The sequence below is a fragment of the Phenylobacterium sp. genome (assembly GCF_030651185.1).
Classification (GTDB): domain Bacteria; phylum Pseudomonadota; class Alphaproteobacteria; order Caulobacterales; family Caulobacteraceae; genus Phenylobacterium.
This window is the reverse complement of record NZ_JAUSCJ010000041.1, coordinates 1-54,978: the sequence shown is the minus strand read 5'-3', so window position 1 is coordinate 54,978 and position 54,978 is coordinate 1. Positions and strand designations below refer to the sequence as shown.

The 54,978-nt window shown below is 67.1% G+C and carries 58 protein-coding genes and 1 tRNA gene; 26 read left to right on the top strand and 33 right to left on the bottom strand.

Features of this window, described 5'->3' with window-relative positions; genetic code table 11:
• Nucleotides 1-59 precede the first annotated feature (59 nt).
• Together Q7J39_RS19650 and Q7J39_RS19645 are read left to right on the top strand one after the other, a co-directional pair.
• On the top strand, nt 60-1,088 hold the full coding sequence (locus Q7J39_RS19650; protein ID WP_304829442.1) for a 2'-deoxycytidine 5'-triphosphate deaminase: 1,029 nt from the start codon (nt 60-62) through the stop codon (nt 1,086-1,088).
• 136 nt (nt 1,089-1,224) lie between these two features.
• A complete protein-coding gene (locus tag Q7J39_RS19645; protein ID WP_304829439.1) occupies nt 1,225-1,425 on the top strand; it encodes a hypothetical protein in 201 nt (66 codons plus the stop codon).
• Between the two features lie 74 nt (nt 1,426-1,499).
• On the opposite strand, the gene Q7J39_RS19640 is transcribed toward Q7J39_RS19645, so the two are convergent.
• Both Q7J39_RS19640 and Q7J39_RS19635 read right to left on the bottom strand, forming a co-directional pair.
• Nucleotides 1,500-2,129 carry an adenylate/guanylate cyclase domain-containing protein gene (locus tag Q7J39_RS19640; RefSeq protein WP_304829436.1) on the bottom strand — a complete coding sequence of 210 codons (630 nt, stop codon included), beginning with the start codon at nt 2,127-2,129 and terminating at the stop codon, nt 1,500-1,502.
• Nucleotides 2,130-2,203: 74 nt separating this feature from the next.
• Nucleotides 2,204-2,779, bottom strand: coding sequence for a Pycsar system effector family protein (locus Q7J39_RS19635; RefSeq protein WP_304829433.1), 576 nt, complete (start codon nt 2,777-2,779; stop codon nt 2,204-2,206).
• 184 nt (nt 2,780-2,963) lie between these two features.
• On the opposite strand from Q7J39_RS19635, the gene Q7J39_RS19630 reads away from it, so the two are divergent.
• From Q7J39_RS19630 to Q7J39_RS19605, 6 genes are all read left to right on the top strand, one after another.
• Nucleotides 2,964-3,038: transfer RNA gene (locus Q7J39_RS19630), tRNA-Gly, on the top strand.
• 18 nt (nt 3,039-3,056) lie between these two features.
• Nucleotides 3,057-3,905 carry a subclass B3 metallo-beta-lactamase gene (bla, locus tag Q7J39_RS19625; RefSeq protein WP_304829430.1) on the top strand — a complete coding sequence of 283 codons (849 nt, stop codon included), beginning with the start codon at nt 3,057-3,059 and terminating at the stop codon, nt 3,903-3,905.
• An 80-nt stretch (nt 3,906-3,985) separates the two neighbouring features.
• Nucleotides 3,986-5,269 carry a cytochrome P450 gene (locus Q7J39_RS19620; protein ID WP_304829429.1) on the top strand — a complete coding sequence of 428 codons (1,284 nt, stop codon included), beginning with the start codon at nt 3,986-3,988 and terminating at the stop codon, nt 5,267-5,269.
• A gap of 25 nt (nt 5,270-5,294) precedes the next feature.
• Nucleotides 5,295-5,882, top strand: coding sequence for a TetR/AcrR family transcriptional regulator (locus Q7J39_RS19615; protein WP_304829426.1), 588 nt, complete (start codon nt 5,295-5,297; stop codon nt 5,880-5,882).
• A gap of 248 nt (nt 5,883-6,130) precedes the next feature.
• Entirely contained in the window at nt 6,131-8,842 is a 2,712-nt protein-coding gene (locus tag Q7J39_RS19610; protein ID WP_304829422.1) for a TonB-dependent receptor, read from the top strand.
• Nucleotides 8,843-8,870: 28 nt separating this feature from the next.
• Nucleotides 8,871-9,254, top strand: coding sequence for a VOC family protein (locus Q7J39_RS19605; RefSeq protein ID WP_304829419.1), 384 nt, complete (start codon nt 8,871-8,873; stop codon nt 9,252-9,254).
• A gap of 33 nt (nt 9,255-9,287) precedes the next feature.
• Here Q7J39_RS19605 and Q7J39_RS19600 read toward each other — a convergent pair whose 3' ends face one another.
• The gene (locus Q7J39_RS19600; RefSeq protein WP_304829415.1) at nt 9,288-9,524 is read right to left on the bottom strand and encodes a DUF6356 family protein; all 237 of its coding nucleotides are present in this window, start codon (nt 9,522-9,524) and stop codon (nt 9,288-9,290) included.
• Between the two features lie 114 nt (nt 9,525-9,638).
• Between Q7J39_RS19600 and Q7J39_RS19595 the strand changes: the two genes are divergently transcribed.
• From Q7J39_RS19595 to Q7J39_RS19585, 3 genes are all read left to right on the top strand, one after another.
• Nucleotides 9,639-10,100: an Lrp/AsnC family transcriptional regulator gene (locus Q7J39_RS19595; RefSeq protein ID WP_304829412.1), complete on the top strand. Its 462-nt coding sequence runs from the start codon at nt 9,639-9,641 to the stop codon at nt 10,098-10,100.
• Nucleotides 10,101-10,409: 309 nt separating this feature from the next.
• Complete coding sequence (rsgA, locus tag Q7J39_RS19590; protein WP_304829409.1) at nt 10,410-11,483, top strand: ribosome small subunit-dependent GTPase A; 1,074 nt, start codon at nt 10,410-10,412, stop codon at nt 11,481-11,483.
• A 233-nt stretch (nt 11,484-11,716) separates the two neighbouring features.
• Complete coding sequence (locus Q7J39_RS19585) at nt 11,717-12,307, top strand: sensor histidine kinase (RefSeq protein WP_304829406.1); 591 nt, start codon at nt 11,717-11,719, stop codon at nt 12,305-12,307.
• Here the strand turns inward: Q7J39_RS19585 and Q7J39_RS19580 are convergent.
• On the bottom strand, nt 12,304-12,999 hold the full coding sequence (locus Q7J39_RS19580) for a Crp/Fnr family transcriptional regulator (RefSeq protein WP_304829404.1): 696 nt from the start codon (nt 12,997-12,999) through the stop codon (nt 12,304-12,306). The genes Q7J39_RS19585 and Q7J39_RS19580 overlap by 4 nt on opposite strands.
• Before the next feature lie 356 nt (nt 13,000-13,355).
• Nucleotides 13,356-13,847 (bottom strand): pyridoxamine 5'-phosphate oxidase family protein, encoded by a 492-nt coding sequence (locus Q7J39_RS19575; RefSeq protein ID WP_304829401.1) that lies wholly within the window; start codon nt 13,845-13,847, stop codon nt 13,356-13,358.
• Between the two features lie 151 nt (nt 13,848-13,998).
• Between Q7J39_RS19575 and Q7J39_RS19570 the strand changes: the two genes are divergently transcribed.
• Nucleotides 13,999-14,925: a YwqG family protein gene (locus Q7J39_RS19570; RefSeq protein ID WP_304829398.1), complete on the top strand. Its 927-nt coding sequence runs from the start codon at nt 13,999-14,001 to the stop codon at nt 14,923-14,925.
• Here Q7J39_RS19570 and Q7J39_RS19565 read toward each other — a convergent pair.
• Complete coding sequence (locus Q7J39_RS19565; RefSeq protein ID WP_304829395.1) at nt 14,922-15,551, bottom strand: AAA family ATPase; 630 nt, start codon at nt 15,549-15,551, stop codon at nt 14,922-14,924. The two genes, Q7J39_RS19570 and Q7J39_RS19565, sit on opposite strands and share 4 nt — an antisense overlap.
• Here Q7J39_RS19565 and Q7J39_RS19560 point away from each other — a divergent pair.
• The gene (locus Q7J39_RS19560) at nt 15,550-16,812 is read left to right on the top strand and encodes a cytochrome P450 (protein WP_304829392.1); all 1,263 of its coding nucleotides are present in this window, start codon (nt 15,550-15,552) and stop codon (nt 16,810-16,812) included. The two genes, Q7J39_RS19565 and Q7J39_RS19560, sit on opposite strands and share 2 nt — an antisense overlap.
• Nucleotides 16,813-16,958: 146 nt before the next feature.
• The gene (locus Q7J39_RS19555) at nt 16,959-17,333 is read left to right on the top strand and encodes a response regulator (RefSeq protein WP_304829389.1); all 375 of its coding nucleotides are present in this window, start codon (nt 16,959-16,961) and stop codon (nt 17,331-17,333) included.
• A gap of 116 nt (nt 17,334-17,449) precedes the next feature.
• Here the strand turns inward: Q7J39_RS19555 and Q7J39_RS19550 are convergent, their stop codons facing one another.
• Together Q7J39_RS19550 and Q7J39_RS19545 are read right to left on the bottom strand one after the other, a co-directional pair.
• Nucleotides 17,450-17,584: a hypothetical protein gene (locus Q7J39_RS19550; protein ID WP_304829386.1), complete on the bottom strand. Its 135-nt coding sequence runs from the start codon at nt 17,582-17,584 to the stop codon at nt 17,450-17,452.
• Nucleotides 17,585-17,669: 85 nt separating this feature from the next.
• Nucleotides 17,670-18,551 carry a PhzF family phenazine biosynthesis protein gene (locus tag Q7J39_RS19545; protein ID WP_304829383.1) on the bottom strand — a complete coding sequence of 294 codons (882 nt, stop codon included), beginning with the start codon at nt 18,549-18,551 and terminating at the stop codon, nt 17,670-17,672.
• A gap of 189 nt (nt 18,552-18,740) precedes the next feature.
• Between Q7J39_RS19545 and Q7J39_RS19540 the strand changes: the two genes are divergently transcribed.
• Entirely contained in the window at nt 18,741-20,516 is a 1,776-nt protein-coding gene (locus Q7J39_RS19540; protein WP_304829380.1) for a DUF885 domain-containing protein, read from the top strand.
• A 107-nt stretch (nt 20,517-20,623) separates the two neighbouring features.
• Nucleotides 20,624-21,634: an NAD(P)-dependent alcohol dehydrogenase gene (locus tag Q7J39_RS19535; RefSeq protein ID WP_304829377.1), complete on the top strand. Its 1,011-nt coding sequence runs from the start codon at nt 20,624-20,626 to the stop codon at nt 21,632-21,634.
• A 94-nt stretch (nt 21,635-21,728) separates the two neighbouring features.
• Here Q7J39_RS19535 and chrA read toward each other — a convergent pair whose 3' ends face one another.
• The 3 genes from chrA to Q7J39_RS19520 form a co-directional block, all read right to left on the bottom strand.
• Nucleotides 21,729-23,108, bottom strand: a complete 1,380-nt coding sequence (chrA, locus tag Q7J39_RS19530) for a chromate efflux transporter (protein WP_304829374.1) — start codon at nt 23,106-23,108, stop codon at nt 21,729-21,731.
• Nucleotides 23,109-23,167: 59 nt separating this feature from the next.
• Complete coding sequence (locus Q7J39_RS19525) at nt 23,168-23,434, bottom strand: metal-sensing transcriptional repressor (protein WP_304829372.1); 267 nt, start codon at nt 23,432-23,434, stop codon at nt 23,168-23,170.
• A gap of 124 nt (nt 23,435-23,558) precedes the next feature.
• On the bottom strand, nt 23,559-24,776 hold the full coding sequence (locus Q7J39_RS19520; RefSeq protein ID WP_304829370.1) for a nickel/cobalt efflux transporter: 1,218 nt from the start codon (nt 24,774-24,776) through the stop codon (nt 23,559-23,561).
• Between the two features lie 232 nt (nt 24,777-25,008).
• On the opposite strand from Q7J39_RS19520, the gene Q7J39_RS19515 reads away from it, so the two are divergent.
• The gene (locus Q7J39_RS19515) at nt 25,009-25,593 is read left to right on the top strand and encodes a hypothetical protein (RefSeq protein WP_304829369.1); all 585 of its coding nucleotides are present in this window, start codon (nt 25,009-25,011) and stop codon (nt 25,591-25,593) included.
• Nucleotides 25,594-25,805: 212 nt separating this feature from the next.
• Here Q7J39_RS19515 and Q7J39_RS19510 read toward each other — a convergent pair whose 3' ends face one another.
• Nucleotides 25,806-26,753, bottom strand: a complete 948-nt coding sequence (locus tag Q7J39_RS19510; protein WP_304829367.1) for an amidohydrolase family protein — start codon at nt 26,751-26,753, stop codon at nt 25,806-25,808.
• A gap of 107 nt (nt 26,754-26,860) precedes the next feature.
• On the opposite strand from Q7J39_RS19510, the gene Q7J39_RS19505 reads away from it, so the two are divergent.
• Nucleotides 26,861-27,880, top strand: a complete 1,020-nt coding sequence (locus Q7J39_RS19505) for a lysine-2,3-aminomutase-like protein (protein ID WP_304829362.1) — start codon at nt 26,861-26,863, stop codon at nt 27,878-27,880.
• On the opposite strand, the gene Q7J39_RS19500 is transcribed toward Q7J39_RS19505, so the two are convergent.
• The 11 genes from Q7J39_RS19500 to Q7J39_RS19450 form a co-directional block, all read right to left on the bottom strand.
• Nucleotides 27,877-28,107 carry a hypothetical protein gene (locus tag Q7J39_RS19500; RefSeq protein ID WP_304829359.1) on the bottom strand — a complete coding sequence of 77 codons (231 nt, stop codon included), beginning with the start codon at nt 28,105-28,107 and terminating at the stop codon, nt 27,877-27,879. The genes Q7J39_RS19505 and Q7J39_RS19500 overlap by 4 nt on opposite strands.
• A 67-nt stretch (nt 28,108-28,174) precedes the next feature.
• Nucleotides 28,175-28,594 (bottom strand): CBS domain-containing protein, encoded by a 420-nt coding sequence (locus tag Q7J39_RS19495; RefSeq protein WP_304829356.1) that lies wholly within the window; start codon nt 28,592-28,594, stop codon nt 28,175-28,177.
• Nucleotides 28,595-28,672: 78 nt separating this feature from the next.
• Complete coding sequence (locus tag Q7J39_RS19490) at nt 28,673-29,839, bottom strand: patatin-like phospholipase family protein (protein WP_304829353.1); 1,167 nt, start codon at nt 29,837-29,839, stop codon at nt 28,673-28,675.
• A 46-nt stretch (nt 29,840-29,885) separates the two neighbouring features.
• Nucleotides 29,886-30,662, bottom strand: coding sequence for an EAL domain-containing protein (locus tag Q7J39_RS19485; RefSeq protein WP_304829350.1), 777 nt, complete (start codon nt 30,660-30,662; stop codon nt 29,886-29,888).
• Nucleotides 30,663-30,735: 73 nt separating this feature from the next.
• Entirely contained in the window at nt 30,736-31,125 is a 390-nt protein-coding gene (locus Q7J39_RS19480; protein WP_304829347.1) for a BlaI/MecI/CopY family transcriptional regulator, read from the bottom strand.
• A gap of 9 nt (nt 31,126-31,134) precedes the next feature.
• The gene (locus Q7J39_RS19475; RefSeq protein ID WP_304829345.1) at nt 31,135-31,620 is read right to left on the bottom strand and encodes a hypothetical protein; all 486 of its coding nucleotides are present in this window, start codon (nt 31,618-31,620) and stop codon (nt 31,135-31,137) included.
• Nucleotides 31,621-31,703: 83 nt separating this feature from the next.
• Nucleotides 31,704-32,321 (bottom strand): hypothetical protein, encoded by a 618-nt coding sequence (locus tag Q7J39_RS19470; protein WP_304829343.1) that lies wholly within the window; start codon nt 32,319-32,321, stop codon nt 31,704-31,706.
• Nucleotides 32,322-32,583: 262 nt separating this feature from the next.
• Nucleotides 32,584-32,727, bottom strand: a complete 144-nt coding sequence (locus Q7J39_RS19465) for a hypothetical protein (protein WP_304829340.1) — start codon at nt 32,725-32,727, stop codon at nt 32,584-32,586.
• Between the two features lie 251 nt (nt 32,728-32,978).
• Nucleotides 32,979-33,353: a hypothetical protein gene (locus Q7J39_RS19460; RefSeq protein ID WP_304829337.1), complete on the bottom strand. Its 375-nt coding sequence runs from the start codon at nt 33,351-33,353 to the stop codon at nt 32,979-32,981.
• An 11-nt stretch (nt 33,354-33,364) separates the two neighbouring features.
• The gene (locus tag Q7J39_RS19455) at nt 33,365-33,685 is read right to left on the bottom strand and encodes a hypothetical protein (protein ID WP_304829334.1); all 321 of its coding nucleotides are present in this window, start codon (nt 33,683-33,685) and stop codon (nt 33,365-33,367) included.
• A gap of 349 nt (nt 33,686-34,034) precedes the next feature.
• A complete protein-coding gene (locus Q7J39_RS19450; RefSeq protein ID WP_304829330.1) occupies nt 34,035-34,454 on the bottom strand; it encodes a PaaI family thioesterase in 420 nt (139 codons plus the stop codon).
• Nucleotides 34,455-34,567: 113 nt separating this feature from the next.
• Between Q7J39_RS19450 and Q7J39_RS19445 the strand changes: the two genes are divergently transcribed.
• Nucleotides 34,568-35,266 carry an endonuclease/exonuclease/phosphatase family protein gene (locus Q7J39_RS19445; protein ID WP_304829327.1) on the top strand — a complete coding sequence of 233 codons (699 nt, stop codon included), beginning with the start codon at nt 34,568-34,570 and terminating at the stop codon, nt 35,264-35,266.
• Nucleotides 35,267-35,450: 184 nt separating this feature from the next.
• On the opposite strand, the gene Q7J39_RS19440 is transcribed toward Q7J39_RS19445, so the two are convergent.
• Both Q7J39_RS19440 and Q7J39_RS19435 read right to left on the bottom strand, forming a co-directional pair.
• Nucleotides 35,451-35,813, bottom strand: a complete 363-nt coding sequence (locus tag Q7J39_RS19440) for a DNA-binding transcriptional regulator (RefSeq protein WP_304829324.1) — start codon at nt 35,811-35,813, stop codon at nt 35,451-35,453.
• A complete protein-coding gene (locus Q7J39_RS19435) occupies nt 35,794-36,081 on the bottom strand; it encodes a BrnT family toxin (protein WP_304829321.1) in 288 nt (95 codons plus the stop codon). The genes Q7J39_RS19440 and Q7J39_RS19435 overlap by 20 nt, the downstream gene beginning before the upstream one ends.
• A 145-nt stretch (nt 36,082-36,226) precedes the next feature.
• Here Q7J39_RS19435 and Q7J39_RS19430 point away from each other — a divergent pair, with 145 nt between their 5' ends.
• Both Q7J39_RS19430 and Q7J39_RS19425 read left to right on the top strand, forming a co-directional pair.
• Complete coding sequence (locus Q7J39_RS19430; RefSeq protein ID WP_304829318.1) at nt 36,227-37,009, top strand: DUF5131 family protein; 783 nt, start codon at nt 36,227-36,229, stop codon at nt 37,007-37,009.
• Nucleotides 36,996-38,252 carry a three-Cys-motif partner protein TcmP gene (locus Q7J39_RS19425; protein ID WP_304829315.1) on the top strand — a complete coding sequence of 419 codons (1,257 nt, stop codon included), beginning with the start codon at nt 36,996-36,998 and terminating at the stop codon, nt 38,250-38,252. The genes Q7J39_RS19430 and Q7J39_RS19425 overlap by 14 nt, the downstream gene beginning before the upstream one ends.
• 132 nt (nt 38,253-38,384) lie before the next feature.
• Here the strand turns inward: Q7J39_RS19425 and Q7J39_RS19420 are convergent, their stop codons facing one another.
• From Q7J39_RS19420 to Q7J39_RS19400, 5 genes are all read right to left on the bottom strand, one after another.
• Nucleotides 38,385-39,473: an acyl-CoA dehydrogenase family protein gene (locus Q7J39_RS19420; RefSeq protein ID WP_304829312.1), complete on the bottom strand. Its 1,089-nt coding sequence runs from the start codon at nt 39,471-39,473 to the stop codon at nt 38,385-38,387.
• Nucleotides 39,474-39,563: 90 nt separating this feature from the next.
• Nucleotides 39,564-40,772 (bottom strand): acyl-CoA dehydrogenase family protein, encoded by a 1,209-nt coding sequence (locus Q7J39_RS19415; protein WP_304829309.1) that lies wholly within the window; start codon nt 40,770-40,772, stop codon nt 39,564-39,566.
• Between the two features lie 247 nt (nt 40,773-41,019).
• Nucleotides 41,020-42,237 carry an acyl-CoA dehydrogenase family protein gene (locus tag Q7J39_RS19410; RefSeq protein WP_304829307.1) on the bottom strand — a complete coding sequence of 406 codons (1,218 nt, stop codon included), beginning with the start codon at nt 42,235-42,237 and terminating at the stop codon, nt 41,020-41,022.
• 70 nt (nt 42,238-42,307) lie between these two features.
• Nucleotides 42,308-43,519: an acyl-CoA dehydrogenase family protein gene (locus Q7J39_RS19405; RefSeq protein ID WP_304829304.1), complete on the bottom strand. Its 1,212-nt coding sequence runs from the start codon at nt 43,517-43,519 to the stop codon at nt 42,308-42,310.
• 78 nt (nt 43,520-43,597) lie between these two features.
• Nucleotides 43,598-44,821, bottom strand: a complete 1,224-nt coding sequence (locus Q7J39_RS19400; RefSeq protein WP_304829301.1) for an acyl-CoA dehydrogenase family protein — start codon at nt 44,819-44,821, stop codon at nt 43,598-43,600.
• Nucleotides 44,822-44,970: 149 nt separating this feature from the next.
• On the opposite strand from Q7J39_RS19400, the gene Q7J39_RS19395 reads away from it, so the two are divergent.
• A complete protein-coding gene (locus Q7J39_RS19395; protein WP_304829298.1) occupies nt 44,971-46,668 on the top strand; it encodes a bifunctional lysylphosphatidylglycerol flippase/synthetase MprF in 1,698 nt (565 codons plus the stop codon).
• Here Q7J39_RS19395 and Q7J39_RS19390 read toward each other — a convergent pair.
• Nucleotides 46,665-46,856 (bottom strand): hypothetical protein, encoded by a 192-nt coding sequence (locus tag Q7J39_RS19390; protein ID WP_304829294.1) that lies wholly within the window; start codon nt 46,854-46,856, stop codon nt 46,665-46,667. The two genes, Q7J39_RS19395 and Q7J39_RS19390, sit on opposite strands and share 4 nt — an antisense overlap.
• A 311-nt stretch (nt 46,857-47,167) precedes the next feature.
• Between Q7J39_RS19390 and Q7J39_RS19385 the strand changes: the two genes are divergently transcribed.
• The 4 genes from Q7J39_RS19385 to Q7J39_RS19370 are packed head-to-tail and all read left to right on the top strand — an operon-like array spanning nt 47,168 to nt 52,351.
• Entirely contained in the window at nt 47,168-50,164 is a 2,997-nt protein-coding gene (locus Q7J39_RS19385) for a peptidoglycan-binding protein (protein ID WP_304829291.1), read from the top strand.
• A gap of 26 nt (nt 50,165-50,190) precedes the next feature.
• A complete protein-coding gene (locus tag Q7J39_RS19380; protein WP_304829288.1) occupies nt 50,191-51,111 on the top strand; it encodes a sulfite exporter TauE/SafE family protein in 921 nt (306 codons plus the stop codon).
• Nucleotides 51,111-51,893, top strand: a complete 783-nt coding sequence (locus Q7J39_RS19375; protein ID WP_304829285.1) for a TIGR02186 family protein — start codon at nt 51,111-51,113, stop codon at nt 51,891-51,893. The genes Q7J39_RS19380 and Q7J39_RS19375 overlap by 1 nt, the downstream gene beginning before the upstream one ends.
• Before the next feature lie 5 nt (nt 51,894-51,898).
• Nucleotides 51,899-52,351: a DUF3429 domain-containing protein gene (locus Q7J39_RS19370; RefSeq protein WP_304829282.1), complete on the top strand. Its 453-nt coding sequence runs from the start codon at nt 51,899-51,901 to the stop codon at nt 52,349-52,351.
• Here Q7J39_RS19370 and pdeM read toward each other — a convergent pair.
• On the bottom strand, nt 52,348-53,079 hold the full coding sequence (pdeM, locus tag Q7J39_RS19365) for a ligase-associated DNA damage response endonuclease PdeM (protein ID WP_304829279.1): 732 nt from the start codon (nt 53,077-53,079) through the stop codon (nt 52,348-52,350). The two genes, Q7J39_RS19370 and pdeM, sit on opposite strands and share 4 nt — an antisense overlap.
• On the bottom strand, nt 53,076-54,884 hold the full coding sequence (locus tag Q7J39_RS19360; protein ID WP_304829276.1) for a helicase-related protein: 1,809 nt from the start codon (nt 54,882-54,884) through the stop codon (nt 53,076-53,078). Before Q7J39_RS19360 ends, pdeM begins: the two co-directional genes overlap by 4 nt.
• Nucleotides 54,885-54,978: the final 94 nt, after the last annotated feature.

Below are 54,978 nucleotides of genomic sequence, written 5' to 3'. Positions count from 1 at the left end.
GCCCCCCAACCAACACGCCGCACTTGCCAACCCGCCCCCTCCCGGCGAGTGTCCCGCCGATGACCGACGCGACCCGCGCGGGGATTCTCCCCTGCCAATCCATCGATGACCTGATCGTCCAGGGCGCCATCCTGTCGGCGACGCCCTTCGACGCCGACCAGGTGCAGCCCGCCAGCCTCGACCTGCGCCTGGCCGCCCGCTGCTGGCGGGTGCGGGCGAGCTTCCTGCCGCGCCTGGGCCGCACGGTGGCCAGCCGCATCGCCGACGTCGCCATGCACGAGCTGGATCTCTCCAGGGGCGCTGTTCTCGAGAAGGGCTGCGTCTATATCGCCGAGCTGCAGGAACGCCTGCATCTGCCGCCGGGCGTCTCGGCGCGGGCCAATCCCAAGAGCTCCACCGGCCGCGTCGACGTCTTTGTGCGTCTGCTGTCGGACAACCAGCCGGCCTTCGACGACGTGATCGAGGGCTATGACGGCCCCACCTATATCGAGATCGCCCCCCAGACCTTCTCCATCCTGGTGCGCACCGGCACCCGGCTGAACCAGCTGCGGCTGAAGCGCGGCAATCCGGCCAAGCTGCTCACCAAGAGCGTCGGCGTCGACCTCTCTGACGGCATCGCCGGTTTCCGCGCGCGGCGCCACGCCGGCGTCATCGACATGGACAATGTCGACGGCCACGACCCGCGCAACTACTGGGAGCCGCTGATCCCGCAGAATGGCGAACTGCTGCTCGATCCCGGCGAATTCTACATCCTGGCCTCCAAGGAGGCGATCGAGATCCCGGTGCTACAGGCCGCCGAGATGACCCCCATCGACCCCTCGGTGGGCGAGTTCCGCGTCCACTATGCCGGCTTCTTCGACCCCGGCTTCGGCACCGAGGAGGCGCAAGGGGTGGGTTCCAAGGGCGTTCTGGAGGTCCGCAGCCACGAGACCCCCTTCCTGCTGGAGGACGGCCAGACCGTCGCCCGCCTGGTCTATGAGCCCCTGACCGCCAAGCCGTCGCGCCTCTACGGCGACCAGGGCAGCCACTACCAGCGCCAGGGCCTCAAGCTCTCCAAGCACTTCCAGCGCTGGACGGCGAACGCCTGACCTCCCGAGGCCACATTCGAGGCCTAGATCGTCCGTGCCCTGCGGCAGGCCGCCACAGCCAAGCTGTTGATCGCGTTAACCATATTTAAGTTCGACTCGCGGTTTCCTGGAACGTGAGGGACCAGGAAAACCCGCCATGTCCGACGCGACCTACATCGCCTTCGTACCCACCGCCAAGCGCGACCGCTTGCGGCAGATCCTGCAGACCGAGGACACCAAGCCCCTGGCCTGGCGCGAGCAGCGGACCATGTTCGGCAGCGAGTTCTACTTCTCCGGCCCGTCGGCCCTGGCCCGTAAGGCCCAGGCCTATGTCGCCGAATGGGTCATCACCGGCTGACAATGCTCGCGAGCTAGAGGGTAGGACAGGGCGGCTGTTTTAGCGAACGTGCCCGACGCTTTTGATCGACCGGTCTAACCAGTATCTCTCCAGAGGTAATTGGATGCGTACACCGGCTCGCCCTTGATCGTCTCGCGTTGCAGAGTCCACATATTGTTTTTAACACCCTCAACCGTATGGAATTTTGAGGCGTCGTTGAGCTGATTGTACGCGGCGCTGGTGATGTAGGAGCTGTGTACGTCATCGAGAGCACACATCTTGGCGGCATAATTCGCTGCTCGACCAACCCATACTAAGTCATTAGCGCCGCGAACCCCGGTCTTCGCGACCAGTAGGCGTGAGATATCCACGCCAACTACATGACGAAGCGAATATAGTGAACTTGTGTATTGCGCCGCCCACGCCGGGCGGATTATTTCGCTCACCGCCCAGTTTATTCGGAGGGCAGTCCGTGCGGCATCGGAGTTTTTACTGTCTCCAATGAATACCGCCATGATGCGGTCGCCATCATAGGCCGTGATAGTTCCGCCTTCGCGATTAATGATCCGTGCGGCACAAGTTAAAAAGGTTTTGTAGACTTCAGCTGCATAGACCGCGCCCATGGAGTTGACCATGTCTGTCGAGTCGGCGAGGTCAGCATACAGAACGGCAGCATCTAGATAGATTCCATCGTTGCCAAGCGTGACACTCTTGTCGTCGGGCACTACCTGTCCGTCTCGAGTTGTCCATTGAGTTCGAAATGTAGCTTTCACCGACTCTTCGAGCTCAGTTGCAAAAGTCACGTGGAAATCCCCAAATCTGGAAATCGGCCCAACCTCAATGAGATCGCGGCAAGGAACCCGAACCAAGGTATTACTGATAGCGCCAAAAATCGAAACGCCGTTTCGACGCTTGAAAACTTGAGATCAAGGATCTCGGAATTTCTCCATATTTGACAATGAAGATCATCCAAAAGTTCTTGATCGGTAACTAGATTTAGCCGGTTCATATATTGTTCCGGTGAGAGTCTCGCGATATCCCGAAAGTAAAAGACAGAGACTTTGGACGCGCCTTTGAGGTGCGGGAAAAACGTCTGATAAACGTGCCATAAACTGAAGGACAGGAGGATTGAGGCAATGGAGCCGAGAACTCCCCTCGGACTATCCAGGTTGCGCACAGGCATATTCACCGCAATGGATGTCAGCAGCGCGAGGTTGATCGCCAGAAGGAAGGATGCCTTGCCCTCCACTCTTGGAAAGAACGTCTGCAGTCTGTCGAGTTGAGCGGTCGCAAAGCTCATTGGATTCTGCATGATCCCCCCCTCTTTGGCCGCGACGGTACAGCACCTCCAGGTAAACAGGAAGGCGACGCACATGAGGTGCCGCCCCATTGGTGTCGCCGTCCAATGGCGTTATGGCCGGCTTTGATGGTCACGGAAAATTGCCGCCTTGAGCGATGTTCACTGAGCGGTTAGACAACGGGCTCTGCAAACTGAATTGCAAACCGGGCCAGCCGTGTCGCATTCTGTTCTCAGCAAAGCCTTATCCGATAAGGCCTTCGCGGGCGTAGCTCAGGGGTAGAGCGTCAGCTTCCCAAGCTGAATGTCGTGGGTTCGAATCCCATCGCCCGCTCCAGTTTTCTGGAGCCCACCCATGAAGACCCCGATCCTCGCCGCCGCCCTGGCCCTTACCGCCGCGCCGGCCTTCGCCCAGGCCAACTGGCTGCTGCCGGCCAAGCCCTATCGCGTCATCGACAACACCTATTCCGTCGGCTCGGCCGGGCTGACGGCGCTGCTGATCGTCACGCCCAAGGGCGCGGTGCTGCTGGACGCCGGGATGCCGCAGTACGCCGGGATGGTGGAGAAGAACGTCCAGGCCCTGGGCTTCAAGCTCAGCGACATCAAGATCCTGCTCACCAGCCACGGCCACTTCGACCATGCCGGCGGGCTGGCCAGGATCAAGGCCGATACGGGCGCGGCCATGATCGCCGCCGAGGGCGACCGCTACGCCCTGGAGAAGGGGGTCTATCCGGGCTCCGAGAGCAATAAGCTCATGAACTTCCCGCCGGTGAAGGTGGACCGGGTGGTGAAGGACGGCGAGACCGTCGAGCTGGGCGGCCTGAAGCTCACCGCCCACCTGACGCCGGGCCACACCGCGGGCTGCACCACCTGGACCTGGCCGGTGAAGGACAAGGACGGCGCCGCCCACACCGCGCTCTATTTCTGCAGCGCCAGCGTGGCGGCCAACAGCCTGGTCCCCGAGCAGTATCCCGGCATCGTCGCCGATTACCGCCACACCTTCGCCACCGCGCGCGCCATCCCCGGCGATGTCTTCCTGGCCCCCCATTCGGAGTTCTTCGACGCCCCGGCCAAGAAGGCCCGCCTGGGTCAGCCCGGCCCCAACCCCTTCATCGACCGCGCCGGCTATCTGAAGGTGATCGACGCCCAGCAGAAGGCCTTCGAGGCATCTCTGGCCAAGGCTCAGGCCAAGGCGGGCAAGTAGCCGCCTGGGGGCTTGTCGAACTGTGTTCGGAAGGTCTCGATGGGGGAAATGCGCGTGGCGCCCCTGGGTAGGAGACGAATATGGCTGACGGCGCCGTGGACATTCTGAAGGACAAGCGCGCGGCGGCCCGCAAGGCGGCCTACGAAGGCCCGGTCGAGGACCTGAACCCGGCGCGCGCCTCGCTGTTCCGCGACGACGCCATGTGGCCGATGTTCGAGCGGCTGCGGAAGGAAGACCCGGTCCACTACACGGCCGACAGCAACTACGGGGCCTATTGGTCGATCACCAAGTACAACGACATCCTGGCGGTGGACTCCAACCACCAGGTGTTCTCCTCGGCCAAGGGCATCACGCTGACGCCCAAGGCCGCCCAGGGCTTCCGCGACCCCAACAACACCGCCACCAACTTCATCGCCATGGACCCACCGCGCCACGACGTGCAGCGCAAGACGGTCAGCCCGGCCGTCTCACCCCACGCGTTGTCGATCATGGCGCCGGTGATCCGCGAGCGCGCCGGCCTGATCCTGGATAGCCTGCCGATCGGCGAGGACTTCGACTGGGTGGACCTGGTCTCCAAAGAGCTCACCACCATGACGCTCGCCACCCTGTTCGACTTCCCCTTCGAGGAGCGCCGCAAGCTCACCCGCTGGTCCGACGTGATGACCACCGCGCCGGGCTTCGGTCCCGCCGCGGACCTGATGGAGATGCGGGCGATGATGGCCGAGTGCTTCGGCTATTTCACCGAGCTCTGGAACCAGCGGGTCAACGCCCCGCCCACCGGCGACCTGATCTCCATGCTGGCCCACGGCGAGGAGACCCGGAACATGACCCAGCAGGAGTTCCACGCCAACGTGGCCCTGCTGATCATCGGCGGCAACGACACGACGCGGAACACCATCTCGGGCTCGGTCCTGGCCCTGAACCAGAACCCCGACCAGTACGCCAAGCTGCGGGCGAACCCGTCGCTGATCACCTCCATGGTCTCCGAGACCATCCGCTGGCAGACGCCCCTGGCCCACATGGCGCGCACCGCGACCCAGGACTTCGAACTCGGGGGCAAGACCATCCACGAGGGCGACAAGGTGGCCATGTGGTACGTCTCGGGCAATCGCGACGACACGGTGATCGCCAATCCCGACAGCTACATCATCGACCGGGAACGGCCGCGCCAGCACATGTCCTTCGGCTTCGGCATCCACCGCTGCGTGGGCAACCGCCTGGCCGAGCTGCAGCTGACCATCATCTGGGAGGAGATCATGAAGCGCTTCCCGGACATCAAGCTGCTGGAGGAGCCCAAGCGCTCCTTCTCGATCTTCGTGAAGGGCTACGAGGACATGAAGGTGGTGCTTCCGTCCAAGCTCTAGGCCACACTCCCGGCGGGAGGACGCCGTGGCCGAAGAGCTGAAGGTGATGGGGACCCTGCGCCGCCGCGCCCTGGACGCGGCGCGCGGGCTGCTGGAGGCGGGCGGGGTCGACGGCCTGCATCTGCGCGCCATCGCCGCCGAGGTGCGCAGCGGCGTGGCCACCCTCTACCACCACTTCGCCGACAAGAACGCCCTGCTGGCGGCCCTGGCCATCGAGGGCTGGGAGGAGTTGGCCCGCGCCATCGACCAGGCCATGGCCAGCGGGAAATTCCCCCACCGCATCGACGCGGCCTCGCGGGCCTTCCTCACCTTCATCCATCGCAACCCGCAACTCTACGCCCTGATGCAGACCGAGCAGGCGCTCGCCGCCAACGATGCGGTGCGGGCCGCCGAACGGGCGGCGTTCGCGGTGTTCCAGAGCGCCTTCGAGGGCGACGGCCGGGTGCCGCCCGAACGCGTGGAGGAGGTCTCGCTCACCATCTGGGTGCTGGGGCGCGGCATCGCCTCGGCGGTCCTGATGCAGGGCGACGAGGATCCAGGCGCGGCGGGCCGCCTGGTGGCCAAGGTGATCTCAGGCTTCGGCTTCCTGCTGTCGCCGCGCTTCGCCGACTGAGGTTTCGCGCCCGCGCGATCCGAACGGCGTTCGTCAGAATCGGCCTACGGAGCGCTCCGGAATATTCCGTCCGAGAGCGGACGAATATGGGTTATCTATTTGTTATTAAAATACAATTTGGCAACATCACGATGTTACGTGACCAGTTGACGAGCTCCGCCGTGCGGACCTAGCGTCAACTCAAGGGGTCCCCCGATGAGGCTCCGCAGGGATGGCGTCCGGCCACCGGACGTTCTTGGGAGGATGACATGACTCAGCGACTGATGCTGTCGGCGACCGCGCTCGCCCTGGTTCTGGGCTTGCCGCAGGTGGCGCTCGCCCAAGAGGCCAAGGGCAGTCTGGTCGACGAACTGATCGTCACCGCCCAGAAACGGGAGGAGTCGGTCCAGGACGTGCCGATCGCGGTTTCAGCCTTCAGCGAGCAGGCGCTCAAGGCCCAGGGCATCGACGGCGCGGGCAATCTTGTTCAGTCGGTGCCCAACCTGACCTTCACCCGTCGCGCCCTACGCACCAACTTCCAGATCCGCGGGGTGGGGGCTCAGCTGGTGTCCCTGTCGGGCGATGACGGGGTGGGCATCCACGAGAACAACGTGCCCCTCACCGCCAACCGCATCGCCGACGCCGAGTTCTACGATGTGGAGCGGGTGGAGGTGCTGCGCGGCCCGCAGGGCACCCTCTACGGCCGCAACGCCACCGGCGGGGTGGTGAACATCATCTCCAACAAGCCCAATGACCAGCGCAGCGGCTCGCTGACGGCGGAGTTCGGGAACTACAACTCCTTGAAGTATCAGGGCTACATCAACCTTCCCCTGGGGGAGAAGTTCGCCCTGCGCGCCGCCGGCTTCGCCCTCCAGCGGGACGGCTACACCACCAACAGCCTGAACGGCCAGGACATCGACAGCCGCGACATCTGGGCCGGCCGGGTGACCCTGTCCTTCAATCCCACCGACAACCTGCGGAGCTTCCTGCTGTGGGAGAGTTTCGCCGAGGACGATAGTCGCGGCGCGCGCAAGCAGCTCTGCGTCAAGGATCCCGGACCCACCTCGGTGCTCGGCGTGGCGACCGGCGCGGCCAAGGCGGGGTTGACCCAGGGCTGCCTGGCGGCCTCTGTCTATGACCCGAACGCCTACGGAACCACCAATCAGCTCTCCACCTTCTCCGGCATCATCGCCCGCCAGATCGGCCTGCAGCCGCTGGACTCCTTCCTGGGCAAGAGCATCTCCCGCGACCTGCGGGAGGTGGAGGTGGTGGGTCAGCCGATCTATCGGCCCCGCACTGACCTCTACGAGTTAAATGTGGAATGGGACCTGACGCCCGGCCTGACCTTCACCTCGCTCACCAGCTATAACGAGAACGAGAACTATTCCCGCGGCGACTCCACGGGCGGCTATTCCTCCGTGGCCTTCGGGGTCACCCCCTTCTCGCCGGGCGGCGTCCTCAACGATCCTCAGTTCGGCGCCACCGACCGGCTGCAGAGTGAGTCCGGCGGGGTCGGCCACAACGAGCAGGTGACCCAGGAACTGCGTCTGCAGTCGAACTTCGACGGCCCGCTGAACTTCAATGTCGGCGGCATCTATCTCGACTATGACGCCATGAGCATCACCTATGTCGCCACCAATGCGGCGACGGCGGCGCTGAGGGTTCTGGTCCCCAGCGGCTACATCGATCCGCTGCGGGAGCCCGACTTCACGGGACACAACTATTTCGTCAGTCGGACCGAGTACAAACTCAAGTCCAAGGCCGTGTTTGGTGAGGTCTACTGGCAAGCCACCGACACCCTGCGGGCCACCCTTGGCCTACGCTACACCGACGACAAGAAGTGGACCCGGGGCTCCGGCTCGACCCTGTTCACCCCGGGCCGCGGCCCGGTCTACACCGCCGAGCAGACGGTGCAGTTCAAGGAGACCACGGGCCGGTTCAATGTCGACTGGAAGCCCGACCTGCCCTTCACCGACGACACCCTGGTCTATGCCTCCTATTCGAAAGGCTACAAGGGCGGTGGCTTCAATCCTCCCGGCGTCGTGGCCCTGGGCCTCAACGCCAGCTATGCGCCGGAGTTCGTCAACGCCCTGGAGGTCGGGGTGAAGAACACCCTGATGGATGGCCAGCTGCTGCTGAACCTGACGGCGTTTTCCTATGACTATAAGGGCTACCAGATCGGCCGCAGCGTGAACCGGTCAGTCTACAACGAGAACATCGACGCCAAGATCAAGGGGCTCGAACTGGAGACCGTCTGGAGCCCGGTCGAGAACCTGAAGCTCAACGCCAATATCGGCTACCTCGACACTCAGGTCGAGCAGGGTGTGGTGGTCGACACCTTTGACCGCACGCGCGGCGACAGCACCTACATCTACGGCAACTCCACCAGCGGCGGCTGTGTGGTGCGGGCGACTGGCGTGGCGGCGATCCTGGCCGTTCCCGGCGGGGCCGCGACCCTGGCCAACCGGGTCTGCTCCGGTCCCGCCTCGGTGACGGCGGGTCTGGTGGCGGCGGGCAATACCCCGGCCGCGGCGGCGGCCCTGTCAGCGGGGATGTACAGCTACGGCTCCAACGTCTCGCTCTACACCAGCGGGGCCGGCGAGGGGGTGCGCCAGAACCTGAAGGGCAACGAGCTGCCCAATGCGCCGAAATGGACGATGTCGCTCGGCGCGCAATACAGGTGGGAGCTGGAGAATGGCTGGAACGTCACCCTGCGGGGCGACTACTACCGCCAGACCGAGAGCTTCATGCGCTACAACAACGCCGCCTTCGACCGCATCCAGGCCTGGGACAACCTCAACGCCAGCCTGATCGTCACCAATCCGGACATCGACCTGACGTTCCAGATGTTTGTGAAGAACGCCATGGATGAGGACACCATCGTCGGCTTTGACATCGCCGACGAGAACCTGGGCTCGACCCGCAGCCTCTTCCTGCTCGATCCCCGCATCTACGGGATCGCGATCACCAAGGGGTTCTAGGCGGCGGGGCGGTGCGCTAAGCGGGGCCATGCGCATCGCCCTCACCACCCTCGTCGTCGCCGACTATGACGACGCCCTCGACTTCTACGTCCACGGCCTCGGCTTCACCCTCGCGCAAGACACCGACATGGGCGGCGGCAAGCGCTGGGTGGTGGTGACGCCGTCTGGGGGCGGGGCGGGCCTGCTGCTGGCCCAGGCCTCCGGCGCGGCCCAGGTGGCCAGCGTCGGCCACCAGACCGGCGGCCGGGTGATGGGCTTCCTGCACACCGACGACTTCGCCCGCGACCACGCCCGGATGACGGCCGCCGGCGTCACCTTCCTCGAGGCGCCCCGCGCCGAGCCCTACGGAACCGTGGTGGTGTTCCAGGATCTCTACGGCAACCGCTGGGACCTGATCGAACCGAACCTCTGAGTCCTTCTCCCGCAAGGGGAGAAGGATCACTCGTCATATCTGCACCACCGTCTCATCATGCCGCGGCAGCCGCCCCCGCAGCGACATGGTCCCATGCAGCCGCGCCACACAGTGGCTGGCGGTCTTCTCGAACAGGAATGGGAAGACGGCGTGGATCACGCAGGCCATCCCTGCCGCGATCAGGGTTACGCCGAATCCGGCCGCGGCCCCCATGTGCTCGCCATAGGTCTCGCCGACCTGATGCGGGTGTCTGGTGAAGGTCTCGATCATGGCTGGCCCCTGCTTGTGAAGACAGGATGCGTCGCGTCCTAGAGAGGGTCATTGTCGATTTCGCTGACAAACTCGGACATAAGAGAAAAATATTCTCTCCAATGGACATTTCACATGAGCGATGGTCTCGATCCGATCGACCGCCGTATCCTGCGGGAGCTGCAGGCCGACGCCACCCTCTCCATCGCCGACCTGGCCCAGATCGTCGGCCTGTCCCAGACGCCCTGCTGGAAGCGGGTGAAGCGCCTCACCGACGAGGGCGTCATCGAGCGCCGGGTCGCCCTGCTGGACCGCGAGAAGCTGGACCTCGGCCTGGTGGTCTTCGTCTCCATCCGCACCGCCCGCCATGACGAGGCCTGGCTGGCGGCCTTCGCCAAGGGCGCCTCGGCCCTGCCCGAGGTCGTCGAGTTCTACCGGATGAGCGGCGAGACCGACTATCTGCTCAAGGTCGTGGTTCGCGACATCGGCGCCTATGACCGCTTCTACAAGCGCCTGATCGCCACGGCCGAACTGGGCGACGTCTCCTCCTCCTTCGCCATGGAGCAGATCAAGTTCACCACGGCGCTGCCGCTGTAACTTACGCCGTCATCCCGGACGGCCGATAGGCCGATCCGGGACCCAGGGGCGGTGCGCACGGCCCCTGGGTCCCGGCTCTTCGCTGCGCTACGGCCGGGATGACGACGTGGGTTTTGGCTGCGACTTGACCCTGCATAGTCCCGTGCCTACCTTTGTCCCGTCGACAATACGCCTCGAAAGGAGGGTTTCGCCATGACTGTGCTCATCCCGACCTCCCTTCGCCGCGCCGCCGACCGGGTATCCTGATACCTTAGATTTCCTCCGTCGGCCGGGCGCTCAGACGTCCCTTTCGATCGACGGATCATCCCATTGCTCAAGTCCTATGGTTGGAGCGAAAAGCTCCAGAGCCAATTCCAAGCCTATGCCGACCGTGGCCTCGTCCCCGGCCGGGTCACCGTGCAGCAGCGCGGCCTCTATCGCCTCGCCACCGAGGGCGGCGACCTCGCCGCCGAACTGTCGGGCAAGCTCGCCCATGAGGCCAGCGAGGGCGGCTATCCCGTGGCCGGCGACTGGGTGGCCTGCGCTGCGCGGCCCGCCGAGGGGGCGGCCACCATCCACGCTGTCCTGCCGCGCTCCAGCGTCTTCGTTCGCAAGGCCTCCGGCCCCAATGTCGCGCCCCAAACGGTGGCGGCCAATGTCGACATCGCCCTGCTGACCGCCTCCCTCAACGCCGACCTCAGCCTGCGCCGGCTGGAGCGCTACCTCGCCGTGGCCTGGGAAAGCGGCGCCCAGCCGGTGGTGGTGCTCACCAAGGCCGACGCCTGCGAGGACGTCGAGCGCCTCGTCGCCGAGGTGGAATCCATCGCCTTCGGCTGCCCGGTCCACGCCGTCTCGGCGGTGACGGGCCAGGGGCTTGAGGCCCTGGCCGCCCTGCTGGGTCCCGGCCAGACCGCCGTCCTGCTGGGCTCGTCGGGGGTGGGCAAGTCCACCCTGGTCAATGCCCTGGCCGGCCAGGCCTTGATGGCCACCCAGGGCATCATCGAGGAGGGGGCGCGGGGCCGCCACACCACCACCCACCGCGAGCTGATCCTGCTGCCCTCGGGCGGCTTGGTGCTGGACACGCCGGGCATGCGGGAACTGGGGCTGTGGGACAATGAGGCCGGCGTCGCCGCGGCCTTCGGCGACATCGAGGCCCTGGCCGCTCGGTGCCGCTTCGGCGACTGCGCCCACCGCACCGAGCCCGGTTGCGCGGTCCGCGCCGCCCTTGAGGACGGGACGCTGGATCCCGACCGCTGGAAGAGCTTCGGCAAGCTGCAGCGGGAACTCGCCCACCTCGACCTGAAGGACGACCCCCTGGCCCGCGCCGAGGTCCGTCGCGTCTGGATCGGCCGCCACAAGGCCGCCCGCGCCCACATGAAGCACAAGCGCGGAGGGCTGGAGTGACTTCCGCCCCGGTGACAGGGAACCGCGAAGGGCCCGGATAGCCCGACACGGGGCGTCAGCCCGCGCTACCCGCCTTTGGGGAGGCTCCGAAAAGGCTGACGATTCGTCGCAAGGCGCTGATTCCGTGGGCGGCCGCCCGATTTCTTGCGTAGTCTGTCGCGCGAGCGACGGACAGAGTCCGACGCTCGCGTTTTACTTGCGGTGATAGTCAACCGCGTGGGGCCGCGGGCTGCATGAGCGACGACAACACCGATGGGCGCGCCGTCTCCGAGATGCGGCACCGGATGGCCAACACCTTCCAGCTGATGTCGGCGCTTGGCCGGATGCGCAGCCAGCGGGCGGGCGATCTCGAGGCGCGCCGCCAACTGCTTTGGATGGCTGACGCCATCGGCTCCCTGGGCGCCCTGGAGCGTCACCGAACCCCACAGGGCGTCGATTTCACCGCCTATCTTGTCGAGATGGCCCCCGTCTGGCGGCGGCGGCATTCCGCGCGCCAGGCCGAGGTGCGCGTCAGCGCCATCCCGCTCATCGCGCCGGACACCGCGGCCTCGACCCTGGCCCTGATCGCCCAGGAACTGGTGGGCAACGCCCTGGCCCACGGCTATCCCGGCGACCTTCCGGGCCGGGTGGAGATCAGCCTGACCCAGGGGGCCGACGGCCGCCACGACCTGACGGTGACCGACGATGGCCAGGGCTTTGATCCGGCCAAGGCCCGCGAGCGGTTCGGACTGTGGTTCGTCCGCAGCCTGGCCGCCCAGGTGCGCGGCGAGTTCACCCTGACCTCGCAGCCGAGCTGCACGGCGAAACTGATCTTCTCGCTCTAGAAATTCGTCCCGGGCAGCAGGCGTTCATAGTTGCGCCGCACGACGCCGTAGCACTCGCAGGTCATGGCCTCGAGCCCGGGCCGGTCGATGATATCCACGATCCCCCGCCGGTAGCGGATGTAGTCCCGCTTCTGCAGAGCGCGCGCCACGGCTGTCACCGTGGTGCGCTGCACGCCGAGCATGTCGGCCAGGAACTCCTGGGTCAGGGCCACGGTGTTGGTGGAGATGCGGTCGTGACAGGTGAGCAGCCAGCGGCAGAAGCGCGCCTCGACGGAATGCAGGGCGTTGCAGGCCACCGACTGGATGGCGTGGCCAAACAGGGCCTCGGTGTGCTTGTCCACGAGTTTGCGGATGGCCGGGCTCTTCTCCCAGGCCTCGTGCAGCTGGTCCGCGCTGATGCGGACGGCGCGGCAGGGGGTCTGGACGATGGCCCGCGACAGCGACTGGCGCGGCGACACCGCGGCCATCAGGCCCAGGGCGCCCTCGGGGCCGATGGTGGCGCTTTCGATGGCCGCCCCGTTCTCCATCAGGGTCATCAGGGAAATGACCCCATCGAGGGGAAAATAGACCGTGTCGATGGGATCGCCCGGGTCATAGAGCAGGCGCCCGCGCTCCAGGTCGATGGGCGTGAGATAGGGCCAGACAAGCCCGTGGTCGGCCGAAGGCAGGGCGGTGAGCAGACGGTTTTGCAAGGAGGGGAGTAGCCTTTGCATGGGGAATGGAAACGTCCCCGAACAGCGAAGGTTGCAAGTTATCGAGGCGCTTCGCCCCGGACTGTCGAGGACTCGACACAAATCTGAAACCTAGGCAGCAAAATCAAAATGCCGATCGCCAGTGAAGATTCCCGAGATCGCGCTCAACATTGACGTCTATCGCAGAGGTCGTGGATTTCGGGTTTCTTGAGTTGTTTAAGAAGCTTTGAGGCCCCGTCTCTGAGCTTTCTGTTGCCTTGAAAATCCCCATCTTGGGGACAACGCGGGGCCGGGTTGAAAAATAGAAAGCCCCGCCGTTCGGGACGGCGGGGCGAAACCTCACGGCGCGGGCGGATCTAGTGGAAATTCACGCTGGTCGAGCTACCGACGCTGGGCGTTGTGTGGGTGGCGTTGGCCTTGGCGATCTCCCAGACGAACTTCACCGGCCCGCCTTCGCTGATCCAGACCTGGGCGTCGTCGCAGTCCAGGCACAGCATGGTCAGCTTCGGGTCGTCCTTGCCGTCCGGGTACCAGGCCGCGACCACGGCGTTCCAGTACTTGTTGATGCGGTCGGTGTCGTGCTGCAGCGTCAGCTGACCGCCGATACAGGCCTGGAAGTCCCTCTGCTGGTGCACGAACATCGCGGTCTTGCCTTCGGCGATCTCGCGCGCCAGGTCGGTGTCGGTGCGGGTGAAGAACCAGAGCTGGTTGGTCTTGCGCTCGACGAAGGCGGTCATCGGCTGGGTGTGGTGCGCCGCGCCGCCGGTGACGCCGAGCATGCCGGTATTGTGCTTCTCGATCTCATCCCACAGCCGGCGTTCGGCGTCGGTGCGCAGGTCGGTGCTCATGGGGGGCTCCTGGGCTAGAGTTTTCGTTGGTGACTCAACCCGAGACCGGGGGTTGTTGTTCCGACCGTCTCGCGGTGCCCATGTCCCCATCCGACTTGACTTTCCCGGGAACATAAGAAGAACTTCTCGGGCGGCTTTTTGGGGGGTGGGCGTGTCGGCGGGTTGGGCGGTGGTGTTCTTCTTTGCGTTGCTGGCGGCCGGTGGCGTCGTCAGCCTTCTTGGCGCGGCCGCGATACAGAAGGTCCTTGGCGTCGTGTTCGATCGTATGGCCGCCAAAGAACAGCCCCCCGGGCGGCCTCATCGACCGGGCAGTGGGGCGTTGGAAAGCCAGATGAAGGCGCTTGCCCGCCCGACCTTGCTGCTGCTTCCCACCGAAGCGCCTGCCTTCTCCAAGCTCGGCGGCGCGCCCGACCTTGGCGACGGCGCGACCTGGCCCACCTCGACCGTGACCCATCGCTTCCCTAGGCGCGAAGTCACCACCCCGATGGGGTTCGTCGCCCAGCTGGACCTGGCCGAGGTCCGCGCGGCCGGCGGTCCGGATTGGCTGCCGAACCAGGGCCGCCTCTACTTCTTCGCCGAGCCTTGGATGGGCGCTGTCGTCCACGACCCGATGCCCGACGACGCTCAGCCGCGCATCGCGGTTCCCGCCTCGCCCAAAGGCTTTCCCCTCGCCGAGCGCCAAGTCGTGATGAGCCCAGCCATCTCCTATCCCGACCTTGAATGGATGGTGGACGATCTTCACGAACCGGAGATGGATGAGGAGGTTCTCGAACGGTTGGCGGAATTTCCCGCCGCACATATGCCGAGCCCAGAACATCGGATCGGCGGTCATGCTTCGGCGATCCAGGGTTTGAACATGGAGTTTGAGTGCGAGCAGATGCTCGCCACACTGGAAGGTCGCGAGCCCACCCTGACCCGGCCGAGCGAATCCGATTGGCGCCTGCTGCTACAGGTGGACACCGACGCCGATCTAAAGGCCCAGTGGGGCGACGGCGGCCGGCTCTACTACTGGATCCGCGAGGCCGACGCCCGCGACGGCGACTTCTCGAAGATCCAGATGATCGGCCAGTCCTACTAGCGCAAGGCGAACCGCCCCGCCTCGATCCCTTCCCGCAGGGCCGCCGCGAGATCGGCGGGGGCCACGGCGCTTGTGTCCACGGCATGACCCGCGTCCTCCGCCGCGAACAGGCGGTAGAGCGCCACATAGGGCGCGTAGTCCGCGATCGGGTCGTTCGTCCGCGTGCGGCCCCGCTCGGCGGCGATGGCCTGGCCGGGGATCAGCACGATGAAGTCCAACGCCACCCCCGCCGACCGCGCCCCATCGACGAAGACCTGTTTCACCCAGTCGGTGATGATCCCGTCAGCGATCACCTCATAGCCGCCCTGGGCATAGGTCACGGCGCTCGCCACCATGGCGGCGGCCACCACCTGATTCTGGCCGTGCGACTCCGGTGTCCAGGGCGCCAGCCAGCCCTTGCGAATGCTGCGGTAGAAGAAATCGGTCTCCAGATGGATGGCGGTCGGGCCCGGCGCGTTGGCGCACAGCAGGGGCGCCACCGTGGTCTTGCCGGCGCCCGGCGGCCCGGTCAGCAGGATGATGCGCCCCGGCATGGGTCTCTCTCGCGATGGACAGTCCGGCGGTGATGGTCTCTGATCCACATAACGACGGTCAAGCTGAAGACCGTGAACCAGGGAGGCCGACATGGCCGACGGCGCACGCATCGCTGCGGAGGCCCGCGACCGGGCCTATTCCACCCCGCTTGAGGACTTCCACGTCGGCGACCCGGAGCTGTTCCGCACCGATACCCACTGGCCGTGGTTCGAGCGCCTGCGCGCCGAGGACCCGGTCCACCACTGCAAGGCCAGCGCCTTCGGCCCCTACTGGTCGGTGACGAAGTTCGACGACATCGTCGCCGTCGACGGCGACCACAACACCTTCTCCTCGTCCGCCGAGAACGGCGGCATCGCGCTGGGCGACTCCTTCGAGGACCCCGCCGGCGCCAGCTTCATCAGCCAGGACAGCCCACGCCACGAGGCCCAACGCAAGGTGGTGGCCCCGATGTTCACCTCCGGCGCCATGGCGGCCATGGAGCCGCTGATCCGCAGCCGGGCGGCCGCCATCCTCGACGAGTTGCCCCGCGGCGAGACCTTCGACTTCGTCGACCGCGTCTCCGTCGAGCTCACCGCCCAGATGCTGGCCACCCTGATGGACTTCCCCTTCGAGGAGCGCCGCCTGCTGCCCCGGGCCTCGGACCTGCTGCTGGCCGCCCCCATTCTCGGCGGCGGCTCGCCGGCCGGGGAGCCGGCCCGCCAGGCCGAGCTGATGGCCACCTTCGGCCGGCTGGTGGGCATCTTCGCCGAGCGCGCCGCGTCGCCCCGCAACGATGACCTGATCTCCATGCTGGCCCACGACCCGGCCACCAACGGCGGCGGCGACCCCTACAAGTTCGTCGGCAACCTGGTGCTGCTGATCGTCGCCGGCAGCGACACCACCCGCCACTCCATCACCGGCGGCCTGCTGGCGCTGAACGAGAACCCCGAGCAGTACGCCAAGCTGCGCGCCGATCCCGGCCTGATCGGCGCCATGATTCCCGAGATCATCCGTTATCAGAGCCCCGTGGCCCACATGCGACGCACGGCGATGGCCGACGCTACGATCGGCGGCAAGACCATCCGCAAGGGCGAGAAGGTGGTCATGTGGTACGTCTCGGGCAACCGCGACAGTACGGCGATCGCTGATCCCGACGCCTTCATCATCGACCGCGAGCGGCCCCGCCAGCACGTCGCCTTCGGCTTCGGCGTCCACCGCTGCGTCGGTCAGCGCCTGGCCGAGATGCAGCTGCGCGTGGTCTGGGAGGAGATGATGAAGCGCTTCCCCTTCATCGAGGTGATGGGCGAGCCCCGCCGCCTGACCTCCAACTTCGTGAAGGGCTATGAGTACCTGCCCGTGCGAATTCCAAACTGAGGAATCTAAGAGTTCAGTATTCGCTAATTGGGGGCAATTGAGTTCCGATTGTGTCCCAATATGTCGCCAAGCCGACAAATATATCCTAAATCGAAGGAAACAAATCATCGGCCATAGGTTGTGTGAGCGCACAAGGATTCTGGCTCATGCCACGAGGGCGCGTTCTATTCGTCGATGACAACTTCATCTGCAGTTTCGAAAACTGCGAATTTCTGCGCCAGGAAGGCTTCAGCGTCTTGCCGGTCTACAATGCCCCGGCGGCCTTCGAGCACCTCAACCGCCATCAGATCCTGTCCGCCCTGGTCACCGACATCGATCTGGGGCCGGGGGAGGACGGCTTCGCCGTGGCGCGCTGGGCGCGGGCCGCCTATCCCGACCTGCCGGTGGTGTTCATCTCGGGCACGGCCTCCGGGCGGCATGCCGCCGAGGGCGTCGGGGGGTCAGAGTTCGTAGGCAAGCCGTGCAGCCCGCAGCAGGTCGCCGACGCGCTCAGCCGGGTCATGCATGCCCAAGCCGCATAAGGACTTTGTCTGGGGCGCCGCCCTGTTCATGGGCCTCGCCGGCTTCGCCCTCGCCGCCGCCATAGCCTGGTCGGCGACCGGCTCTATCGCTTTGAACTAGAGCCTTCAGGACCGTCTCAGTCCTTCGGCGCCTTCTCGGCGGCCGCGGCGGCTTTCTTCTCGGCCTTGGCGGCGGCCTTCTGGGCGTCCTTGGCGGCCTTGGCCTTGTCGCGTTCCATCCGCTCGAAGCTGTAGTTGGGTGTCCGCGCCATTGTGGGCCGCTCTCCTGCAAGTCAGTCGCCTATCTGGCGTATCGCACCCCGCGCCGCAAGCGTGACGGTTCGAAGCGGGCATGACTTACAGCGTCACCTCACCCCGGAACATCGGCGCGCAGCCGCCGCCCACCGTAGCCCGCACCCCGTCCGGGGTCCGCCGCGCGGCGGCCTTCAGCACGCTGGGGCGTCCCATCTCCACCCCCTGGCTGATAGTGAAGGCGGCCTGGTCGACGCCGGCCAGGGACACCAGCAGGGCCGCCAGGGTCGCATTGGCGCTGCCGGTGGCCGGGTCCTCATAGGTCCCCGACAGGGGGGCGAACATGCGGGCGCGGATGTCCTGGCCGTCGCGGGCGTAGATCAGCAGGGAGTAGCGCCCGGCCAGGTCGGGGCGATCGGCCTCGGCTCGGCGGAACGCCGCCACGTCGGGTTCGGCGCGGCTTAGCGCATCCCCGGTCACCTCGGCGAGGATGAAGGGCACGCCCACCGTGGCCAGCACCGGGGTGTGGGTGGCGGTCACCAGGTCGCCCGGACCGATGCCGGCGCAGGCGGACACCTCCTCGATGGGAATCTCCGCCCCGACGGTCAGGGCCTGGGGCGCGGCGATCACGGCGCCCTTGGCGGCGCCCGTCGCATCGCGGTCGATATCCACCTTCACCAGCCCGGCGATCATCTCAAGGGTCAGGGGACCCTCATGCCCCAGGCTCGCCAGCACATAGCCGGTGCCGATGCTGGGGTGCCCGGCGAAGGGCATCTCGCCGCTGCGGTGGAAGATCCGCACCCGGGCGGTGTTGGCCGGATCGGCCGGCGGCAGGATGAAGGTGGTCTCCGACAGGTTCATCTCCCCGGCCAGGGACAGCATCTGAGCGTCGCTCATCCCGCGGGCGTCGGTGAACACCGCGAGCGGATTGCCGCCGAACATACGGTCGGTGAACACGTCCAGGGTGACGAAGGCGTAGGTGGGCATGGCTCTTTCCAGTGCAGCTTGCGACGATGCCTTGCCACGAATTAGCCAGTTGGCAAAGTCCCAAAGACGACGCCTGGGCGCCCATCTTCCACACCCGCCTCGCAGCCCTCAAGTCTCGCCGCGCCCGCGCCTGTTTCCCCGTTCCGCCGCCGCTGGTAACACTGGAGGTGAGAAATTCAGGAAACGCCCATGCCCAACGTCTCCCGCCGCGCCCTGCTCGCCCTGTCGGCCGCCGCCCCCCTGGCCCTGCCGGCCATCGCCCGCGCCGCCAGCCCCGCCGATGCGAAGTTCGAAACCCTGGCCAAGGGCTGGGTCGACGCCTCCCTGCGGCTCTCGCCGGTCAGCGCCACCCAGATCGGCGACCACCGCTTCGACGACCTGATCGACGACATGGGCCCGGCCGGTCGCGCCGCGGTCGTCAAGCTGGCGACCGAGACGCTTGCCGCGCTGCAGGCCACACCCCGCGCCGAGCTTTCCCGCGCCAACCAGGTGGACGCCGCCATCCTGGAGAACCAGGTCCGCAGCGACCTCTGGACGATCCAGACCCTGCAGCCCTACGCCTGGGACCCGCTGACCTGGAACGCCGTGGCCGGCGGCGCCCTCTACAACCTCACGGCCCGTGAGTTCGCCCCCCTCGAGGTTCGCCTGCGCAGCGCCACCGCGCGGATGGAAAAGCTGCCGGCCCTGCTGGCCCAGGCCCGCGCCGACCTCGTCCCGGCCCGCGTGCCGAAGATCCACGCCGACACCGTGGTGGGCCAGAACAAGGGCCTCCACTCCCTGGTGGACGGCATTGTCGAGGGTGGCGCCAAGCTGCCCCCCGCCGACCGCGCCCGCCTGGAGGCCGCCGCCAGGGCCTGCAAGGCCGGCATCGACGCGCATCAGAAATGGCTGGAGACCGTGCTGGCCCCCGCCGCCAGGGGCGAGTTCCGCCTAGGCGCCGAGCTCTACGACGCCAAGCTGGCCTTCGCGCTCAACTCTCCCCTCAGCCGCGCCGAGATCAAGGCCCGGGCGCTGGCCGAAATGACCTCGCTGCGGGCGACCATGTACTCCATCTCGGCCAGGTTCCTGGCCGGCAAGCCCGCCGCCCCGCCGACCCCGGCCAACCCCACCGACGCCCAGTGTCAGGCCGCCATCGAGGCGGCGCTGGAATACGCCTACGCCAAGAAGCCCGCGCGCGACAAACTGGTGGAGGCCGCCGAGGCCACCCTGGTGGAGGCCACCGCCTTCGTTCGCGCCAGGAACATCGTCACCGTCCCCAGCGATCCGGTGAAGATCGGCCTGGTGCCGGAGTTCCAGCGCGGCGTCGCCGTGGCCTATTGCGACGCGCCTGGTCCCCTCGATAAGGGCCAGCAGACCTACTACAAGATCTCGCCCATCCCCGACGACTGGACCGACGCCCAGGCCGACAGTTTCCTGCGCGAATACAACCTTCTGGGCATCCAGGAGGTCACCGTCCACGAGGCCATGCCCGGCCACTACCTGCAACTGGCCCACGCCAACGCCTATCCGTCCGTGCTCCGCGCCGTGCTGTCCTCAGGGCCGTTCGTGGAGGGCTGGGCCTGCTATGCGCAGGACGTCATGGCCGACGAGGGGTATCTCGGCGGCGACCCCCTCTACCTGCTGGTTCACCTGAAACTCCAGCTGCGGGTCTGCGCCAACGCCCTGCTGGACCAGGCCGTCCACGTCGACAACATCAGCCGCGACGAGGCCATGAAGCTGATGACCGTCCAGGCCTTCCAGCAGGAACGCGAGGCCGCCGGCAAATGGGTCCGCGCCCAGCTCAGCCAGGCCCAGCTGCCCACCTATTTCGTCGGCTGGGAGGAGCACAAGGCCCTGCGCAAACAGGCGCAAGCCAAGTGGGGCAAGAGCTTCACCCTGAAACGCTACCACGACGGCATCCTCTCCTTCGGCTCGCCCCCGGCCCGGTTCGCGGGGCAACTGCTGTTCGATTTGCCGATCGCCTAGGTCTTTTCCTCCCTTGTGAACGGGGGAGGAAAGCGTTCTTGCGTTCCCCGAGGGGAGCCGCGCCTCACTGCCGCCAACGCGACAAATCAAAACCGAGGCGACACCCGATGAAGGCCATCCAGACCGTCCACCCCACCGGCCTCGACACCCTGCGCTACGCCGACATCGCCGAGGCCAAACCGCCGGGCCCCGGCGAGATCAGCGTCCGCCTGCGGGCCAGCTCGCTGAACTATCACGACTACATGGTGGTGCTGGGCGCCATCCCGACGCCCGAGGGCCGCATCCCCATGTCCGACGGGGCCGGCGAGGTGACGGCGGTCGGCGAGGGGGTGAGGGGCTTCGCCGTCGGCGACCTGGTGGTCTCCACCTTCTTCCCGGCCTGGCTGGACGGCGTCGACGCGCCGGACGGCGGCTTCTCCGGCGTGCCCGGCGACGGCGCCGATGGTTATGCCCGCGAGCAGGTCACCGCCGCGGCCACCTCCTTCACCCACGCGCCGGCGGGCTGGACCGCGGCGGAGGCCGCCACCATCACCTGCGCCGGGGTCACCGCCTGGCGCGGCCTGGTGGCCGACGGGGGCTTGAAGGGCGGCGACACCGTGCTGGTCCAGGGCACCGGCGGGGTCTCCATCTACGGTCTGCAGATCGCCAAGGCCTTCGGCTGCACCGTCATCGCCACCTCCTCCTCCGACGAGAAGCTGGAGCGTCTGAAGGCGCTGGGGGCCGACCACTTGATCAACTACAAGTCCGAGCCCGCCTGGGGCGCGGCGGCGGCCAAGCTCACCGGCGGCCGCGGCGTCGACCACATCCTGGAGATCGGCGGTTCAGGCACCCTGCCGGAGTCCATCACCGCCACCCGCAACGGCGGCCACATCGCCCTGATCGGCGTCCTGGCGGGCTATGCCGGTCCGGTCCCCACCGTCGCCATTATGGGCAAGCAGCTGAAGGTCCAGGGCCTGACGGTCGGCAGCCGCCGCCACCAGCTCGACATGGTCCGCGCCATCGACGTCGCCGGCTACCGCCCCGTCCTCGACAAGCACTTCCCGCTCGCCAACCTGGCCGACGCCTTCCGCCACCAGGCCTCGAACACCCACTTCGGCAAGATCGTGGTGGATATCTGAGAGGGGTGAATCTCAGCGCTCCGGCGCCCTCCGCGACGGCTCGGCGACGGACGCAAGCATGCATCCCACCGCTCCGTGGAGGGGGGGCAACGCCCTATGCAAGGCCCGCCAGGTAGATGACCACGCCGAGCCCCGCGCAGCCGAGCAGGACGGGAATGACGCCCATCTTGAGCCGGAAGACCGCGACGGCGGCCAGCACACTCAGCGCCACCGCCGGCAGATCGGCGCTCGCCAGGTTGGGAAGGTCGAGCGTGAGCGGACCGACCGCGACCTCCCGCACCTCGCGGAACAGCACATGCAGGGCGAACCAGACCGCGAGGTTGAGGATCACCCCCACGACGGCGGCGCTGATCGCCGCCAGCGCCGCGTTCAACGCCTTGGCCTCGCGCAGCTTCTCCACGAAGGGGGCGCCCAGGAAAATCCACAGGAAGCACGGCGCGAAGGTGACCCAGGTGGTGAGCACGCCGCCCAGGACGCCCGCGGCCAGGGGCGAAAGGCCGCCGGGGCTGCGGAAGGCGCCGAGGAAGCCCACGAACTGGGTGACGATGATCAGCGGGCCCGGCGTCGTCTCGGCCATGCCCAGGCCGTCCAGCATCTCGCCGGGCCGAAGCCAGCCATAGGTCTCGACCGCCTCCTGCGCGACATAGGCCAGGACGGCGTAGGCGCCGCCGAAGGTGACCACCGCCATCTTTGAAAAGAACACTGCGATCTGGCTGAAGACGTTCTCGGGACCCAGGGTCAGCAGCAGGGCGGCCACCGGCCCCAGCCACAGCGCCAGCAGCACGGCCGAAGCTGTCAGGGGGCCTCGCCATCCTGACGCCGCATGGGCCGGGGTCTCGGTCCCGAGCGCGCTCTGGGCGTCCTCATAGAGGTCTTCCGGCCCCGAGCCATGCCCGCCGACCGCGAAGGCCGTTGAGCCCGCGCGCGCGCCCAGGAAGCCGATCAGGCCCGCCGCCAGGATGATCAGCGGGAAGGGCGCATGGAACAGGAAGATCGCCACGAAGGCCGCCGCCGCGATGGCCAGCATCACCCGGTTGCGCAGGGACCGCTTCCCGACCCGGACCACGGCCTGCACGACGATGGCCAGCACGGCGGCCTTGAGCCCGAAGAACAGCGCGGCGACCACCCCCACCCCACCGAGCAGGGCGTAGAGGACGCTCAGGCCCATGATCGCCAGGAACCCCGGCAGCACGAACAGCAGTCCGGCGGTCAAGCCGCCCGCCACCCCGTGCATCAACCAGCCGATATAGATGGCCAGCTGCTGCGCCTCGGGCCCCGGCAGCAGCATGCAGTAGTTGAGGGCCTGCAGGAACCGGCGCTCGCCGACCCAACGCTTCTCCTCCACCAGGATGCGATGCATCACCGCGATCTGGCCGGCGGGTCCGCCGAAACTGAGCGCGGCGATCCGCGTCCAGACCTTCGTCGCCTCGCCGAAACTCACGCCGTGGGCGGGCAGGCTGTTGGTCTGCGCCATGGGTCAGGCCGCCGTCTCGGGTGCGGGGCGGAGGGCCGCAATCGAAGATCGCGGGTTCGTCATAGAAACTTCGCCAGATCGCTCAGGTGAGCGAGCTTCTCGCGCGCCTCGGGGCCAAGGTCTCCGACGATATCCTCCAGGTGGTGCTCGATGTGGTCGCGGATCAGCACCACCTTGGCGTTCTCCAGCGCGCTGATCACCGCCTGCATCTGCTGGGCGATCTCCATGCCGTCGCGGTTGGCCTCGATCATGTCGACAATCTTGGCTAGGTGTCCGTTGGCGCGCTTCAGCCGGTTCAGCAGTTGCTTGTCGGTGGTGTGGCTCACTCGGGGCCTCCTAGAGCGGGATGCGAAAAGGTGGGAACCGGTTTTTCGCGTCAATCCCGCTCTAAACATAAGGAATCGATCACGTTTATGATTTTGGATCGGCTCGATCCAAAATCATCGTGATCTAGTGGCCGCCGCCTTGCAGCGCGATCCAGCCGTTCACCCCGATGTAGACACCGATCAGCAGGATCACCACGCCCGAGACGAAGGGCGCCTTGCGCACGATCTCGCCAAAGCCGCTCCAACGCTTGGAGACATGCTTGACGCTCAGCGCCGCGATCACGCCCGAGGTCACCATGGTCAGGGCCAGGCCGATGCTGAAGCACAGCACCAGCACCGCGCCCAGGGCGATCTGCTTGAGTTGCAGGCAGAGCAACAGCACGGTGATCGCGCCCGGACAGGGGATAAGCCCGCCGGTGAGGCCGAAGATGACGATCTGCCCGGTGGTCACCTTCTGGTCGGCGAAGCGGCGGCGAATGTCGTTGGCGTGGGCCAGCTCGTGAGCATCCTGGTAGCCGGCGGCGAGGTCGAGGCCGCGCAGCTCCTCGTGCAGGTGATCGTGGCCGCCATGATCATGCTCGACGAAGGCCACATCGTAGTGATGGCCGTGGTCTCCATGTGACAGCGTCACCCGCGCCACGAAGTCATGGGGCTCGGGAATCTCCTCCAGGCTTTCCAGGTAGCCCTCGCGGTCCCTGAAGCTGAACGCCTGTCTTGAACCGTCCGGGCGCTCTGTTTCGAGCCCGACCTGGCCTGGCTTCCACCCATGGCCGCTCTCGACATGGATCCGGAAGCGAGGCGGGACGCCGTCCTCGAACACCTCCAGACGCAGCACGCCATGGCCGGTGTCGATCCGGGGGCTGCCGCCGGGCGCATGACCGCCATGTCCGTGATCGTGCGCAGGCCCGTGATCATGGCTGTGCCCATGGTCATGACCCGAGCCGTGATCGTGTCCGTGGCTATGTCCGTGATCGTGCGTCGCGACCGCCGCGAGCTGCTGTTCGCGCCGCGTCCGCCACAGCATCCACAGCGCCATGCCGACGATGATCAGGCCGGAGGTGAGCTGGAAGTAGGGCTCCAGGGTTTCGCTATCGACCCCACGCCATAGGTACATGCCGCCCAGCGCGATCACCCACACGATCAGCGTATGGGAGAGCGTCGCGCACAGCCCCAGCAGCACCGCCTGCTTCACCGTGCCGCGCACCGCGATGATGAACGCGGCCATCATCGTCTTGGAGTGCCCCGGCTCCAGCCCGTGCAGGGCGCCCAGCACGATGGCGCTCGGAATGAACAGCCAGGCGTGGGCCGCGCCTTGGGCCAGCAGGTCGGTAAAGGAGGTCATTGATCATCACCATGGCGGGAATCTACGCCCCCGCTATATCCCCCCAGGGGGGATATGAGCAACCACCTCGACCGCCTAGCGCGGCCTGACGCCTTTCCTCCCCTGTGAAGCGGAGCGGAACGGGGGAGGGGGACCGCGCCGCAGGTTGTGCCGCCCCGCCAAATACATCCATGACGGAGTCGCCCAAGATGTCATGTTCTGCGTTTGTTCCAATATCGGAGCAGGCCCATACATGAGCGACTACATCCCGCCGCCCAAGGGCTGGCGCGTCTTCAACGGCCAGCTGATCCCCGACGCGACCCTCTGGGGCTATCTACACCGCAAGCAGATCGTCCGGGGCTCCTGCTACACCCGCGACTGCCGGCGGAACTACTATCTCGACTTCGAGCTGCTGCTGCGCAGCGGCTACGCCTATGTCCGGATGCCGGAAATCCAGCGCCTGCTCCGCTGCAACATGCCCGGCGGATGCCGGATGACCTTCCAGGCGGACAAGCAGGGCTCGGGCCTGCCCCTGTCGGTCCTGGCCGCCAACCGCGAGGTCCGCATCCTCTTCCGCTGCGGCGGCTGCAAGTGGGAGAAGGCCATCACGCCGGGCCAGGCCATCGCCCAGCTGACCGCCGCCAAGACCGGAACCTCCAGCACCCTCCACACCGACCTGCTCACCAAGATCAGCAAGCCCTGCCTGAAATGCGGCGTGTCCCAATGGACCTGCGAGGTCCGCTGGCCCACCGCGCCCAGGGACAAGACCTACGGCGAGCGGCGCCTCGAGGACCTGGCGGAGGAGCGGGTGGTGATGCCGCGAACCCGGGACGGCTGACCTTCCTCCCCTGTGAAGCGGAGCGGAACGGGGGAGGGGGACCGCGCCACAGGCGTGGTGGAGGGGGGCGAGCCCCATCCACGGCGCCCAGCCGCACCCCCTCCACAGCCTATCGGCGGCCCCCTCAAATTCCTCCCCCGGCGCGAAGCGCGGCTCGGGGGAGGTGGCGCGCGCGTCAGCGCGTGACGGAGGGGGCTAGGGCCTCTCCGCCCCTACAGCCCCAACGCCCGCGCCGCATTGCCGCCCATCCACTTGGCCCGCACGTCGGCCTTCAGCGGCAGCTCGTCGGTCTCGGCCACCAGCTGCACCAGGGGGACCATCGAGGTGCCCCAGCCGGACCCGAAGATGATCTTGTCCTGCAGGCCGCGGGCTCCGTAGTAGATCAGGGCCTCATAGCCCGCGCCCGGCGACAGCATGTACTTCACCCGGCGGCAGGCGAAGTCGATGTAGACGTTCCGGTGCCGGCCCGCGATCGCAACCATGTCGGGGATCCAGGGATAGCCGCCGAGGCCCGAGACGATCCGCAGGTCCGGGAAGGCGATGGCCAGTTCGTCGATGTATTTCGGGTGGGCGTAGTCGTAGGGGCGGTCCGACAGCAGGTGGACGCCGACGGTGATCCGTACCGGGATGTTCAGCTCCACGCACTTGGCCAGGTAGGGCCGGTAGACCGGATCGTTGATGTAGCGCTGCTCGCGGTAGGAGCTGATCTCAAAGCCCCGCACGCCGCGTTCGCGCACCCCTTGCTCCAGCGCCGCGACGCCGGCCTCGCCCTCGTCGCCCCAGATGCGGAACCAGGGGATCAGGCGGTCGGGATATTCGGCGGCGAAGGCGGCGACGTCCTCGTTTGAGGCCCGGCGGCCGGCATTGCCGATGCAGGCCATGGCCACGCCCGCCTGGTCCAGCATGGCGATGACCTGCTCATGGGTCATGGCCTTGGTCATGTCGACCTCGCAGAGCTTCAGGGCCAGCGCCGTCAGGCCGACGGTCTGTTTGGCCTCGTTGAACTCCTCGAGCGACATGCCGATCTGGGCGGCCCAGCCGGGCGCCATCTGTTGGGCGTAGCCTTCCTTGTCGAAGCCGCGCCCCGACTGGATCAGCCGCACGGTGTCCTCGACGGCTTCCTTGGTGGGGGTGTCGCACTCGAAGTCGATGATCTGCATCGGGGCTCTCTTGAAAATGGCGCTGCCTAAGAATTCACCAGAGGTGGCACAGCCCCGCTCCGCCGACAATAATTGCCGCGCGCGCCCGTTTGCGTCATAGCCCGGCGGTGAGCAGCACCCTTCGCACCCTGCCGGCCCTGGCCGAGGCGGGCCTCGTCGAGGCCGAGCGGCTGCCGGCCCTGGAGCGGGTGGCGGCGCAGTACGCGGTGGCGATCACGCCCGCCATGGCCGAGCTGATGAGCGAGCCGGGCGTCGCCCGCCAGTTCCTGCCCGACATCGCCGAGCTGACCGTGCTGCCCGGCGAGGACGCCGACCCCATCGGCGACCTGAGCCACATGCCGGTGGACGGCGTCGTCCACCGCTATCCCGACCGGGTGCTGCTGAAGGTCACCCACACCTGCGCGGTCTATTGCCGGTTCTGCTTCCGCCGCGAGATGGTGGGGCCGACCGCCGAGGTCCCGGCCCTGTCGGGCCAGGCGCTCACCGCCGCCATCGGCTACATCGCCGAGCATCCGGACATCTGGGAAGTGATCCTCACCGGCGGCGACCCCCTGGTGCTGTCGCCGCGCCGCCTGGCGGACATCATGGGGCGGCTGGCGGCCATCGATCATGTGAAGGTGCTGCGGATCCACACCCGCGTGCCCGCTGTCGACCCGGCCGCCGTCACCGATGAGCTGGTCTCGGCGCTGAAAGTCGACGGCAAGGCGGTCTATGTCGCCCTGCACGCCAACCATGCCGCCGAGCTGACGCCCGCCGCCCGGGCCGCCTGCGCCAAGCTGGTGGACGCCGGCATTCCGATGGTCGGCCAGACGGTGCTGCTGAAGGGCGTCAACGACGACCCGGCGGTGCTGGAGGCCCTGCTGCGGGCCATGGTGGAGAGCCGCATCAAGCCCTACTACCTGCACCATGGTGACCTGGCCCGCGGCACCAGCCACCTGCGCACTACCCTCGCCGAAGGCCAGGCGATCATGCGCGACCTTCGCGGCCGGCTCTCAGGCCTGGCCCAGCCGACCTATGTCCTGGATATCCCCGGCGGCCACGGCAAGGTGCCGGTCGGCCCGGACTATCTGGCCACCGAGGGCGAGGTGGAGGATCCGAACGGCGTGCGTCGGCCCTATCAGCCTTAGTCTCCGCGCTCCATGCCGCGCAGGGCGTGGACGAACATCGCCACCCCGATGACGGCCAGCAGCGCGCCCACCGCCGGCAGCAGCAGGCTGGCGGGCAGGCCCAGGGTGAACAGCAGGCGGGCCCAGTCGTCTTCGGTGCGGTAGGCCGCCATCAGGGCGAACACCGCGACAGCGAGGCCGATCACCGCGGTGACGACGGCGATGAGGCGATAGGCGAGGTTACCCATGGCGGGTCTCCAGGTGCGGATGCCCCCGGAGACTGGCGCGGCCGGGCGGGCCGCGCCTTGATTCCGATCAAGCGTCGTTGTCGACCGAGATCTCTTCCAGGGTCTTGCCCACCACCTTGGCGCCGTAGTCGGTGGCGATGTCGCCGAGGCTGAGGATGCCCACCAGCTTGCCCGCGTCGTTCACCACCACCAGGCGGCGGATCTGGTGATGCGCCATCTGGGCGGCGGCGTCGGCCATGTTGTCGCCTTCGCGGCAGGTCTGGACATCGACGCTCATCACCTCGGAGGCCGGCGTGGAGAGCGCGCCGCCGGTGGCCACCACCTGCAGGACGATGTCGCGGTCGGTGATCAGGCCCACCACCTTCTCATCCTCGACGATCGGCACGGCGCCGGTCTCGATGTTGAGCATGATGCCGGCCACCTTCTGGACGCTGTCGGCCGGCGCGGCGGTCACCACCTGGGCCGTCATGGCTTCACTGACATTCATGGGGAGGTCCTTTATGTGTTGGGGTAGACACGAGAACCCCCGGCGGCCGCCCCCGTTCCGTCCGCCGCCCGTCGCGCTCTAGGCCCGCGGCCGGGTCATGTTCTCGATGAACTGGCCGAGCGTCGGCGGCTCGGCCACGGGGGTGACCCACAGGCCGGCGCCCTGGGCCAGGGTCACGCCCTCGTCGAAGATGCGCTTCATGTTGGCGGTGTCGAAGGACAGCATGTTGCCGTTCTCCGCCACGTCCGGGATCGAGGTGAACGACAGCGGCAGGCCCAAGCCCGCGCAGAAGGTGGCGGCGTTGGACAGCGCGTTGCGGTACGAAAACCGCAGCATGGTGTCGAAGCTGCGCACCAGGATCGAGGCCAGGTTCGGGCTGGTGGTGCGCGGCGCCTGCTCCAGCACGGTGTTGACCACCACATAGATGCATCCCCCCTTCAGCCTGCGCCCCAGCTGTTTCCAGCGCAGCATGGCCTCGGGCATGATGAACAACGGGGCCGAGACGCCGCCGTCGACGTGCATCTCCTCATAGGACACCCCGTCGGCCTCGCAGGGGAAGCTGCGGGGCGGGAACAGGCCCGGCAGGCTGGCCGAGGCCACCAGGATGTCGCGGAACAGGGCCAGGGCCGCCTCGCCGCCATGCGCGGCGATCTCCCCCATGTCCCAGATGGCGGTCTGCTGGCTGTCCAGGTCGGTGGTGGCCACCAGCAGCCGCCGCCCCTTCAGATGCTCCACGGCCACGGCCTCCACCACCTCGCCGGTGATGAAGGAGTCCACCAGCTCCTCCAGATTGGCCGCCTGGAAGATCCCGGCCCCGAAGGCCGGCGCCAGCCGGCGCAGGGACAGCAGGTCCTTGGCGTGGCCGCCGGTATAGGCGTCGGTCAGGTGGTCGTCCCAGGTCGGGCCCAGGAAGGCGAAGGGGGCCATCAGCGCCCCGGTGCTCACCCCGGTGACGATGGCGAAGTCCGGCCGCTTGCCGGCCCGGGTCATCCCCACCAGCACGCCGGCCCCAAAGGCCCCGCCGGCCGCCCCGCCGGAGATGGCCAGGATGTTGAACTCCTTGCGCCCCACCACCGAGCGCGGCAGCGACAGCCGGTCGGCCGCGGCGTTCAGGCTGTCCTCGGCCTGCTCCACGCTGAACCGCACGCCCTCGAACCCCGGCAGCATGGCCCGCACCCCGGCGGGCGGGGCGGGCAGGCGGGTGCGGAACAGGCCGCCCCGCTTGGTGATGTGTCGGTCGGCCATGGGGCCTATCCAGACCACATTGCGCGCACAGGCTCAACGCGCGGCGTCAGGCGGCGCGGGCGGCGCGCACCTCGACGGCGTCCACCGCCGGCAGGCTCTGGAAGCCCGGCCTGGCGAACAGATAGCCCTGGATGTAGCGCACCCCGATCGCGCGCAGGGCGTCCAGCTCCTCGCGGGTCTCGATGCCCTCGGCGATCACCTCGATCCCCAGGGCCGCGCACATCTTCATCACCCCGTCGACGATGATCCGCCGGGGCAGGCTGGCGTCCAGGCCACGGATCAGCTCCATGTCCAGCTTGATGATGTCGGGCTGGAACCGGGCCAGCAGGTTCAGCCCCGCATGCCCGGCCCCGAAGTCGTCCAGGGCGACGCCGAACCCCATCTTCTGGTAGCTGGCCACGATGTTGGCGACATGGGCCGGATCGGTCATCTCCTCGTTCTCGGTGAACTCGAAGATCAGCCGCGGCGTGGGGAAATCGATCGCCGCCGCCGTGGCCAGGGTCAGCTGGATGCAGGCCTGGGGCGAATAGACCGCATTGGGCAGGAAGTTGATGGAGAGCCGGGCGGGCCCGTCCAGAATGCCGGCCCGCGCCGCCCCCTGGATCGCCTTGACCCGGCACTGCTGGTCAAAGGCGTAGCGGTTCTCCGGCGTCACCTTCTCCAGCACGCTGGCCGCCGATTCCCCGGCGGGGCCGCGCACCAGGGCCTCATAGGCGAAGGGCGCGCCCGTCTGCAGGTCCATGATCGGCTGGAAGGCCATGGCGATGTCGAAGTCGACGGCCTCGCCGTCACGGCACCCGGCGCAGGGGGAGGGGCGGGACATGGAAAGACGCTCCGGAAGATCCTTATCTCCCCAGCCTACAGGCCACCGGTTAAGGATCGGTCGTCAGGCACGCCTAGCTCGCCTCATCCTCCGCCTGGGCGTCGAGGTCGGCCACCAGCCGCTTCAGCCGCGCCAGATCCTCCGGCGCCAGCGCCCGCTCGCGGCTGAGATGGCCCACCAGCGTGCTCAGCCGGCCGCCGAACAGCCGGTCCAGCAGACCCTGGCTCTCGCCTGTCACATAGGCTTCGCGGCTCACCAGCGGCGCATAGGCGGTGCGCGCGCCCTCGCGCCGGGACTCAAGCGCCCCCTTGCGGATCAGCCGGTCCACCAGGGTCCGCACCGTGGCCAGGCCCCAGCCATGGGCGGCCCCCACCTCGCGTAGAATCGCCTCCGCGCCCAGGGGGCCATGGGTCCAGACCGCCTGCATGACGCGGCTCTCGGCCTGGGTGATCTGGACGCTCATGGGCGCGTCTTACGCCGCCGCGCGGCGGATGGCCGATTCCAGGTGGCGCTCGCAGATCACCGCCACGCTGGTGGCCAGCAGGCCCAGCATCACCGCCAGGGCCGCCTCCGCCCAGCCGGGCGCCAGCACCGCCAGGCTCGGCTGCGGGCTCACATTGGCCAGGCCGATGAAGCCCGACATCAGGGTGAAGCTGGCCGCCAGCGCCCCCATCGGCGCGCCGGCCGAGCGCACGATCCGCAGCCGCCCCAGCGACCCGGCCAGCCCCTTGGCGTCGCCCTTGCCGACCTTGGCGAGCCCCGCGCCCCACAGCCCCAGCGACACCACGGCCCCGGCGATCAGGGCCAGCATCACCACCTGCACCGGAACCGCGGCGTTCAGCAGCACGTCGGGCAGGCTCAGGGGCCGCTCGCGGGGCGCCTGGGCCCAGGCCGGTCCGGCCGCCAACACGGCGGCGCCCGCCAGAAGGAGGCTGCGGCCCCCGCTCGAATGGATCATGTTCCGCTCCCGCTCTCTCTGTTTTACAGATGTAGAATGCAGAAGTTTTTACACTCGTAAAACAGGCTGTCAAGAAGCGGTCGCTACAGCCGTGTCCGGTACATCTTCGGCGTCAGCCGCCCGATGCGGCCCTCCAGGTAGGCCACCTCCCGCTTGGCGGCCGGCAGGTCGTAGGCGCTCTCCACCCGGTCCACCACGAAGTCGATGTCGATCTGCAGCATCCGCCGCTGCCGCGCCCGGGCGCGTTCGTACATCGCCCGGAACTCCGGCCGCTGCCGCAGCCAGCGATAGACCATCTTCGGCGTCGGCAGCCTGGGGTCGCCGGCCATCTGCGCCAGGGTCATGCCGTCGGCCACCGCCTCGCAGAAGGCCCAGGCCCGGCAAAGCGTGTAGCGGCTCTTCTGCCCGCCCTTGTGCAACCCCTTGCCGAACCGCACCGCATAGTCGCGCCGCTGGGCGTCCACATCGGCCCGCGACCACAGGGCGTTGTCCGCCAGCACCCGGCGCACCTCGTGGTACTCGGCGGCGAAGTCCTCGTGCACCCTCAGCCATTGGTACAGGGTCGCGCGCGACGGCATCTCGGGATCGGCCACGATGGAGGTGATCGTCTCGCCGACCTCCACCCGCGCGCAGATCACCCGCCCGATGGCCGGCCGGTAGGCCGAGGGCTTCCACCCGCCGGTGTGGTCGAACTCCGGCACGAAGCGATCCCGCGGATGCTTCCACGGGTTCGTCGGCCCCCAATTCTCATCGAACCTCGACACCCGTGCAGCCTGCCACAGGGCTCATGGTTTGTCGAACAAAACAAGAACAATTGAGCCAGGCCCTAACCACCCCTCCACCGTCATCCTCGGGCTTGTCCCGAGGACCCATGATCTCCGCATCGCCGCAGGGCGCGCCACCGCAGCCGCCACACCCTCTGGATAGCCACGGCGTCTATGGATCCTCGGGACAGGCCCGCGGTCAGGTCGTTGTCGCCGCCCGCGCCGCCCGCGCCGCCCCCTCGACCCGCGCGCGATCCATCAGTCGCGAGGAGGCCTTGGCCAGCACGGCGCCGGCCGCGTCCGTCAGCCGCCCCTCCCACACCGAGCGCCCCTGCCGCTCCACCCAGCCCTCCGCGGGCCCGGCCGCGCGGGCGCGAAGAAGCTGACGTTTAGCTCCGCGGGCGTCACCTCACCCCCTGAACCGTCCTCCGCACAGACATGGGTGGACTTGTCGGAAACATCCAACCCGGCATGGATTTCAACCACGTCCCATCCTCCTTCTTGAAGCAGCGCGATCACCTCGCACCGACTTCGTAATCCAAGGCTTGGATGGACCTACTTCAATCACGCGATGTCACCCGCAATCCCTGCCCCTCAGCGGCAGTAGACGCCCTTCAGCCCGGCCCAGATCGCGTCGCCATAGGACATGCGGTCATACTCCGGATGCAGCTTCAGCCAGGCGACGACGGCCACCACCCGCTGGGTGAGCCGCCGCTCCAGTTCGGCGCTGTCGCGGGCCTGCAGCAGGCCGTCGATCCCGCCGTCGCAGGTGGCGTTGGGATTGTCGCGGTCGTTAACCACCTGCTCCACATGCAGCACCGCCCCGGTGCAGTCCTCGTTGGACGGGGTCGCCGCGCAGCCGGCGACGAAGTCCGCCCCGGTGGGGAAGGTCGGGGCCGCCTGGGCGCCGGGTCCCGACCCGGCGAGGGCCGCGCCCAGCGCCAGGGAAAGCAGGGTTGTTCTACGCATGGCGGCGCCTCCTAGCGGACCCTCGAACAGACGAAATCCAACAGCTCCTGGCCCATGGTTCCGGGAACCACCGCCTTGCCGTGGGACCGCCAGTCCGGGGTGTATTTGAGATCATAGGACGAGTAGGCGAGCCGGCGGACGCAATCGACGGCGGCCTGCCGGGGCGTGGGATCGTCGCCGTACTTGTCCTTCTCCAGATAGTAGATCAACCCGTCGGCGCCGCGCTGAAAGCTGTCGACGTCGACATAGGTCACGTGGCCGGTGTCGACCCAGGTCTCCGCCCGGGCTCCGCCCGCCAGGGCCATCAACACCACCAGCAGCCCCCATCGCATCGCCGATCCTCCGCAGAACGCCGTTCGATGATAGCACGCCTGGCGCGGATCAGGAATCGCGCCGGGGGTTCGTGGTTCGACGTCTTGCTGCGGCCGGCGAACCACCCCGCTATGCCCCCGATCCGATCTCAAGCGCGCGCACCACCACCACAGGCCTCCCACCCCTCCACCGTCACCCTCGGGCCTGTCCCGGCCCACCCAACCGCTCGCCCCGGCGCAGGCCGGGGCCCAGATTCATCCCGTGGAGGCGGCCCCCGTTCGTGGGGTTCGTGGGGTTCGTGGTCAATCTCATCCGCCTCGCCGCGTCACCGCCGCAGGACTTGGAACCACGAACCCCACAAACAAGGGCTCAGGTGGAGGTCGCCGCCCGCGCCGCCCCCTCGACCCGCGCGCGGTCCATCAGCCGCACGGTGGAGGACGCCTTGGCCAGCACGGCGCCCGACGCGTCCGTCAGCCGCCCCTCCAGGAAACAGACCGAGCGCCCCTGCCGCTCCACCCAGCCTTCCGCGATCACCAGGCCCGGCCGGGCGGGCGCAAAGAAGCTGACCTTCAGCTCCAGAGACATGGGCGTCACCTCGCCCCCGGCCGCGCTGATCGCCGCGTGCGCCATGGCCGCGTCGATCCAGCCGGAGATAGAGCCCCCCTGCACCACCCCGCCCGAGTGGCACATATGCGCCCCGGCCAGATACTCGATGACGGCGCGGCCGTCGGCGTTGGAGACCACGCGCTGCTGGCCGAGGGTTTCGTTGAGGGTGGGGATGGCGGTCATGGGCCGGACTTCCAGGTCGTGGGAGGTGCGCCACCCTAGCGGATTCGCCCCCTTCGCTAGGCGTCGCGATTGCCGATAGGGTAGGGCCCGAACGCGGGGGGAGATGCCGGCTAATGAGGGTGGTCGCTTGGAACTGCCACGACCGTCTAGATCGCAAGCTTCCCGGCCTGATGGGGCTCCGGCCCGACATCGCGGTGGTATCCGAGGTGGGCGAGGCTGATCTTCGGGCGCTGCCGAAAGACGTCTCGGCGGTCTGGGCCGGAGATCCGCAGGGCGGCAAGGGGCTCGCCGTTTTGGGCTTCAACGGCTGGGACCTGACCGCTTGCCCGCCATGCGAGGAGCGCTGGTTCCTGCCGGTTAAGGCCGTGCGCCAGGCTCGAGCCCTGCGGGTGCTGGGGGTCTGGACCCTGCCGGCCAAGGACTATGTCTCGCCCACGGTCCGAGCCTTGGCCCAGCTAGGCGACTTCCTGGCCGGCGGGGAGAGCCTCTGCGCGGGTGACTTCAACCAGAACGTCCGGTGGGACTCGGGCCGGTCGGCGCCCCGCCGCTTCGCCCACGTGCTGGACCGTTTTGAAGCCCTGGGCCTGACGAGCGTTTGGCACGAGCATCGCGCCGAGACCCACGGCGCCGAGACCGAAGCGACGCACTTCCACCGTTGGTCGCCGCAGAGCCCCTACCACATCGACTATGTCTTCGCCTCGCGGGCCCTAGCGGCCCGCGTCCGCTCTGTCACCCTTGGCTCACACGCCGACTGGGTCGCCGCCGGGATCAGCGATCATGTGCCGCTGTCCGTGGAGTTCGAGGCCGGGTGAGGCGCGCCATTTCGGATGGCGTCACCGTAGTTCCCAGATTCATCCCGGACCCCAGAGGTGATCCCCGTTCGTGTGGTTCGTGGTTCCAAGTCTTGCGGCGCTGACGTGGCGCGGCCGATCAGATTGTCCACGAACCACACGAACCACACGAACGAAGCCTCCCCGAGATCGGGAGCCAGTCTGGCTAAGCCGCCGATCCGGTCTCGAGCGCGCGCGCCACCGCCTCCGGCTCCCGCTCGATGACGGTCAGATAGGCCATCAGCGCACTGTCGGCCTGGGTGCGGCCCTGCTCCAGGTCCCGCAGACGCGCGACATTGATATGGTAGGCGCGGGCGAACCGCGCCTGGCTCAGGCCCGTCAGCGCACGCACCTGCCGCACCCGGCGCACGGCCTCCATCCGGTCCAGCTCCGCCGCCGTCAGGGGCGGATTGTCGGGATCGCTCTGCGCCGCCGCCGTGATCTGCGCGTCGGTCATGGCGTCCAGCCGCGCAAGCTCCTGCGCCGTCAGCTCCGGCGGGTTTGCGGGATCAAGGGTGAAGCGGACCATAGCGCCTTGCCTCCGAACGATTGCTTCTGCGCGCCGAGATGATGCGGGTAAGGCCGTCCCTGGGCGCATAGACCACCGTAAACAGCCGACCCTCGATCACCCCGACCGCCTTGCGCCTGACCTCGCCGTCCTCCGGCTTGGAGGCTTCGAACTCGATCAGCCAGGGATCAAGGAACACGCGGACGGCATAGCCGAACGGAACGCCGTGCTTGGCCAGATTGCTCTGCGCCTTGCCCTCATCCCACTCGAACGACCGTCCTGTGTTCATCGCATGTTATGCGGAAATTCCGTATATATGTCCACGCGACCTGAGATGCTGCGAGGCATCGACAGGTCGGGGTATTACTTCCCACGCAACCCCAGCATGATTTTTGGTTCGCGCGACTCGGCAGTTCCGTATATGTTCCATCGCTATGGCTCAAACCTCGTCGATCGAATGGACTGACGCGACTTGGAATCCCGTCACCGGTTGCACGAAGATCACCCCTGGCTGCGATCACTGTTACGCGGAGGCTTTCGCGGAGCGGTTTCGGGGGGTGCCAAACCATCCTTACTCGATGGGTTTCGATCTCACGCTGCGCGAGGGCAGGTTGTCCCAGCCTCTGGGCTGGAAAAAGCCCAGCATGATTTTCGTAAACTCAATGAGCGACCTGTTTCATAAAGATATTCCCAAGTCCTACATCGACAAGGTTTTCGATGTTATGGAGCAGGCAGATTGGCATATATTCCAGGTATTGACTAAGAGAAGCTCAATACTGCGGGACTACGTTAATGAAAGATACAGCAAAGAATTAGCCCCCAGTCACATATGGCTCGGGGTTTCTGTTGAAAATCGCCAATCTCTTTCGAGAATAGACCACCTCCGGGCATCTAGTGCTGCCATAAAGTTCGTCTCGGCTGAGCCACTTCTTGGGGATTTAGGATCTATTAACCTCTCGGGAATCCACTGGGTCATAGCCGGCGGCGAGTCTGGTCGCGGAGCGCGACCCATGGATATCGAGTGGGCCCGCAATGTTCGTGAGAACTGTGCCCGCCAAAAGGTAGCTTTCTTCTTCAAGCAATGGGGATCGTTTAGTAGCAGTGGCTTAAGGGCGTCTAAGGCTTCAAACGGTCGAATATTGGATGGGCGCACATGGGATGAACTCCCTGGCTCCCTTCCTATTCAAACTCAGGCGGAAGAACGTGAGCCAATATAAATGGAATAGCGAGAACGCGGCTCTGATTAAAGATCATAGCCTGATCAAGCACCAGATGTACCGGGAGTACATTCGAAACTACGTACTTGAGCGTGCGGTGCTCAAGCAGATGGATCGAATCTCGATAAATATCGTGGATGGATTTTGTGGTGGTGGAACTTACGTCACCAAGGATGGCGCTCAAACATCCGGTTCACCACTTGTAGTTCTGGAAGCGCTTCGAGATGCCGAGCAGCTTCTAAACATCGGCCGAATCAAACCAATACAAATAGACTTTCGACTCTATTGCTTCGACAATGATGCGGAGGCGCTAGAAAGCCTCAGAAGATCGATTTCTAATTCCGAATATCAGAAATATCTTGATACAAATATTGTAATTAAAAAAGCTAATTTCTCTCAAGAAATTCCCAAGATAATTGAACGACTCCAACACGAGCGCGGGCGAGCAATTTTCATACTGGACCAGTATGGATATAACGCAGTGTCATTTGACTCGATGTCCAGAATATTTAGAGAACTTCCAAGTCCCGAGGTTATACTTACCTTCAGCTACGGATTTCTCAATAGCTTCCTTTCGGAGTATGGGAAGTTGTCCAAGGCCTTCGAAGGAATTGGGCTCGAAGCTCCGCCACGGGACGAATTCGACCGCGCTCAATGGGAGCCGAATGGCCGCCCATTCTTTATCCAACGCCAGCTGATAAAGGGCTTTCGCGCGGCGGCTCCCTTCTTCACGCCATTCTTTATCAAGTCACGGGATTCCGGCCCGCTTCGCGGAAGCAATCTCAGTTACTGGTTAGTCCATCTAGCTGCCCATGAACGGGCCAACGACGTGATGAAGCAGACTCACTGGGACCTCCAAAACCACTCCGCTCACTTCGGTGGCCCAGGTTTGGAGATGCTTGGGTATGATCCACATAGAGTTGAGCAATCGAAGCAGCCCTTCATGTTCGGGGATGACGAGCGCGCGCTTAGTCACAAGGCTCTCCTCGATGACATCCCCAGAACAATGCGACCTGCCAACGACTGGATGAGGGTGGGCGACCTATGGAAAGCCACCTGCAACGAGACACCGTCGACCAGCGAGATGCAGCGTGAGGCGCTAGCCGCCCTGTCCAATTATTCAGAGGTAGAAATTCTGGGCGCGGGTGGCGGTGCAAAGCGTGGAGGGAAGGTGGATCGGACGGACTTGATCCGAATGCCACCCCAGACGTCGTTCTTCTTTATGAAGCGTCCAGCGGCATAGCGGCAGCTTTGCAGCGGGGTTCGTAGGCCATCCAATGAAAAACCCCGCCGGCTCACACCGACGGGGCTTCTCAATCTCTAGCTCAGAGCCACACCCGACCCTCGGCAAGCCGAGGGTCGAAGCGCAGCGGGCTTAGTAGCCCTGGATCTTGGCATACCGGTCGCGGTGGAACGCCTGGTTGCCGAAGGCGGCTTCGGCGGCGCGGGCGCGCTTGAGGTAGAAGCCGGCGTCGTGGGCGTCGGTCATGCCGATGCCGCCGTGCATCTGGACCATCTCGTTGGACACCAGGTGGAAGGTGTCGCCCATCTTGGCCTTGGCCAGGGAGACCAGCTCCGGCACGTCGGGGGTGCCGGCGTCGATCGCCTGGAGGGCGGCTTCGACGGCCGAGCGGGCCAGTTCCAGATCGGTGAACATCTTGGCCGCGCGGTGCTGCAGGGCCTGGAAGGAGCCGATGACCTGGCCGAACTGAACGCGGACCTTGAGGTAGTCCAGGGTCACTTCGAAGGCCTGGACGGCGGCGCCCAGCATTTCGGCCGAGAGCGCAGCGCGAACGCGGTCGAGGACCTTTTCCACAACTTCAGCGCCACCGGTCAGGGGCTCGGCGGCCGCGCCCTTGAACTCGATGTTGGCCGCGCCGCGGCTGTCGGCCAGGGCCAGACGGGTGCGGCTGACGCCGGCGTCATCGCCACGGACCAGGTAGAAGCCCACGCCGTCCGGGCCCTTGGCCGAGACGATCAGCACGTCGGCCTTGAAGCCTTCGAGCACGAAGCTCTTCTTGCCGGTGATCTTGCCGCCCGAGAAGGTGGTTTCCACCTTGGAGGGGTTGTGGTGCGCGCCTTCGTCGACGGCCAGGGCGCCAACGGCGGTGCCTTCGGCGATCTTCGGCAGCCACTCGGACTTCTGGGCGTCAGAGCCGCCCAGGACCAGGGCCGAGGCCGCGCCGACGGCGGAGACCAGCAGCGGGGAGGCCGTCAGCGTGCGGCCCAGCTCTTCCAGGATCAGGCCGATGGAGAGGTAGCCGAAGTCCGATCCGCCGTATTCCTCGGGGATGATCACGCCGGCCCAGCCCATCTCGGCCATTTCGTTCCAGGCGTTGGCGTCGTAGCCGACGTCCACGCCGCTATCGCGCATCTTGCGGAAAGCGGTCACCGGGCTCTTTTCCTGGGTCCAGCTCTTCGCGGCGTCGCGAAGCATGCTCTGTTCTTCGTTCAGAACGGCCATTTCAAATAATTCCCTATTGAATCTCGAATTGCGTTTTTGATTTGAAACCGCTGTCCCGCCCCTCCCGCGTGGGGAGGGGCGGGCAGGGCTCTAGCTGTTGTTCGTCAGGTCGGGCAGACCCAGGATGCGCTTGGAGATGATGTTGTTCTGCACTTCCTGCGAGCCGCCATAGATCGTGGTGGCCTTGCCGCCGAGCCAGCCGCGAACGGCGCCCAGTTCCTCGGACGAGAAGTCGTCGCCTTCCCAGCCCAGGCCCTGGTGACCCATGATCTCCAGGGTCAGTTCGGCGCGGTCCTGCATCCAGCGGGTGCCGGCGTTCTTCATGATGGAGGTCGCGGCCGAGGGGCCGGAGTTCGACCGGGATTCCATCATCGAGCGCACGGCGGTCTGCTGGAAGGCGCGACCGTCCATCTCGTTCATGATCAGGCGGGTGCGCAGGTCGCTGTCGGACAGGCGACCGTCGTCGTCGGCGCCCACATAGTCCTTGGCCATCTGCACGATGCCGCGGCCGCCCATGCCGAACCCGCCGCCACCGGCGCCGCTGAGGCCGGAGCGCTCATGCTGCAGGAGCCGCTTGGCGATGGTCCAGCCGCCGTTCAGCGGACCGACCAGGTTCTTCTTGTCGGCGATCGCATCGGTGAAGAAGGTTTCGCAGAAAGGAGAGTTGCCGGCGATCAGAGGAATCGGACGGACTTCGACGCCCGGCTGATGCATCGTGAACAGCACGAAGGAGATGCCTTCATGCTTCTTCGAAGTATCCGTGCGGACCAGGCAGAAGCACCAGTCGGCGAATTGTGCGCCGCTCGTCCAGATCTTCTGGCCGTTAATGACGAATTGATCGCCCTTGTCTTCAGCCTTGCACTGAAGACTGGCAAGGTCGGAGCCGGCGCCCGGCTCGGAGAAGCCCTGGCACCATTGCAGCTCACCCTTCACGATCGGCGGGATGTGTTCCTGCTTCTGCTCTTCCGTGCCGTATTCCAGCAGGGTGGGGCCGAACATCATCACGCCCATGCCGCCGATGGGGTTATAGGCCCCGGCGCGGCCCAGCTCCTGCTGGATCACGCGGGCCTCTGCCGCCGACAGGCCGCCGCCGCCATAGGCCGCGGGCCAGGTGGGAACGCCCCAACCCTTTTCGCCCATGGCCTTGCGCCAGGCTTCCTGTTCCGGGGAAGGCGTCGAACGCTCTTCCCGCATCATCGGGTTCGGACGGCCCTTGAGGGAGGCGGGGAAATTCGCCGCGATCCACTCCTTGGCCTCTGTGCGCAGGGCGTCCAGGTCGCCGCCGCCAAAGTCTGCCATTTTAGAAAGTCTCCTTGAAAATTCAGGTCACTCGAAAACTGTTGGCCTTCTCCCCTTGCGGGAGAAGGTGTCGGGCGAAGGCCCGACGGATGAGGGGTCGCGCAACCCTCGACGCTCTACGCCCGATCGTCAATTCCGAGAGGCCGGTTCGACCCCTCATCCGACCCTGCTCCGCAGGGCCACCTTCTCCCGCAAGGGGAGAAGGGCGACCGTGAGGCGTCGCGGCCTTACGCGACGGCCCCCACTATCAGTGCTGCAGGATGTGGTCCGGCAGCCCCAGGATCCGCTTGGAGATGATGTTGTTCTGCACCTCGTTGGAACCTCCATAGATCGAACCCGCCTTGCCGGAAAGCCAGCCGCGCACGGCGGTCAGCTCCTCGGGCGTGAAATCGCCGCCTTCCCAGCCCAGGCCCTGGTGGCCCATGAACTCCAGCGTCAGCTCGGCCCGATCCTGGGCGACCTTCATGTTGGCGTTCTTCATGATCGAGGTGGCGGCCGACGGACCCGAATTGCTGCGGGATTCCAGGGCCGCGCGGCGCACGGTCAGTTGCAGGGCGCGCTGGTCGATCTCGTTCTGGATGATGCGGGTGCGCAGGTCGCTGTCGGCCAGGCGGCCCTTGGCGTCCTCGCCCACATACTTCTTGGCCACCACGCCCAGGATGTCGGCCTTGGAACGGTTGCCGCCCTCGCCCTGACGGCCGCCCATGCCCGAACGCTCATGCTGCAGCAGGCGCTTGGCCACGGTCCAGCCGCCGTTCAGCGGGCCCACCAGGTTTTCCTTGGGCACCTTCACGTCGGTGAAGAAGGTCTCGCAGAACGGCGAGGAGCCGGCGATCAGGCGGATCGGACGAACCTCGACGCCCGACTGATGCATGTCGAAGACCACGAAGGAGATGCCCTCGTGCTTCTTCGACTGGTCGGTGCGGACCAGGCAGAAGATCATGTCGGCGTATTGGCCGCCACTCGTCCAGATCTTGGACCCATTCACCAAGAAGTGGTCGCCCTTATCTTCAGCTTTCGTCTGCAGAGCGGCCAGATCAGACCCGGCGCCCGGCTCGCTGAAACCTTGGCACCAACGCACCTTGCCGGTGACGATGTCGGGGATATACTTCTGCTTCTGCTCTTCAGTACCGTATTCCAGCAGGGTCGGGCCGAACATGCCGACGCCCATGCCACCGATCGGGTTCACGGCGCCGATCTTGGCCATCTCCGAGGCCAGCACGCGGGCCTCGCCGGCCGACAGGCCGCCGCCGCCATAGGCCGCCGGCCAGGTGGGAACGCCCCAGCCCTTGGCGCCCATGCGCTCCTTCCACACGGCGTAGTCGCCGGTGGGGGCCTCGGGGCTCATCACCGCGGCCTGCAGGGCCTCCGGGTTCTTGCCCAGGGACTTGGGGAAATTCGCCTCGAGCCACTCGCGCGCATCGGCGCGGAAAGCGTCGAGATCAGCGCCTCCGAAATCAGCCATTTAAAATTCTCCCTGAATTCAAATTCTTAGCTATCAGTATAACACAAAATACGCCCGTTCGGAGTCCCCGTTACTTGGGGTCCGGCAATGCCAGCACGCGCTTGGACACCACGTTGAGATTGATCTCCGAGGTGCCGCCCTCGATGGAGTTGCCCTTCGAGCGCAGCCAGGCGCGGACCGTGGCCAGCTCATTGCCCTCGAAACCCTCGCCGTCCCAGCCAAGGCCGCTGTGGCCCATGGCCTCGACCATCAGTTCGTTGCGGTCCTGGGCGATCTTGGCGCCGGCATATTTCATGATCGAGGTGGCCGACGACGGGCCCTGGTTCGACTTGGCCTCGTCGGCCGCCCGGCGGACCGTCAGCTGGAAGGCCTTGGTCTCCATCAGGTGCTCGGTGATCCGGCGGCGCAGGTCGGTGTCGGCCAGCACGCCGTCCTCGTCGACGCCCATATAGTGCTTGGCCGCCTCGCTGACGGTCATGGTCGCCTGGGCCGCGCCCAGGTTGCCGCCGCCCAGGCCGGCCGAGATATTGTCGCGCTCGAACTGCAGCAGCCGCTTGGCCACCGTCCAGCCGCCGTTCAGCGGGCCGAACAGCTGGTCCTTGGGCACCTTCACGTCGGTGAAGAAGGTCTCGCAGAACGGCGAGGTGCCGTTGATCAGCTTGATCGGCCGAACCTCGACGCCCGGCGCGGTCATGTCGATCAGCAGGAAGCTGATGCCTTCATGCTTCTTTGAGGTGTCGGTACGCACCAGGCAGAAGCAACGGTCGGCCAGATTTGCGCCAGAAGTCCAAATTTTTGAACCATTTACCAGCCAGTGGTCGCCCTTGTCTTCGGCGCGGGTTTGAAGACTCGCAAGGTCCGAACCGCTGCCCGGCTCGGAATAGCCCTGGCACCAGCGGACCTCGCCCTTGATGATCCCGGGCAGGTGCTGGGCCTTCAGCTCCTCGGTCCCGTACTCCACCAGGGTGGGGCCGAACATCATCACCCCCATGCCGCCGATCGGGTTGCGGGCGCCGATGGCGGCCATCTCCTCGGCCAGCACGCGGGCTTGCGCACGGCTCAGGCCGCCGGCGCCGTATTGGGCCGGCCAGGTCGGCGTGCCCCAGCCCTTGGCGCCCATGGCCTCACGCCACGCCTTGGCGTCGGCGCTCTCGGTCCCGCCCATCTGGGCGGCCAGCTGGGCGGCCGGGTTCTTCTTCAGGGACTCAGGGAAGTTCGCGTCGAGCCAGGCCTTGGCCTCGCTGCGGAATGCGGTGGTGTCTTCGCCGCCGAAATCGGCCATGGGAAAATCGCCTTTTCGAAAATCAGTCTTCAAATGTCGCGCCGCCCTGAAATTGAGCGGCGCCCTGGATGTAGGCGCTTACTTCGGATCGGGAAGGCCCAGCACCCGCTTGGCCACCACGTTGATGTTCACCTCGGTCGTGCCGCCCTCGATGGAATTGCCCTTCGAGCGCAGCCAGCCGTGGGTCGCGGTCAGTTCGCCGGGCGTGTAGGCGTCGCCCTCCCAGCCCAGGCCCTGATGGCCCATGGACTCGATCATCAGCTCAGACCGCTCCTTGGCGAACTCGGCGGCCGCGAACTTGATGATCGAGGTCGCCGCGCTCGGCCCGTTGCTGGCCCGCGCCTCCGCCGCCGTCCGCCCGATGGTCAGGCGCAGCGAGCGGAAGTCCATCTCGTTCTTGGTGATCCGCTGGCGCAGGTCCGCATCGGCCAGTCTACCGGTGTCATCGGCGCCATTGTAGCTCTTGGCCACCACCGGCAGGTCCGCCGCCGAGCCACCGGCTCCACCGCCGCCGCCGAAACCGCCCGAAATGTTCTGCCGCTCATACTGCAGCAACCGCTTGGCGATCTCCCACCCGCCGTTGACCTTGCCCACCAGCTGGTCCTTCGGGATCTTCACGTCGTTGAAGAACGTCTCGCAGAACGGGCTCTCCCCGGAGATCAGCTGAATCGGCCGCGTCTCCACGCCCTCGGTCCGCATGTCGATCAGCACAAAACTGATCCCCTCATGCTTCTTCGAAGTATCGGTCCGCACCAAACAGAAACACCAATCGGCCTTGTCGGCGTAGCTTGTCCACACCTTTTGGCCATTGATCAGCCAGTGGTCGCCCTTGTCCTCGCAACGGGTGGCGAGGCTGGCGAGGTCGGAGCCGGCTCCGGGTTCGGAATAGCCCTGGCACCAGCGGATCTCGCCACGGACGATGGGGGGCAGGAAGGTCTTCTTCTGGTCCTCGGCTCCGTATTCCAGCAGCACGGGGCCCAGCATCCAGATGCCGAAGGCCAGCACGCCGGGGCGGTAGCGGCCGGCGGCCAGTTCTTGATCGAGCACGCGGGCTTCGGCCGGCGAGAGGCCGGCGCCGCCGTATTCCTTGGGCCAGGTGGGGGTGGTCCAGCCCTTGGCGCCCATGCGCTGGGTCCAGATGGCCTGCGGGTCGCTCCCGCCGGCGAAGGCGCGGCCGCCCCACACGGCTTCGGGATCGGTCTTGGCCTTGGGGTCGCGCAGCTCGGCCGGATAGTTGGCCTCCAGCCAGGCGCGCACCTCGCTGCGGAACGCGTCGATGTCGCCGCCGCCGAAGTCGGCCATGGAATCCTCCCGAGGTCTCAAGCTTTTGCGCCCGCCACATTAGCGTCGGGCGCCTCAAGAGCAAGGAACGAAACGCTTGTTTGACCCGGCCTAAAGCTCAAAAAGCGGCTATTAAGTCCGCCTGCCGTTTCGCATCACCCGGACCACGAATGAGATTTTGGCGAGAACTGAAGCCGGCGGCCTTCGCGGTCGCTCCCTTCATCGGCGCGGTCCTGACCCTGGCGGCGGGTGTGATGCTGGTGGCCTCGGGCGCCACGCCGTCGGTGCCCGACCGGTTCCTGCGGCTCTATCAGGTGACCCCGGTCTATCTGATAGAGGTCAGCCACTTCCTCTCGTCCATACTGGGCCTGACCCTGGTGATGCTGGCCTTCGGGCTGCGCTCCCGGCTCGACGCTGCCTGGGGCGCCACCATGGGAGCCCTGTTGCTGGCCGCCCCGCTTTCCCTGCTGAAGGGCTTCGTCTGGGAGGAGACCGCGCTCCTGGTGGGGCTCGCCTTCCTGCTGCTGCCGTTCCGCAAGGCCTTCCCCCGCTCGGCGCGGCTGTCGCGCATGGAGATCACCCCGGGCTGGCTAGCCTCGGCCTTCGCCGCCCTGGTGGGAGCGGGGCTGATGGGCCTCTGGTCCTTCCAGCACGCCGACTATGCCGACCAGCCGTTCTGGCGAGTGATGGTGGACGCCGATGCCGCCCGCTCGATCCGGGCCTGGGCCGGCGCGGCGATCGCCCTCTTCGCCTTTGGCCTGTGGCGGATGGTGGCGACGGCGGCCACGCCTCCGGTGGTGGGGGAGGCCGACCGCGACTTCCAGCGGGTGCGCCATATCCTGGCCAATGCCGAGGTGGCCGAGCCGGGCTCCAACGTCGCCCTGCTGGGGGACAAGCGGTTCCTGTTCTCAGCCAGCGGCCACAGCTTCCTGATGTTCGGGGTGCGCGGACGCTCCTGGATCGCGCTGGGCGCCCCGGTCGGTCGTCGCGACGAGCAGCTCGAACTGCTCTGGCGGTTCCGGGAGTTGGCCGACGCCCACGCCGCTCGGCCTGGCATCTACGGCATCGGCGCCGACCATCTGCCCGATGTGGTGGAACTGGGCTTCTCGATCCAGAAGGTGGGGGAGGCCGCCGCCGTACCTTTGGAGACCTTCCGCATCGAAGGCACCAAACGGGGTAATCTGCGCCGCGCCTGGCGCAAGGCTGGCGAGGAGGGCGCGACCTTCGAGGTCATTCCGCCCCACCAGATCAGCGACCTCGTCCCGACCCTGGCGAAGATCTCCGACGCCTGGCTGGCCGAGCATGCGGGGGGTGAGAAGGGCTTCTCGATGGGCGGCTTTCACCCCGGCTACGTCTCGGAATTCCCGGTGGCGGTGGTCCGGTTCGAGGGCGCCGTCGTGGCCTTCGCCACGCTCTGGACCACGGCGGCCAAGACCTCCTTCTCCATGGACCTGATGCGCTACGGCCCCGCGGCGCCCAAGCGCATCATGGACTACCTGTTCGTCGAGCTCATCGAATGGGGGCGCGCCCAAGGCTATAAGGCCGTCGAGTTCGGCATGGCGCCTCTGGCTGGCCTGGAGGATCGTCCCCTCGCGCCGGTCATGTCCCGGGTCGGAAACCTGTTCTTCGAGCACGCCGAGGAAATCTACAATTTCCAGGGCGTGCGGACCTACAAGGACAAGTACGATCCGCTTTGGCAGCCCCGCTATATCGCCGCGCCGCGCAAGTGGGCCATCCCCCTGCTCCTCGCCGATGTGGGCCTGCTGTCCTCCGGCGGAGTCGCCGGACTCGCCAAGCGCCCGAAGAAGGCCGAGGAGTCCGGACCCCTCGCCCCCAATCCCAGCGATCCCTTGAGCGCGACCGCCTAGCGTCCGGTGTGCACCCCCAGCAGGTTCACCAGGTGAACCAGCAGGATCAGCACCGCCGCCGCCGCCGTCACCATGATCAGCCGGTGGGGCGCCATGCGCACCCCTCGCAGCGGATTGGGGGGCTGGGCGCCGCGCCAGCCGGCGAAGACGGCGATGGCCAGGAAGACGGCGATCAGGCTCAGGGTCACGGGTAGAGTCATGTGCGACGGCGTAGCGCAGGCGCGGCCGGCCCGCAAAGGCGATCGGATTCTTGACTGTCTCCCCTGCGCCATCCCCGCCCCCGCCTGGGTTCCCGGGCGATTCAGATCATCCACAGCCAATCGCTCCAGACGCTACATCTAGCGTTAACCTCGCGTTTACACCCCAAGGTTCGGTGGCTAGCGTCCAAAGCCAGTCCTGCGGAGAACGATTCGGTATGAGCTCGGGGACGCCATGGAGCGTCAAAGGGATCGACCCAAAAGCCCGGGAGGTCGCCAAGGACCTCGCCCGGCGCTCCGGCATGACTCTGGGTGAATGGCTGAACCGCATGATCCTCGAGGACGAGGGGCCCGAGGAAGTCACCTCGGAAACCTACTTCACCGAGCGCACGGTCGAAGACGATGTCCCGCCGATCCGGCCGGAATCCTTTCTCGTCGCCCCCCCCCGGGAAGTCTTCCACGAAGAACCGCTGCGGCATGACGCGCCCCGCGCCGAGGTTCCGCGTCCGCAGGCGCCGCCGAGGCCGCCCGAGCCGGCCACCCGCTACGAGGCGCCCGAGCATCCCGCCGACGAGATCGGCCGGGTCACTCTGGCGCTGGATCGCCTGACAGACCGCATCGAGCATTCCGAGGGCCGCGCCGGCCTGGCCATCAGCGCCGTCGAGCATTCGGTGCGCGACGCGCTGTCGCGCATCGAGATCGCCGAGCGCGAGAACGTCGCCGTGGCCGCCCGCTTCGAGGGCGCGGTGGACGAGGCCCGCACTGAGCAGGCCAGGCTCGCCGAACGCGTCCGCCGGGTGGAGGGCGAGGCTGCCGGCCCACGCTCCGCCGAGGCTCTGCGCGCGCTGGAGCAGGCGCTCGGCAAGGTGGCCAACCATCTCTACGAAGGCGAGGCCCGTACCCGCGAGACCCTGACCGCCCTGCGCGAACGGGTTGACGAGGTCCAGACCCACGGCGCCGGCGGCGATCCCACCGCGGTCATCGAGGAGGTGGTCAGCCGGGTCGGCGACCGCTTGGCCGACGCCGAGGCGCGCACCGCCGCAGCCATGGAGGGGCTGAAGGACGCCTTCTCCAGCGTGGACGGCCGCCTCCGGGCGGTGGAGGGCGGCGCCTCGCCGGCCCTGGACCGCCGGCTTGAACAGCTCGCCGCCAATCTCAACAGTCGGGTCGACGCCGCGCGCGGCGAGATCGCCCAGAAGCTCCAGGTCTCGGCCGAAGGCCGCTTCGACCGCATGGAGCGCAAGCTGGCCGAGATGAGTGATCACGTTCGCCTGGCTGAGCAGCGCTCGGCCCAGGCGATCGAAAAGATGGGCCGGGAGGTGCTGACCGTGGCCGACAACCTCAACCGCCGGGTCCAGTCCACCGAACACCGCAGCGCCGACGCGATTGAACAGGTGGGCGGCGAAGTCGCCCGCATCGCCCAGGCGATGGAGAGCAAGCTGGGCCGCACCGACAGTGTCCATGCCGAGGCGCTGGAGCGTCTGGGCGCCGAGATCGGTCGGATCACCGAAAAGCTCTCCGAGCGTATCGCCAACGCCGAACGCCGCTCGGCCCAGGCCATCGATGATGTCGGCGAGCAGGTCGCCCGGGTCACCGAGCGCATGAATCAGCGCAGCGAGCGCGCCTCAGACGACCTGGTGGAGCGCATCCGCCAGAGCGAGGAGCGCACCGCCCGCATGCTGGAGGAGGCGCGCGAGAAGATTGACGCGCGCCTGGGCGAGTCCCATCGTCGGCTGTCGGAACAGGTGGCCGCCGCGCCCATCGTCCGCGCGCCGCCCGCCGCGCCGGAACTGCTGTCCCCCTTCGGCCCCGACCCCTTCCCGAGCTTCGGCCCCGCCGAGGGCGCCGCCGTTGATCCCCTGGCGCGCCAGGCCTTCTCAGCCCCCGAGACTGGCCCCGACGCGCCGGACGGCTTCCCCGGTCAGCCCTTCTCCAGCGAGCCTGAACGCCCGGCCTTCGACGCAGAGGATTTCGAGGCCGCCGACGGCTTTGCGCCCATCGGAGAGCGTGACGAGGGAGAGCCCCTGGAGGAGGCCTACGAGGCCCCGATCGGCTCCAACACGGTCGCCGCGCCGCCCGAGCCTGGCCGTCCGCTCTCCACCCGCGAGGTGATCGAACAGGCCCGCGCGGCTGCTCGCGCCTCGGTGCAGAACGAGGGCAAGGGCCGCAAGGTCAGGGAGCCCAAGGAGAAGAAGGCCAAGCCGGAAAAGGCCTCCAAGGTCGTCAAGGAGCCGGGGACCTCGCTGTTCGCCAGCTTCGGGGCGCGGCCCAAGCGCCGCGCTGGATCGTCGCTGCAGACCGCCCTGATGGTGGTGGGCGGCGCGGCCTGCCTCAGCCTGGCCACCGCCAGCTTCATGCTGATGGACGGCAAGCCCGGCGGCGCCCCGCCCAAGCGGGTGGCCGACGCGCTGGCCGCCATGAACGGCGGCAGGTCCGAGGAAATCATGGCCTCGGAAGCCGACACCACCCCCTTCGGCGACGGCCCCCGCGTGGCCATCGCGCTCTCGCCCCAGCCCATCGCGCCCGGCGCTCCGCCCGCCGCCGATCTCGCCCAGCGCTTCGCCGCCGCCGCCTCGGCGGTGGAGGCCAAACAGGCCGGCAGCCTCGACCAGCTCAAGGCCGTCGCAAATCTCGGCCACGCGCCCGCCCAGTTCTACCTCGCCAAGCTCTATGAGAATGGTTCGGGCGGGGTGAAGAAGGACCTGATCGAGGCCCGCCGCTGGACCGAGCGCGCCGCCGAGGGCGGCGATCCCAAGGCGATGCACAACCTGGGCATCTCTTACATCTCGGGCGCGGGTGGCGCGAAGAACTCCACCACCGCGGCCCAGTGGTTCCGCCGCGCCGCCGACCTCGGCCTAGTGGACAGCCAGTACAATCTCGCGGCTCTCTACGAGCAGGGTCTCGGCGTCAGCCAGAATGCAGCGGAGTCCTACAAGTGGTATCTGGTGGCCGCCCGCACCGGCGACGGCGAGGCCCGTTCCAGCGCCCAGCGCGTGGCGTCGGGCCTCTCCCCCGACGCCCGCACGGTGGCCGAGCGGGCCGCCGCGGCGTTCCGCGCCTCCACGCCCAATCCTTCGGTCGCCCCGGCCACCGCGGTGGCGGCAGGCCCAGCCTCACCCACGGTGGTCACCGCCCAGCGAGCGCTCTCGCGCCTCGGCTACTACCAGGGTCCGACGGACGGCAGCGCCTCGGGCGCCCTGAAGTTGGCCGTCGCCGCCTATCAGCGCGACCAGGGCATGCAGGCCACCGGCCAATTGGATTCGACGACGGTTTCCAAGCTTTCCGTCTTCACGCGCTAGCGCTCCAGGCGCCATAAGAGGCGACCTTGGACCTCTATCTTCCCATCGCCGAAGTCTCGGTGAACGCGCCGCTCCTGGTGGCGCTGGGCGCGCTCGTCGGCTTCATCTCCGGCCTGTTCGGCATCGGCGGCGGCTTCCTCATGACACCCGTCCTGGTGCTGATGGGCATCCCGCCGGCCGTCGCCGTGGCCAGCATGGCCAACCACGTGGCGGCCTCCTCGACCTCCAGCGTCATTTCCTACACCCGCAAACGCGCCGTGGATTTCCGCATGGGCGGGGTGCTGGCGGGCGGCGGCGTCGTGGGCGCGATCGTCGGGGTGGAGGTCTTCCGCTGGCTGCGGCTGATGGGCCAGGCCGACCTGGTGGTGGCGCTTTCCTACCTGATTTTCCTGGGTGTCATCGGCGGGCTGATGCTGGTGGAGTCCCTGCAGTCGATCCTGCGCCGCCGCAGCGGCCAACCGCCCAAGCCGCGCAAGGACCGCCGCCCGCCCTGGCTCTATGGCTTGCCGCTGAAGATGCGGTTCCCCCGCTCGCGGCTCTATATCAGCGTCATTCCGCCAGTTTTACTGGGGGTCTTTGTCGGTGTGCTCTCGGCGGTCATGGGGGTCGGCGGCGGCTTCGTCCTGGTCCCGGCCATGGTCTACATCCTGCGCATGCCGGCGGGCGTCGTGGTGGGCACCAGCCTCTTCCAGATCATCATCACCACATCGCTGACCGGCGTGCTTCAGGCCGGTCGCAACCAAACCGTCGATATCGTGCTTGCCACCCTGCTGCTGGTTGGCGGCGTGCTCGGCGCCCAGCTTGGCGCCAAGGCCTCCTCCCGCTTCCGGGCCGAGGAGCTGCGCGCCCTGCTGGCTCTGATCGTCCTGCTGGTGGGCCTGCGAATGGGCCTGGGCCTGTTCTTCACCCCCGATGAGCCCTTCGTGCTGATGACGGGGATGGGCTGATGGCGCTCGACATCCCCAGCCCCACGGCGCCCCAACTCACAGCCTCGCCCGCGGCGGTCTCGGCGGCGCTGACCACCACCCAGGTGCGGGTGACCTCCAGCTTCCGGGGCGCCCGTATCGTGCTCTACGGCGCGGTCTTCGACCCCACCACCAAGCCCAGCGACGTGGTGGTCATCGTCCGCGGCCCCGAGCTGCCGGTCCGCATCGCCCGCAAGACCAAGGTGGCGGGCGTCTGGGTCAACAGCCGGCCGGTGGTGTTCCGCGGCGCGCCCGGCTTTTACATGACCGCCTCGACCCGTCCGCTGGAGGAGATCGCCGGATTCGGGACTCTGCGCCGCCTGGGCGCCGGCATCGACCATCTGGCCATCAACGCGCCCTTCGAACAGCACACCGAGACTCGCTACGGCGTGCGCGACGTGGTGGTCAGCCGTCTGGGCGCCGACTATCTGGACTGGCGGCGCGCCGTGGTGCGGCTGAAGGAGAACGCAGGCCTCTACGATGCCGACGACAAGGGGGTGACCTTCGTCGATACCGACCTGTTCAAGGCCGAGATCGACCTGCCGACTGAGGCGCCGATCGGCCGCTACCAGGCCGAGATCATCCTCTTCCAGGACGGCCAGCCGGTCTCGCGAAAGGTCCGATCACTGACGGTTGAGAAGGCCGGGATCGAGCGGACCCTTTACCTCTTCGCCCATCGTAGCCCATGGTTATACGGCTTGGTCTCAATGGCCATGGCGCTCGGCGCGGGCTGGGCCGCCTCGCTCGCCTTCCGGAGGAACTGACGCCTGTGACGGACGCCGAGACCTCCGCCCCCAAGCCGATGTGGGCCATCGCCCTGATCGGCCTGGCCGCCTTCCCGCTTTCCGCCAGCCTCTACGCCTATGGGCCGCCACAGTGGTCAGGCCGCGCCCTCAGCGTGCTGTTGGTCTGGTCGGCGATCATGCTGGGCTTTCTGGGCGGCATCCGCTGGGGTCTGGAGAGCAGCCGCGAGGCGCCGCGTTGGCAGAGGCTGGCCGGCTCGATCGTCTCGCCGATGGCGGGCTTTGGCCTGATCGTCGCCCGAGGCGACATCCCCAACGCCTGGATCATCACCGGTCTGATGGGCGCCTTCATCGTTCAGTGGCTGTTCGACCATTCCGCACCGGACGTGCCGGCGCGCTACCCGCGGCTGATGACGGTCCTGACCCTCGGGGCGGCGGTGTCCCTGGCCATGGCCCTGGAACAGGCCATGAAGCTCTAGTCGACGGTGACGGAGCGCCAGCCCACGGCGTGGACGCGACCTGTGCCCAGGGCTCCGCACAGCGGGTCGCGCGCGAACAGTCCAGAGAACGCCCGATCGCGGATATTCAGGCCGCCGGCATAGGCGCCGAAGGCCGGGACCACCAGCCGCTCGCCATCGGTGACAAAGCAGCGCCGCCGCACCGTGCCGCGCGAGGCGGTGACCTTGGCGCAGGGATGCAGGTGACCGGCCACCTCGCCGGGCTGCAGGCCCGCCTGGGGCTCGTGGCGCAGCAGCAGGCCAGCGACGGTCAGTTCGTCGGCCACCTCGCCGGGCAGGGCGCGGGGGCCGTCGGCGTCGTGGTTGCCGATCACCCAGATCAGCCGGGTCAGGCCCGCCAGGGTCCGAAGCTGCTCGGCGTCGTCGGGCGCCAGCCGGTCTTCGGAGGCGCGGTCATGGAAGGTGTCTCCCAGCAGTACAACGGCCGTCGGACGCGTCGCAGAAATCTCGGCGGTCAAGCGTCGCAGGGTGTCCCGGGTGTCGTAGGGCGGCAGCATCTGGCCACGCGCGGCATAGGCGCTGCCCTTCTCCAGGTGCAGGTCGGCCACCACCAGCATCGCCTCGGCCTCGATCCACAGGGCTCCGCTGGCGCGAAACGTCACCGCCGCGCCGCTCAGTGTCGTTCGCAGGCCGCCGCAGGGGCTGGGACCCCAATCGTAGACATGGCGGGGCTGGGCCAGCGCGCTCACGAAATGGCCTCGGCGATCAGGTCGCTTTCGGCCTCGGCCAGGATCATCTCGCCGGCCGCGCCTGGCGTCCTCTCCTTGCCGATCTCCAGCAGGATGGGCACCGAGAAGGGCGACAGGTGGTCCAGGGCCGCATGGCGGATCTTGCCCTTGATGCGGGCCAGTAGCTGACCCAGCCGCGCCACGTCCACCAGGCCGGTGGCGGCGTCCTCCCGGGCGCAACGCAGCAGCAGATGGTCGGGCTGGTGGCGGCGCAGCACGTCGTAGATGAGGTCGGTGGAGAAGGTCACTTGCCGTCCGGACTTCTGCTGCTCGCCTGGGAATCGCCGCTCGATCAGGCCTGAGATGATCGCACAGCCCTTGAAGGCGCGCTTCATCATGAAGCTCTCCGACAACCAGGATTCCAGGTCGTCCCCCAGCATGTCTTCGGCGAACAGTTCGTCGAAATCGAGTCGGTCCAGCGGGTTCAGCGCCCAGACCGCCACCGCGTAGTCGTTGCAGACGAACCCCAGGGGGGCGGCGCCCATCCGCTCCAGCCGCCGGGTCAGCAGCATGGCCAGCGTCGTATGGGCCAGGCGGCCCTCGAAGGGGTAGCAGACGATGAAGTTGCGCTTCCCGCGCGGGAAGGTCTCCAGCAACAGCTCCTCCTCCTTCACGATCAGCGAACGGTCCTTCTGGATCTCCAGCCATTCGCGGACGTCGTTGGGGAGAACCTTCCAGTGGGTCTCGTCGAACATCAGCTCGCGCACCCGCTTGGCCAGGAAGGTCGACAGCGCGAACTTCGAGCCGCCCCAGGAGGGCATCTTGGGGTCCTTGCCCATGGCCGGCCGCACCAGGACATCGAGGCCTGTCACCGCCACCAGGGACCAGACCTGGCCCGCGAAGACGAAGGTGTCGCCGGGCTCCAGCATCTCGACATAGCCTTCCTCAACCTCGCCGATCTTGCGCCCGCCGGTCAGGCGCTTGCCCATGGCGATGCGTACCGCCAGCACGGCCGGCGAGAGGATGGCGCCCACATTCATCCGGTGGCGCTGGGCGGTGGCCTGGTCGCGCACCCGCCAAAGGCCGTCCTGCCCCTTCACGATCCGGCGGAAACGGTCATAGGTCTTCAGCGCGTAGCCGCCGGTGGAGACGAAATCCACGACCTGCTCGAAGTCCTCCCAGGCGAGATCGCGATAGGGGCCGGCGGTGACCAGTTCGTCGTAGAGCTTCAGCAGGTCGAAGGGCTCGGAACAGGCGCAGCCCATGACGTGCTGGGCCAGGACGTCCAGCGCTCCGGTGCGGGCCGCGTCGCCATCGAACTTGTTTTCGGCGATGGCTTCGCGGGCGGCCTGGCACTCCAGCATCTCGAAACGGTTGGCCGGCACGAACAGCGCCCGACTGGGCTCGTCCAGCCGGTGGTTGGCCCGTCCGATCCGCTGCACCATGCGGCTCGCACCCTTGGGCGACGCCAGCTGGATCACTAGGTCCACGTCCCCCCAGTCGATGCCGAGATCCAGGGTCGAGGTGCAGACCACCGCGCGCAGTTCACCCCGCGCCATGGCGGCCTCCACCTTGCGCCTCTGCTCGGCGGCCAGGCTGCCGTGGTGCAGGGCGATGGGCAGGTCGTCGTCGTTCATCTTCCAGAGTTCCTGGAAGGCGAATTCGGCCTGGAAGCGCGTGTTGACGAAAACCAACGCCGTGCGGGCCTTCTTGATGGCCTCATAGACCTCGGGCATGGCGTGCTGGGCGGTGTGCCCCGCCCACGGCACGCGGCCTTCGGCCAGCAGCATGTCGACGATGGGCGCAGCCCCGCCGGGACCGCGCACCAGATCGACCGTTCTTTCCTCCCCTGTGGAGCGGAGCGGAACGGGGGAGGGAAGCAGCCCAGCCAGCGGCGGATCACGACGGGATCGTCCACCG

Coding starts and splice junctions, on each gene's coding strand:
- Q7J39_RS19595 (WP_304829412.1), top strand. CDS start 9,639: ATGAGCGATGGTCTCGATCCGATCGACCGCCGTATCCTGCGGGAGCTG.
- Q7J39_RS19650 (WP_304829442.1), top strand. CDS start 60: ATGACCGACGCGACCCGCGCGGGGATTCTCCCCTGCCAATCCATCGAT.
- Q7J39_RS19550 (WP_304829386.1), bottom strand. CDS start 17,584: ATGGCGCGGACACCCAACTACAGCTTCGAGCGGATGGAACGCGACAAG.
- Q7J39_RS19540 (WP_304829380.1), top strand. CDS start 18,741: ATGCCCAACGTCTCCCGCCGCGCCCTGCTCGCCCTGTCGGCCGCCGCC.
- Q7J39_RS19485 (WP_304829350.1), bottom strand. CDS start 30,662: ATGTCCCGCCCCTCCCCCTGCGCCGGGTGCCGTGACGGCGAGGCCGTC.
- Q7J39_RS19435 (WP_304829321.1), bottom strand. CDS start 36,081: ATGAACACAGGACGGTCGTTCGAGTGGGATGAGGGCAAGGCGCAGAGC.
- Q7J39_RS19600 (WP_304829415.1), bottom strand. CDS start 9,524: ATGATCGAGACCTTCACCAGACACCCGCATCAGGTCGGCGAGACCTAT.
- Q7J39_RS19520 (WP_304829370.1), bottom strand. CDS start 24,776: ATGACCTCCTTTACCGACCTGCTGGCCCAAGGCGCGGCCCACGCCTGG.
- Q7J39_RS19535 (WP_304829377.1), top strand. CDS start 20,624: ATGAAGGCCATCCAGACCGTCCACCCCACCGGCCTCGACACCCTGCGC.
- Q7J39_RS19440 (WP_304829324.1), bottom strand. CDS start 35,813: ATGGTCCGCTTCACCCTTGATCCCGCAAACCCGCCGGAGCTGACGGCG.
- Q7J39_RS19375 (WP_304829285.1), top strand. CDS start 51,111: ATGGCGCTCGACATCCCCAGCCCCACGGCGCCCCAACTCACAGCCTCG.
- Q7J39_RS19545 (WP_304829383.1), bottom strand. CDS start 18,551: ATGCCCACCTACGCCTTCGTCACCCTGGACGTGTTCACCGACCGTATG.
- Q7J39_RS19410 (WP_304829307.1), bottom strand. CDS start 42,237: ATGGCTGATTTCGGAGGCGCTGATCTCGACGCTTTCCGCGCCGATGCG.
- Q7J39_RS19620 (WP_304829429.1), top strand. CDS start 3,986: ATGGCTGACGGCGCCGTGGACATTCTGAAGGACAAGCGCGCGGCGGCC.
- Q7J39_RS19445 (WP_304829327.1), top strand. CDS start 34,568: ATGAGGGTGGTCGCTTGGAACTGCCACGACCGTCTAGATCGCAAGCTT.
- Q7J39_RS19395 (WP_304829298.1), top strand. CDS start 44,971: ATGAGATTTTGGCGAGAACTGAAGCCGGCGGCCTTCGCGGTCGCTCCC.
- Q7J39_RS19515 (WP_304829369.1), top strand. CDS start 25,009: ATGAGCGACTACATCCCGCCGCCCAAGGGCTGGCGCGTCTTCAACGGC.
- Q7J39_RS19635 (WP_304829433.1), bottom strand. CDS start 2,779: ATGTGCGTCGCCTTCCTGTTTACCTGGAGGTGCTGTACCGTCGCGGCC.
- Q7J39_RS19455 (WP_304829334.1), bottom strand. CDS start 33,685: ATGCGATGGGGGCTGCTGGTGGTGTTGATGGCCCTGGCGGGCGGAGCC.
- Q7J39_RS19460 (WP_304829337.1), bottom strand. CDS start 33,353: ATGCGTAGAACAACCCTGCTTTCCCTGGCGCTGGGCGCGGCCCTCGCC.
- Q7J39_RS19555 (WP_304829389.1), top strand. CDS start 16,959: ATGCCACGAGGGCGCGTTCTATTCGTCGATGACAACTTCATCTGCAGT.
- Q7J39_RS19575 (WP_304829401.1), bottom strand. CDS start 13,847: ATGAGCACCGACCTGCGCACCGACGCCGAACGCCGGCTGTGGGATGAG.
- chrA (WP_304829374.1), bottom strand. CDS start 23,108: ATGGCGCAGACCAACAGCCTGCCCGCCCACGGCGTGAGTTTCGGCGAG.
- Q7J39_RS19385 (WP_304829291.1), top strand. CDS start 47,168: ATGACTCTGGGTGAATGGCTGAACCGCATGATCCTCGAGGACGAGGGG.
- Q7J39_RS19500 (WP_304829359.1), bottom strand. CDS start 28,107: ATGGGTAACCTCGCCTATCGCCTCATCGCCGTCGTCACCGCGGTGATC.
- Q7J39_RS19605 (WP_304829419.1), top strand. CDS start 8,871: ATGCGCATCGCCCTCACCACCCTCGTCGTCGCCGACTATGACGACGCC.
- Q7J39_RS19490 (WP_304829353.1), bottom strand. CDS start 29,839: ATGGCCGACCGACACATCACCAAGCGGGGCGGCCTGTTCCGCACCCGC.
- Q7J39_RS19565 (WP_304829395.1), bottom strand. CDS start 15,551: ATGTCGGCCTCCCTGGTTCACGGTCTTCAGCTTGACCGTCGTTATGTG.
- Q7J39_RS19450 (WP_304829330.1), bottom strand. CDS start 34,454: ATGACCGCCATCCCCACCCTCAACGAAACCCTCGGCCAGCAGCGCGTG.
- Q7J39_RS19610 (WP_304829422.1), top strand. CDS start 6,131: ATGACTCAGCGACTGATGCTGTCGGCGACCGCGCTCGCCCTGGTTCTG.
- Q7J39_RS19415 (WP_304829309.1), bottom strand. CDS start 40,772: ATGGCAGACTTTGGCGGCGGCGACCTGGACGCCCTGCGCACAGAGGCC.
- Q7J39_RS19560 (WP_304829392.1), top strand. CDS start 15,550: ATGGCCGACGGCGCACGCATCGCTGCGGAGGCCCGCGACCGGGCCTAT.
- Q7J39_RS19585 (WP_304829406.1), top strand. CDS start 11,717: ATGAGCGACGACAACACCGATGGGCGCGCCGTCTCCGAGATGCGGCAC.
- Q7J39_RS19495 (WP_304829356.1), bottom strand. CDS start 28,594: ATGAATGTCAGTGAAGCCATGACGGCCCAGGTGGTGACCGCCGCGCCG.
- Q7J39_RS19400 (WP_304829301.1), bottom strand. CDS start 44,821: ATGGCCGACTTCGGCGGCGGCGACATCGACGCGTTCCGCAGCGAGGTG.
- Q7J39_RS19510 (WP_304829367.1), bottom strand. CDS start 26,753: ATGCAGATCATCGACTTCGAGTGCGACACCCCCACCAAGGAAGCCGTC.
- Q7J39_RS19475 (WP_304829345.1), bottom strand. CDS start 31,620: ATGATCCATTCGAGCGGGGGCCGCAGCCTCCTTCTGGCGGGCGCCGCC.
- Q7J39_RS19405 (WP_304829304.1), bottom strand. CDS start 43,519: ATGGCCGATTTCGGCGGCGAAGACACCACCGCATTCCGCAGCGAGGCC.
- Q7J39_RS19480 (WP_304829347.1), bottom strand. CDS start 31,125: ATGAGCGTCCAGATCACCCAGGCCGAGAGCCGCGTCATGCAGGCGGTC.
- bla (WP_304829430.1), top strand. CDS start 3,057: ATGAAGACCCCGATCCTCGCCGCCGCCCTGGCCCTTACCGCCGCGCCG.
- Q7J39_RS19430 (WP_304829318.1), top strand. CDS start 36,227: ATGGCTCAAACCTCGTCGATCGAATGGACTGACGCGACTTGGAATCCC.
- Q7J39_RS19420 (WP_304829312.1), bottom strand. CDS start 39,473: ATGGCCGTTCTGAACGAAGAACAGAGCATGCTTCGCGACGCCGCGAAG.
- Q7J39_RS19645 (WP_304829439.1), top strand. CDS start 1,225: ATGTCCGACGCGACCTACATCGCCTTCGTACCCACCGCCAAGCGCGAC.